General features: G+C 30.6%; 48 protein-coding genes and 1 riboswitch (2 of these 49 cut by a window edge). Of the genes, 42 read left to right on the forward strand and 6 right to left on the reverse strand.

What is annotated here, in order from left to right; all coding sequences use genetic code 11:
• Nucleotides 1-1055, forward strand: partial view of a heavy metal translocating P-type ATPase gene (locus tag L1S47_RS14330; protein ID WP_238884215.1) — the 3' portion only. 1135 nt of this gene lie to the left of the window's left edge; 1055 of the gene's 2190 nt are visible here — the last part of the coding sequence; its start codon lies off the left edge, out of view; its stop codon occupies nucleotides 1053-1055.
• Nucleotides 1056-1293: 238 nt separating this feature from the next.
• On the opposite strand, the gene L1S47_RS14335 is transcribed toward L1S47_RS14330, so the two are convergent.
• Complete coding sequence (locus L1S47_RS14335; RefSeq protein ID WP_238884216.1) at nucleotides 1294-1806, reverse strand: ferritin; 513 nt, start codon at nucleotides 1804-1806, stop codon at nucleotides 1294-1296.
• Between the two features lie 431 nt (nucleotides 1807-2237).
• On the opposite strand from L1S47_RS14335, the gene L1S47_RS14340 reads away from it, so the two are divergent.
• From L1S47_RS14340 to L1S47_RS14365, 6 genes are all read left to right on the forward strand, one after another.
• Nucleotides 2238-2870 (forward strand): redox-sensing transcriptional repressor Rex, encoded by a 633-nt coding sequence (locus L1S47_RS14340; protein WP_202768930.1) that lies wholly within the window; start codon nucleotides 2238-2240, stop codon nucleotides 2868-2870.
• Between the two features lie 432 nt (nucleotides 2871-3302).
• A complete protein-coding gene (locus L1S47_RS14345; RefSeq protein ID WP_202768821.1) occupies nucleotides 3303-4085 on the forward strand; it encodes a short-chain-enoyl-CoA hydratase in 783 nt (260 codons plus the stop codon).
• A gap of 27 nt (nucleotides 4086-4112) precedes the next feature.
• Nucleotides 4113-5252 (forward strand): acyl-CoA dehydrogenase, encoded by a 1140-nt coding sequence (locus tag L1S47_RS14350; RefSeq protein WP_238884218.1) that lies wholly within the window; start codon nucleotides 4113-4115, stop codon nucleotides 5250-5252.
• 20 nt (nucleotides 5253-5272) lie between these two features.
• On the forward strand, nucleotides 5273-6052 hold the full coding sequence (locus tag L1S47_RS14355; protein ID WP_238884219.1) for an electron transfer flavoprotein subunit beta/FixA family protein: 780 nt from the start codon (nucleotides 5273-5275) through the stop codon (nucleotides 6050-6052).
• Nucleotides 6053-6070: 18 nt separating this feature from the next.
• On the forward strand, nucleotides 6071-7081 hold the full coding sequence (locus L1S47_RS14360) for an electron transfer flavoprotein subunit alpha/FixB family protein (protein WP_202768818.1): 1011 nt from the start codon (nucleotides 6071-6073) through the stop codon (nucleotides 7079-7081).
• A gap of 105 nt (nucleotides 7082-7186) precedes the next feature.
• A complete protein-coding gene (locus tag L1S47_RS14365) occupies nucleotides 7187-8035 on the forward strand; it encodes a 3-hydroxybutyryl-CoA dehydrogenase (RefSeq protein ID WP_202768817.1) in 849 nt (282 codons plus the stop codon).
• An 89-nt stretch (nucleotides 8036-8124) separates the two neighbouring features.
• Here the strand turns inward: L1S47_RS14365 and ilvA are convergent, their stop codons facing one another.
• Nucleotides 8125-9324, reverse strand: a complete 1200-nt coding sequence (gene ilvA / locus L1S47_RS14370) for a threonine ammonia-lyase (RefSeq protein WP_238884221.1) — start codon at nucleotides 9322-9324, stop codon at nucleotides 8125-8127.
• A 199-nt stretch (nucleotides 9325-9523) separates the two neighbouring features.
• On the opposite strand from ilvA, the gene L1S47_RS14375 reads away from it, so the two are divergent.
• The 6 genes from L1S47_RS14375 to L1S47_RS14400 all read left to right on the forward strand — a co-directional run bounded on the left by L1S47_RS14375 (nucleotide 9524) and on the right by L1S47_RS14400 (nucleotide 17245).
• Nucleotides 9524-10690, forward strand: coding sequence for an NADPH-dependent butanol dehydrogenase (locus L1S47_RS14375; RefSeq protein WP_238884223.1), 1167 nt, complete (start codon nucleotides 9524-9526; stop codon nucleotides 10688-10690).
• A 96-nt stretch (nucleotides 10691-10786) separates the two neighbouring features.
• Nucleotides 10787-11671 carry a sulfide/dihydroorotate dehydrogenase-like FAD/NAD-binding protein gene (locus tag L1S47_RS14380; protein ID WP_238884224.1) on the forward strand — a complete coding sequence of 295 codons (885 nt, stop codon included), beginning with the start codon at nucleotides 10787-10789 and terminating at the stop codon, nucleotides 11669-11671.
• Complete coding sequence (gene gltA / locus L1S47_RS14385; protein WP_238884225.1) at nucleotides 11671-13059, forward strand: NADPH-dependent glutamate synthase; 1389 nt, start codon at nucleotides 11671-11673, stop codon at nucleotides 13057-13059. Before L1S47_RS14380 ends, gltA begins: the two co-directional genes overlap by 1 nt.
• A 189-nt stretch (nucleotides 13060-13248) precedes the next feature.
• Entirely contained in the window at nucleotides 13249-14148 is a 900-nt protein-coding gene (locus tag L1S47_RS14390) for a DNA-3-methyladenine glycosylase (RefSeq protein WP_238884226.1), read from the forward strand.
• 218 nt (nucleotides 14149-14366) lie between these two features.
• Nucleotides 14367-15857: a 4Fe-4S dicluster domain-containing protein gene (locus L1S47_RS14395; RefSeq protein ID WP_202768811.1), complete on the forward strand. Its 1491-nt coding sequence runs from the start codon at nucleotides 14367-14369 to the stop codon at nucleotides 15855-15857.
• A 116-nt stretch (nucleotides 15858-15973) separates the two neighbouring features.
• Nucleotides 15974-17245 (forward strand): O-antigen ligase, encoded by a 1272-nt coding sequence (locus tag L1S47_RS14400; protein ID WP_238884227.1) that lies wholly within the window; start codon nucleotides 15974-15976, stop codon nucleotides 17243-17245.
• 66 nt (nucleotides 17246-17311) lie between these two features.
• Here L1S47_RS14400 and L1S47_RS14405 read toward each other — a convergent pair whose 3' ends face one another.
• Entirely contained in the window at nucleotides 17312-17983 is a 672-nt protein-coding gene (locus L1S47_RS14405; protein WP_238884229.1) for a TIGR01906 family membrane protein, read from the reverse strand.
• A gap of 416 nt (nucleotides 17984-18399) precedes the next feature.
• Here L1S47_RS14405 and groES point away from each other — a divergent pair, with 416 nt between their 5' ends.
• The 16 genes from groES to guaA all read left to right on the forward strand — a co-directional run bounded on the left by groES (nucleotide 18400) and on the right by guaA (nucleotide 39466).
• Nucleotides 18400-18684, forward strand: a complete 285-nt coding sequence (gene groES / locus L1S47_RS14410) for a co-chaperone GroES (RefSeq protein ID WP_202768808.1) — start codon at nucleotides 18400-18402, stop codon at nucleotides 18682-18684.
• A 15-nt stretch (nucleotides 18685-18699) separates the two neighbouring features.
• Entirely contained in the window at nucleotides 18700-20325 is a 1626-nt protein-coding gene (gene groL / locus L1S47_RS14415; RefSeq protein ID WP_238884230.1) for a chaperonin GroEL, read from the forward strand.
• 151 nt (nucleotides 20326-20476) lie between these two features.
• Nucleotides 20477-20854 carry a type II secretion system protein gene (locus L1S47_RS14420; RefSeq protein ID WP_238884232.1) on the forward strand — a complete coding sequence of 126 codons (378 nt, stop codon included), beginning with the start codon at nucleotides 20477-20479 and terminating at the stop codon, nucleotides 20852-20854.
• 204 nt (nucleotides 20855-21058) lie between these two features.
• Entirely contained in the window at nucleotides 21059-21814 is a 756-nt protein-coding gene (locus L1S47_RS14425; protein WP_238884234.1) for an A24 family peptidase, read from the forward strand.
• 188 nt (nucleotides 21815-22002) lie between these two features.
• Nucleotides 22003-23694 carry a GspE/PulE family protein gene (locus L1S47_RS14430; RefSeq protein WP_238884236.1) on the forward strand — a complete coding sequence of 564 codons (1692 nt, stop codon included), beginning with the start codon at nucleotides 22003-22005 and terminating at the stop codon, nucleotides 23692-23694.
• A gap of 13 nt (nucleotides 23695-23707) precedes the next feature.
• Nucleotides 23708-24910: a type II secretion system F family protein gene (locus tag L1S47_RS14435; protein WP_238884237.1), complete on the forward strand. Its 1203-nt coding sequence runs from the start codon at nucleotides 23708-23710 to the stop codon at nucleotides 24908-24910.
• A 29-nt stretch (nucleotides 24911-24939) separates the two neighbouring features.
• Nucleotides 24940-25371 (forward strand): type II secretion system protein, encoded by a 432-nt coding sequence (locus tag L1S47_RS20640; RefSeq protein ID WP_275297850.1) that lies wholly within the window; start codon nucleotides 24940-24942, stop codon nucleotides 25369-25371.
• Between the two features lie 85 nt (nucleotides 25372-25456).
• Complete coding sequence (gene pilM / locus L1S47_RS14445) at nucleotides 25457-26611, forward strand: type IV pilus assembly protein PilM (protein ID WP_238884238.1); 1155 nt, start codon at nucleotides 25457-25459, stop codon at nucleotides 26609-26611.
• A gap of 12 nt (nucleotides 26612-26623) precedes the next feature.
• Nucleotides 26624-27178 carry a PilN domain-containing protein gene (locus L1S47_RS14450; protein WP_238884239.1) on the forward strand — a complete coding sequence of 185 codons (555 nt, stop codon included), beginning with the start codon at nucleotides 26624-26626 and terminating at the stop codon, nucleotides 27176-27178.
• Complete coding sequence (locus L1S47_RS14455; RefSeq protein WP_238884240.1) at nucleotides 27178-28377, forward strand: hypothetical protein; 1200 nt, start codon at nucleotides 27178-27180, stop codon at nucleotides 28375-28377. The genes L1S47_RS14450 and L1S47_RS14455 overlap by 1 nt, the downstream gene beginning before the upstream one ends.
• Before the next feature lie 13 nt (nucleotides 28378-28390).
• Nucleotides 28391-29236 (forward strand): prepilin-type N-terminal cleavage/methylation domain-containing protein, encoded by an 846-nt coding sequence (locus tag L1S47_RS14460; RefSeq protein WP_238884242.1) that lies wholly within the window; start codon nucleotides 28391-28393, stop codon nucleotides 29234-29236.
• An 11-nt stretch (nucleotides 29237-29247) separates the two neighbouring features.
• Complete coding sequence (locus tag L1S47_RS14465) at nucleotides 29248-31521, forward strand: hypothetical protein (protein ID WP_238884243.1); 2274 nt, start codon at nucleotides 29248-29250, stop codon at nucleotides 31519-31521.
• Nucleotides 31522-31535: 14 nt separating this feature from the next.
• The gene (locus L1S47_RS14470; protein ID WP_238884244.1) at nucleotides 31536-32054 is read left to right on the forward strand and encodes a prepilin-type N-terminal cleavage/methylation domain-containing protein; all 519 of its coding nucleotides are present in this window, start codon (nucleotides 31536-31538) and stop codon (nucleotides 32052-32054) included.
• A 64-nt stretch (nucleotides 32055-32118) separates the two neighbouring features.
• Nucleotides 32119-36087 carry a DUF5057 domain-containing protein gene (locus tag L1S47_RS14475; protein ID WP_238884245.1) on the forward strand — a complete coding sequence of 1323 codons (3969 nt, stop codon included), beginning with the start codon at nucleotides 32119-32121 and terminating at the stop codon, nucleotides 36085-36087.
• 121 nt (nucleotides 36088-36208) lie between these two features.
• Nucleotides 36209-36306, forward strand: a riboswitch (purine riboswitch).
• A 153-nt stretch (nucleotides 36307-36459) separates the two neighbouring features.
• On the forward strand, nucleotides 36460-37917 hold the full coding sequence (gene guaB / locus L1S47_RS14480; protein WP_202768794.1) for an IMP dehydrogenase: 1458 nt from the start codon (nucleotides 36460-36462) through the stop codon (nucleotides 37915-37917).
• A 16-nt stretch (nucleotides 37918-37933) separates the two neighbouring features.
• A complete protein-coding gene (guaA, locus tag L1S47_RS14485) occupies nucleotides 37934-39466 on the forward strand; it encodes a glutamine-hydrolyzing GMP synthase (protein WP_238884247.1) in 1533 nt (510 codons plus the stop codon).
• Nucleotides 39467-39605: 139 nt separating this feature from the next.
• Here guaA and L1S47_RS14490 read toward each other — a convergent pair whose 3' ends face one another.
• Nucleotides 39606-40880 carry an aminotransferase class V-fold PLP-dependent enzyme gene (locus L1S47_RS14490; protein WP_238884249.1) on the reverse strand — a complete coding sequence of 425 codons (1275 nt, stop codon included), beginning with the start codon at nucleotides 40878-40880 and terminating at the stop codon, nucleotides 39606-39608.
• A gap of 230 nt (nucleotides 40881-41110) precedes the next feature.
• Here L1S47_RS14490 and L1S47_RS14495 point away from each other — a divergent pair, with 230 nt between their 5' ends.
• The 12 genes from L1S47_RS14495 (at nucleotide 41111) to L1S47_RS14550 (ending at nucleotide 54934) form a co-directional block, all read left to right on the forward strand.
• Nucleotides 41111-41869, forward strand: coding sequence for a hypothetical protein (locus L1S47_RS14495; RefSeq protein WP_238884251.1), 759 nt, complete (start codon nucleotides 41111-41113; stop codon nucleotides 41867-41869).
• A 187-nt stretch (nucleotides 41870-42056) separates the two neighbouring features.
• Complete coding sequence (locus tag L1S47_RS14500) at nucleotides 42057-42458, forward strand: bacteriohemerythrin (protein ID WP_238884253.1); 402 nt, start codon at nucleotides 42057-42059, stop codon at nucleotides 42456-42458.
• A 178-nt stretch (nucleotides 42459-42636) separates the two neighbouring features.
• The gene (locus tag L1S47_RS14505; RefSeq protein ID WP_238884255.1) at nucleotides 42637-43989 is read left to right on the forward strand and encodes a glucose-6-phosphate isomerase; all 1353 of its coding nucleotides are present in this window, start codon (nucleotides 42637-42639) and stop codon (nucleotides 43987-43989) included.
• 2 nt (nucleotides 43990-43991) lie between these two features.
• On the forward strand, nucleotides 43992-44441 hold the full coding sequence (locus tag L1S47_RS14510; RefSeq protein WP_238884256.1) for a YaiI/YqxD family protein: 450 nt from the start codon (nucleotides 43992-43994) through the stop codon (nucleotides 44439-44441).
• A gap of 152 nt (nucleotides 44442-44593) precedes the next feature.
• On the forward strand, nucleotides 44594-46600 hold the full coding sequence (locus L1S47_RS14515) for a triple tyrosine motif-containing protein (RefSeq protein ID WP_238884258.1): 2007 nt from the start codon (nucleotides 44594-44596) through the stop codon (nucleotides 46598-46600).
• Between the two features lie 41 nt (nucleotides 46601-46641).
• Nucleotides 46642-47322 (forward strand): lytic transglycosylase domain-containing protein, encoded by a 681-nt coding sequence (locus L1S47_RS14520; protein WP_238884260.1) that lies wholly within the window; start codon nucleotides 46642-46644, stop codon nucleotides 47320-47322.
• A 126-nt stretch (nucleotides 47323-47448) separates the two neighbouring features.
• Entirely contained in the window at nucleotides 47449-48162 is a 714-nt protein-coding gene (locus tag L1S47_RS14525) for a pseudouridine synthase (protein WP_202768786.1), read from the forward strand.
• Between the two features lie 285 nt (nucleotides 48163-48447).
• The gene (locus L1S47_RS14530; protein WP_202768785.1) at nucleotides 48448-48744 is read left to right on the forward strand and encodes a YerC/YecD family TrpR-related protein; all 297 of its coding nucleotides are present in this window, start codon (nucleotides 48448-48450) and stop codon (nucleotides 48742-48744) included.
• 132 nt (nucleotides 48745-48876) lie between these two features.
• Entirely contained in the window at nucleotides 48877-51138 is a 2262-nt protein-coding gene (gene pcrA / locus L1S47_RS14535; protein WP_238884273.1) for a DNA helicase PcrA, read from the forward strand.
• Between the two features lie 33 nt (nucleotides 51139-51171).
• Nucleotides 51172-53163 carry an NAD-dependent DNA ligase LigA gene (gene ligA / locus L1S47_RS14540; protein ID WP_238884262.1) on the forward strand — a complete coding sequence of 664 codons (1992 nt, stop codon included), beginning with the start codon at nucleotides 51172-51174 and terminating at the stop codon, nucleotides 53161-53163.
• On the forward strand, nucleotides 53160-53435 hold the full coding sequence (locus L1S47_RS14545) for a hypothetical protein (protein WP_238884263.1): 276 nt from the start codon (nucleotides 53160-53162) through the stop codon (nucleotides 53433-53435). The genes ligA and L1S47_RS14545 overlap by 4 nt, the downstream gene beginning before the upstream one ends.
• 152 nt (nucleotides 53436-53587) lie before the next feature.
• Nucleotides 53588-54934 (forward strand): DUF2334 domain-containing protein, encoded by a 1347-nt coding sequence (locus L1S47_RS14550; protein WP_238884264.1) that lies wholly within the window; start codon nucleotides 53588-53590, stop codon nucleotides 54932-54934.
• Nucleotides 54935-54974: 40 nt separating this feature from the next.
• On the opposite strand, the gene L1S47_RS14555 is transcribed toward L1S47_RS14550, so the two are convergent.
• Nucleotides 54975-55199 carry a hypothetical protein gene (locus L1S47_RS14555; RefSeq protein WP_238884266.1) on the reverse strand — a complete coding sequence of 75 codons (225 nt, stop codon included), beginning with the start codon at nucleotides 55197-55199 and terminating at the stop codon, nucleotides 54975-54977.
• A 182-nt stretch (nucleotides 55200-55381) separates the two neighbouring features.
• Here L1S47_RS14555 and L1S47_RS14560 point away from each other — a divergent pair, with 182 nt between their 5' ends.
• Nucleotides 55382-56848, forward strand: coding sequence for an ABC transporter substrate-binding protein (locus tag L1S47_RS14560; RefSeq protein WP_238884267.1), 1467 nt, complete (start codon nucleotides 55382-55384; stop codon nucleotides 56846-56848).
• Nucleotides 56849-57003: 155 nt separating this feature from the next.
• Here L1S47_RS14560 and L1S47_RS14565 read toward each other — a convergent pair whose 3' ends face one another.
• Nucleotides 57004-57671: the 3' portion of a hypothetical protein gene (locus L1S47_RS14565; protein ID WP_238884268.1), read on the reverse strand. It continues 742 nt past the right edge of the window; 668 of the gene's 1410 nt are visible here — the last part of the coding sequence; the start codon falls outside the window, past its right edge; the stop codon is at nucleotides 57004-57006.

Consider the following 57671-nt stretch of genomic DNA (forward strand, 5'->3'; position numbering starts at 1 on the left):
TTGTTGTTTCTTGTCCTTGTGCATTAGTTATATCAATACCTCTTGCTTTCTTTGGAGGAATAGGGGCAGCTTCTAAACATGGTATATTAATAAAAGGTGGAAACTATTTAGAAGCATTAAAATCAGTAGATACTGTTATCTTTGATAAAACAGGAACATTAACCAAAGGGGTATTTAGTGTTACTAAAATTTATTCAACAAATGAATATACAGATAAAGAAATATTGGAATGTGCTGCTTATGCAGAAAGCTATTCAAATCATCCAATAGCAGAATCTATTAAAAAGTCGTTTAACGGATCTATAGATAATTCATTGATTATAGATTATAAAGAGATAGCTGGAAAGGGCATAAGTGTCACAGTAAAAGGAAAAAGAATTCTTGCTGGAAATGGGAAATTAATGGTTGAAAATAATATTGAGGTTGATGATATTAAACATGAAGGAACATTAGTATATATTGCTCTAGAAGGAGAATATATAGGTGCCATTGTAATATCAGATGAAGTTAAAAAGGATTCAGATCAAGCAATTAAAATGTTGAAATCATTAGGAATAAAAGAGACAGTTATGCTTACAGGAGATAATAAAGCTACTGCCGAAGCTGTTAATGAAAAATTAAATCTGGATAAGATATATTCTGAACTTCTTCCACAAGATAAAGTTGAAAAGGTTGAAGAAATATTAAGTGCTAAGAATGATGACACTAAAGTAATATTTGTCGGGGATGGAATAAATGATGCACCTGTACTTGCAAGGGCTGATATAGGAATAGCAATGGGAGGTGTAGGTTCAGATGCAGCAATTGAAGCAGCTGACATTGTTATTATGACAGATGAGCCATCTAAAATAGCTAAAGCTATAAGTATTTCTAAAACAACGTCACTAATTGTTAAACAAAATATTATCTTCGCATTAGGAGTTAAAGCATTGGTTTTAATATTGGCGGTAATAGGACTAGGTACAATGTGGGAAGGCGTTTTTGCAGATGTTGGAGTTGCTCTTTTAGCTGTATTAAATTCTATGAGGATATTAAGAAAAAATAAAGTATCATAATACGATATATATTGACAAAAATCGATATTTTAAATATAATCTATTTCGATAGTAAACTTTCAGGCAAAAGGGAATAGCTACAGGCATAAGCCTGGTACAAAATTTTTAGTGAATTTTGTATTATAAGGACTTGTATATTGCTGAATTTCAGTATATATAAGTCCTGTTTTTTTATACATTAATATAAAAAAAGAAACTCAAAAAAATATGAGTTTCTTTGTAATATTCATTATTTGATTTAATTAGTAGCAGTTGGTGGAGTATATACTCTTTTTGCAAGTTCATCATCTAATAGATATAGGGCAGCAGGATTATCTTTAGCTCTTTTTAGTTTTTTCAAAATGGTATCGAAAGTATTTTCTTCCTCAACTTGCTCATCAATAAACCATTTTAATAGGCTTAAAGTAGCATGTTCTCTTTCTTCTGTAGCTATATCTGCTAGATTATATATCTTCTTTGTTACTATTTGTTCATGTTCAAAGGCAGTTTCAAAAACATGAGCTACACTTTCAAATTTTATGGTTGGCTGATCAATTTTTTCTAATACTATTTCGCCATTTTTTTGTTGTATGTAATCAAAAAATTTCATGGCATGAAAAAGCTCTTCTTGAGCTTGAACTCGAAAGAAGTTTGAGAAACCTGGTAAATCGATAGATTCACAATAGGCAGCCATGGAAAGATATGAATAAGATGAGTAAAATTCATAATTAACTTGATGATTTAATGCATCTAAAAGTTTAGCACTAAACATAATTACACCTCCAGATATCTTTTTACATATTATACCTCTTTATAACAGGTATATCAACAGAATATATGGCGAAAAAACTTATAAATAGTAGTAAATTAAGTTTATTAAATATTTTATTCTCAACAAGAAGTGTTATATAATAATATCGTAGCAAAAGTTATTACCATAAAAACCCATTGGGCATCTAATTTAATGGGTTTTATATTCCTATTAACATATAGAAAAAAAGTGAATTTTATGTTAAAATATTTAAGTTAGGTTGATTTTTATAATTTACATATTTTAAGCTATACTACTTCGATACATAAATTTAATTAAAAGCTTAGTTATTCTAAGTTTTTACACAGTAAAATATAAATTTAATTATGAAGATTGGTATATCAAATTTGTATTTAACTTTCAATATAGAGATTAATGAAAGAGGTGCAGACATGGAGAAAAAGAAAAATATATCAATGGCAGTTATAAAAAGACTTCCTAAATACCATAGATATTTAGGAGAACTTTTAAAGAATGATGTAGATAGAATAAGTTCAAAAGAACTAAGTGAGAAAATAGGATTTACTGCTTCACAAATAAGACAGGACCTAAACTGCTTTGGAGACTTTGGACAGCAAGGCTATGGCTACAATGTAAGAGAACTTCATTCACAAATAAGTTCTATATTAGGATTGAATAAAAAATATAATACTATAATAGTTGGTGCAGGTAATATTGGTCAGGCAATAGCCAATTATAGATTTGATAAAGCTGGATTTAATCTAGTTGGGATTTTTGATGCTAATCCTAAGCTTATTGGAATAAGAATAAGAGATATTGAGATTCAAGATATTGATGACTTACAAAGTTTCTTGAAAAATAATCACATTGACATAGGAGTTATTTGTGTTCCAAAATTAAATGCTCAAAAGGTTTGTGATGAATTAGTTCAAGGTGGAGTAAAAGGGATTTGGAACTTTGCTCCAGTGGATTTAAATGTACCTGAAGGTATGACTGTAGAAAATGTTCATTTAAGTGAAAGTGTTATGACTTTAGTTTATTTATTAAACCAAAAAGAAGAATAGTATATTAGAGTAATTCTAATACATAGGGACGTTTTGTTTGTAGGTGCAAGCAAAACGTCCCTATGTTTTTATTATTTGTAAATAGATTCCTAAATTTGAATCTTATCTTTTTGAAATGAATAATTTGAATGTTCTATAAAAATAGGATTAATCCTTGATATATAAGAGAGTAATGATATATAGATTAAAGTTTCACAATATATTATTAAATTATAGTGAAATATACCATAAAAATATTGCAAAGAATTTAACAATCTATTATAATCGTAAGTGGAGTTACAAACTTCACTTATTTTTTTGACTGTAATTGTTATATTATTAACAAAGATTTAAAAAATATTCATGAAATTACAAAGAAAATTACTTAGATTTTAAAAAATATGTCAAAAAAAGAGTTAAACTTGTAGGTTGATTTTAAGGAGGATTGCCACCATGGAATTAAAAAATGTCACTCTTGAAAAAAAAGAGAAGGTTGCTATTGTAACAATTAACAGACCTAAAGCTTTAAATGCATTAAATTCAGAAACATTAAAGGATTTAGACACTGTTATAGCAGAATTAGAAAAAGACAAAGACCTATACGCAGTAATATTAACTGGAGCAGGAGACAAATCATTTGTAGCTGGTGCTGACATAGCTGAAATGAAGGACTTAACAGAAGAACAAGGAAAAGAATTCGGTATTTTAGGAAACAATGTTTTCAGAAGACTAGAGAATTTGGATAAGCCAGTAATAGCTGCTATATCAGGATTTGCCTTAGGTGGCGGATGTGAATTAGCTATGGCATGTGATATAAGAATTGCATCAGAAAAAGCTAAATTTGCTCAACCAGAAGTTGGTTTAGGAATCACTCCAGGCTTTGGAGGTACTCAAAGATTACCTAGAATAGTTGGACTTGGAAAAGCTAAAGAATTAATATATACAGGAGACATTATTAAGGCTGATGAAGCTTTAAGAATAGGTCTAGTAAATAAAGTAGTTCCACTAGAAAATCTAATGGAAGAAGCTTTAACACTTGCTAATAAAATAGCTGAAAATGCTCCTATAGCTGTTAAGCTATGTAAGGATGCTATAAATAGAGGAACACAAGTTGATATGGATCAAGCAATTTTAGTTGAAGCAGAAGACTTTGGAAAATGTTTCTCAACTGAAGACCAAAAAGAAGGAATGGGCGCTTTCATTGAAAGAAGAGCTAAGAACTTCCAAAATAAATAATTAGGGGATTAATAAGGAGGTAAAATAATGGATTTTGCATTAACAAAGGAACAACAATTAGTAAGACAAATGGTAAGAGAATTTGCATTAAACGAAGTAAAGCCTATAGCAGGGGAAATTGATGAAACTGAAGAATTTCCAATGGAAAATGTAAAGAAAATGGCTAAATTAGGAATGTTAGGTATTCCTTTTAAGAAAGAATACGGCGGAGCTGGTGGAGATACTGTATCTTACATCATGACTGTTGAAGAATTATCAAAAGTATGCGGAACTCATGGAGTTATAGTTTCAGCTCACACATCTTTATGTGCATCAGTAGTTGATCAATTTGGTACTCCAGCTCAAAAAGAAAAATATCTTCCAGCATTAGCTAAAGGTGAAAAAATAGGTGCATTTGGTTTAACTGAACCAGGAGCAGGAACAGATGCAGCAGGACAACAAACTGTAGCTGTATTAGATGGAGATAACTATATATTAAATGGTTCTAAAATATTCATAACAAATGGTGGAGTTGCTGAGACTTTCATAATATTTGCTATGACTGATAGAAGTAAAGGAACTAAAGGAATATCAGCTTTCATAGTTGAAAAAGACTTCCCAGGTTTCTCAATTGGAAAACTTGAAAACAAAATGGGTATTAGAGCATCTTCAACTACAGAATTAATTATGGAAAACTGTATAGTTCCAAAAGAAAACTTATTAGGAGCTGAAGGTAAAGGCTTTGGTATAGCGATGAAAACTCTTGATGGAGGAAGAATTGGTATAGCTGCACAAGCTTTAGGATTAGCTCAAGGAGCTTTAGATGAAGCAATAGCTTACATGAAAGAAAGAAAACAATTCGGAAGACCAATAGCTGCATTCCAAGGTTTACAATGGTATATAGCTGAAATGGATGTTAAAGTACAAGCAGCTAGACAATTAGTTTATAAAGCTGCATGGACTAAAGATCAAGGACTTCCATACACTTTAGAAGCTGCAAGAGCAAAATTATTTGCTGCTGATGTAGCGATGGAAGTAACTACTAAAGCTGTACAAATCTTTGGTGGATACGGATATACTAAAGAATATCCAGTAGAAAGACTAATGAGAGACGCTAAGATAACTGAAATTTATGAAGGTACTTCAGAAGTTCAAAAAATGGTTATCTCAGGAAGTCTTTTAAAGTAATTTAGGGAGGGCTAATTAATATGAAAATAGTAGTTTGTTTAAAGCAAGTTCCAGATACAACAGCTGTAAGAATAGATCCAAAGACAGGAACACTTATAAGAGATGGAGTTCCTTCAATCATAAATCCAGAGGATAAACATGCGTTAGAAGAAGCATTAGTATTAAAAGAAAACTTAGGAGCAACAGTTACTATAGTAAGTATGGGACCTCCACAAGCTAAAGATGCTTTAAGAGAAGCTTTAAGTATGGGAGCTGATGAAGCTATACTTATAACTGATAGAGCATTTGCAGGGTCTGATACACTAGCTACTTCAAAAGCATTAGCAGGAGCAATAAAGAAATTAGAATATGATATAATATTTGCTGGAAGACAAGCAATCGATGGAGATACTGCTCAAGTAGGACCAGAAATTGCTGAACACTTAGACATTCCTCAAATAACATATGTTCAAGATGTTAAAGTTGAAGGAGATAAACTAGTAATAAACAGAGCATTAGAAGATGGATACGAACTAGTTGAAGTTAAAGCTCCAGTTTTATTAACTGCAATAAAAGAATTAAATAACCCAAGATATATGAACGTTAGAAACATCTTTGATACAAAGGATGCAGAAATAAAAGTTTGGTCAGCTGACGATATAGATGTAGATAAAGCTGAGCTTGGTTTAAAAGGATCTCCAACCAAGGTTAAGAAGTCTATGACAAAAGAAACTAAGGGAGCTGGAGAAGTAGTTGATAAGCCAGCAAAAGAAGCAGCAAGTTACGTAATATCTAAGTTAAAAGAAAAACACTACATCTAATATTAGGAGGTAAAGATAATGAGTAATATAGCAGATTACAAAGGCGTTTGGGTTTTTGCTGAACAAAGAGAAGGAGAACTTCAAAAAGTTTCTCTTGAATTATTAGGAGAAGGAAGAAAAATTGCAGATAAACTTGGAGTAGAGCTTACTGCATTGTTAATCGGAAGCAACGTTTCAGGATTAGCTGAAGAACTGGGAACTCATGGTGCTGATAGAGTTTTAGTTGCAGAAGATGCATTATTAGAGCATTACACAACTGATGGATATACAAAAGTTATTTGTGACTTAGCTAACGAAAGAAAGCCAGAAATATTATTCATAGGAGCTACTTTTATAGGAAGAGACTTAGGTCCAAGAGTTGCAGCTAGACTTACAACAGGATTAACTGCTGACTGTACTTCTTTAGATATAGATGCAGAAGGTAAATTCCTTTTAGCTACAAGACCAGCATTTGGTGGTAACTTAATGGCTACAATAGCTTGTCAAGATCACAGACCACAAATGGCTACTGTTAGACCAGGAGTTTTCTCAAAGATCGAAACAGCTGGAAACAAAGCTGAAATAGAAACAGTTGAAGTTAAATTAACTGAAGCTGACGTTAGAACTAAAGTAGTTAAAATAGTAAAAGAAAAGAAAGATATAGTTGATATAAGTGAAGCTGAATTCATCGTAGCTGGTGGTAGAGGAGTAGGAAGTGAAGAAAACTTCAAACTTCTTCAAGAATTAGCTGAAGCTTTAGATGGAACAGTTGCAGCTTCAAGAGCAGCAATAGAAAAAGGATGGATTGATAAGGACCTTCAAGTAGGTCAAACAGGAAAAACTGTAAGACCATCAATCTACATAGCTTGTGGTATTTCAGGAGCTATTCAACACGTTGCTGGTATGCAAGAATCAGATTTAATAATAGCTATTAACAAGGATGCTAGTGCTCCAATTATGCAAGTAGCTGATTATGCTATTGTAGGAGATTTAACTAAAGTACTTCCTGAGTTAACAGCTCAAGTTAAAGCACTAAAAGAAAACGCATAATATTAGGGAATAATATAATTGTAAGGGGAATTAGGGTTCTAGATTAAGAATCCTAATAATCCCCTATTAAAAATTTTAAAATAAAAATTTTTGGAGGTTAGTATTATGGAAAAGATTTTTGTACTTGGTGCAGGAACTATGGGAGCAGGTATCGTTCAAGCATTTGCTCAAAAAGGATTCGAAGTTATAGTAAGAGATATTAAAGATGAATTCGTTGACAGGGGATTAGCAGGAATTCAAAAAAATGTTGAAAAATTAGCTGCTAAAGGAAAAATAACAGAAGAAGAAAAGGATGCAATCCTTTCAAGAATTTCAGGAACAACTGATTTAAATGCAGCTGCAGATTGTGATTTAGTAGTTGAAGCAGCAGTTGAAAACATGAAAATTAAAAGAGAAATATTCGCTGAATTAGATTCTATATGTAAACCAGAAACTATATTAGCTTCAAATACATCATCTCTTTCAATTACAGAAGTAGCAGCAGCTACAAAGAGACCAGATAAAGTTATAGGAATGCACTTCTTTAATCCAGCTCCAATTATGAAGCTTGTTGAAATTATAAGAGGAATGGCTACTTCAAATGAAACTTTTGAAGCAGTTAAAGAAGTATCAGTAGCTATTGGTAAAGAACCTGTAGAAGTTGCAGAAGCTCCAGGATTCGTAGTTAATAGAATATTAATACCAATGATAAATGAAGCTGTTGGAATATTAGCAGAAGGTGTAGCTTCAGCTGAAGATATAGATACTGCTATGAAATTAGGTGCTAATCACCCAATGGGACCTTTAGCATTAGGAGATCTTATAGGTCTTGATGTTTGTCTAGCTATCATGGATGTACTTTACACTGAAACTGGTGATACAAAGTACAGAGCTCATTCATTATTAAGAAAATATGTAAGAGCTGGATGGTTAGGAAGAAAGAGTGGAAGAGGATTCTTCAACTACAATGCTTAATTTGCTTACAATTTACCACTATATATAAATCCAAAAAAACTCTAGTAACTATAAAAGTTGCTAGAGTTTTTTGCAATTATTAAATAATATTAATAAACTTGAGTTATTTCATATCCACTATTCTTAAGCTCTGCTTTAATCGTATCAATATGAGCGTGTCCATTAGTTTCAACTGTAACTTCAAGAACAACATTCTTTAATCTATCAAAAGCTTTAAATTGATTATGATTAAGCTCTATTACATTAGCATTTACTGAACTTAGTATTCTAGATATTTCTAAAAGTTCACCAGGTACATCTGGCAATTCAACAGAGAAGCAGAATAGACGCCCTCTAGAAACCAATCCTGAATTAATAAGAGAGGAGATTGTAACCATATCAATGTTCCCTCCGCTAATTATAGAAAGAATTTTTTTGCCTTTAACATTAAGTTTCTTAGCAGCAGCTAAAGATGCTACACCAGATGGTTCCGCTAATAATTTGTGCTTTTCAGATAAAATTAGAAAACTTTCAGTAAGTTCTCCGTCACTTACAGTAACAATATCATCTACATAATCTTTTATAAAACTATATGTAAGATCGCCAGGACATTTAACCGCAATACCATCCGCAATGGTATTAACCTTTGATAAATTAACCATAGTGCCAGTTTTAAAAGATTGCTCCATTGCGTTTGCACCTTCAGCTTGAACCCCTATTATTTTAATATTTGGATTAATTTCTTTAGCAGCTAGAGAAACACCTGAAATTAGTCCACCACCTCCGATAGGACATAATATAATATCTAAATCTTTTATATCTTCAAAAATTTCTAAGGCAATAGTACCTTGTCCAAATATAACATCTTCATCATTGAAAGGATGTAAGAAAAATAAACCTTCTTCCTTTTCAATTCTTTTAGCCTCATTATAAGCATCATCATAAACATTACCAGAAAGAATTACCTCTCCTCCAAAATCTTTTGTAGATTGAATCTTTATTAGTGGTGTGGTTTTAGGCATTACAATCTTAGATTTGATTCCTTCAAGACTTGAAGCGTAAGCAACTCCTTGAGCATGATTACCAGCAGAAGAACAAACAACACCCTTTGCTTTTTGTTCAGGAGATAAACTTCTTATTTTATTAAGAGCACCTCTTATTTTATAAGCTCCTGTTAGTTGAAGATTTTCACACTTCATATAAATTTGATTATTGGTTTCTTTTGAAAAAACATCACTATATATAATTGGTGTTTTTATAACCACATCTTTAATAGATTCCCTTGCCTTTTTGATTTTTTCTAAATACATTAAATAGCCCCCTTAAATGTAGTATATAAGACATATTATAACAGAATTTAAAGAAAATGATTATAGAAATAGAAAATTTCAAATGATCAGAAAATTAATATTAAATCATTGTTAAATAACAGACAAAGTGGTAAAATTATGTTATGGTAAATATTAGAAAATATTCAATAAAAAGCTTATTGATTAGGAGGATGGATTTATGAACAGATTTACTTTACCAAGAGACTTATACTTTGGAAAAGGCTCAATGGAGTATTTAAAAACACTTAAAGGTAAAAAGGCAGTAATGGTTATAGGTGGAAGTTCAATGAAAAAGTTTGGGTTTTTAGATAGGGCCCTAGGATACTTAAATGAAGCTGGTATTGAGACAAAAGTAATTGAGGGAGTTGAACCAGATCCATCAGTAGAAACTGTTCTTAAGGGTGCTGAAATTATGAGAGAATATAAACCAGATTGGATTATATCCATGGGTGGGGGTTCACCTATAGATGCAGCAAAAGCAATGTGGATATTTTATGAACATCCTGAAAAAACATTTGATGATATAAAGAATCCGTTTACTGTACCTGAATTAAGAAATAAAGCAAAATTTTTAGCTATTCCTTCAACTTCAGGCACAGCAACAGAAGTTACAGCTTTTTCAGTAATAACTGATTATAAAACTGAAATTAAATATCCTCTTGCAGACTACAACATAACTCCAGATATAGCAATTGTTGATTCAGAACTAGCTGAAACTATGCCTAAGACTTTAACAGCACATACTGGAATGGATGCACTTACTCATGCAATTGAAGCATATGTTGCAACACTAAATTCTCCATTTTCAGATCCATTAGCATTACAGGCTATAGAAATGATAAATGAGTATTTATTAAAGTCATATGAAGAAGATAATAGTGCAAGAGAACAAATGCATTATGCTCAATGTTTAGCAGGTATGGCATTTACAAATGCATTACTTGGAATAACTCATTCTATGGCTCATAAAACAGGGGCAGTATTCCACATTCCTCATGGGTGTGCTAATGCTATATATTTACCTTATGTAATTGATTATAATAAGAAAACAGCTTTAGATAGATATGCTTTTATCGCTAAAAGAATTGGACTAGCTGGTGACACCAATGAAGAACTAGTAGATTCATTAACTGATTTAATTAGGGATTTAAATAGAAAAATGAATATACCATTAACCCTTAAAGAATATGGTGTTAATGAGGAAGAATTTAATTCAAAGGTTGCAATGATAGCTGAAAGAGCTGTTGGAGATGCTTGTACTGGGTCTAACCCAAGAAGTATAACAAAAGAAGAAATGGAAAAATTATTTAAGTGTACTTACTATGGTACTAAAGTGGATTTTTAGCAGAAAAACAATAGCTTGAGATAATCTCAAGCTATTTTTATAGTAAATAATTATCTAAAAGATAACTTACTAACATGAGTTTTTGGAGGAATATGAATGTTTAAGATTTTAAAGAAAAGAATATTAGCAGATAATCTTTATTTAATGGATATTGAAGCTCCAAGGGTTGCGAAATCAGCAAAACCTGGACAATTTGTTATAGTTAAATTAGATGAAAAAGGGGAAAGAATCCCTCTTACTATTTGTGACTATAATGCTAATGCCAACTCAGTAACAATTGTGTTTCAAACCATAGGTGCTTCAACAAGAAGAATGGCAATGTATGAAGAGGGTGATTTTTTTCATGATTTTCTTGGTCCTCTTGGTGTCCCATCAGAGCTAGTTAACGAAAAAATGGAAGCCTTAAAGGATAAAAAGATAGTATTTGTAGCAGGTGGTGTTGGGGCAGCACCAGTATATCCACAAGTGAAGTGGTTAAACTCAAAAGGGGTAAAAGCAGATGTAATCGTAGGAGCAAAAAATAAAGATATTTTAATACTAGAGGAAGAGATGAAGGAGGTAGCCGGCAATCTTTATATAGCAACAGATGATGGTTCTTATGGACATAAAGGCTTAGTTACAGAAGTATTAAAAGATTTGGTTATAAATCAAGGGAAAAAATACGATTTAGTTGTTGCTATTGGACCAATGATAATGATGAAATTTGTATGTATATTGACCAAAGAATTAGATATAAAAACAATAGTTAGTTTAAATCCTATAATGGTTGATGGAACTGGAATGTGTGGAGCGTGCAGGGTTACTGTAGGGAAAGAAATTAAGTTTGCATGTGTAGATGGTCCAGAATTTGATGGCCATTTAGTTAATTTTGATGAAGCATTGAGAAGACAAACTATGTATAAAACTGAAGAAGGAAGGATTCAATTAAAGAAAGAAGAAGGAGAAACTCATCATGCAAATGGATGTAGCTGTGAAGAATAATGGATAGAATGAAGAGAATACCAATATCAGAGCAGGATCCAAAGATAAGGAGAGCAAATTTTGAAGAAGTCTGCTTAGGATATACTGAAGATGAGGCCCGAAAAGAAGCATCAAGATGTTTAAGTTGTAAGTCGCCTAGATGTGTAGTGAAATGTCCAGTTTCAATAAATATTCCAGGTTTTATTGCTAAGCTAAAAGAAGGAGATATAAAAGGAGCCTTAGAAATAATATCTGAAGATTCATCATTACCTGCAATTTGCGGAAGGGTATGCACACAAGAAAGCCAGTGTGAGGAACAGTGTGTGTTAGGAATAAAAGGAGAAGCTGTAGCTATTGGTAAACTTGAACGATTTGTGGCTGATTACGTTAGAGAGAATAATATAAGGTTATCAAACGATATAAATAGAAATGGAAAAAAGGTAGCAGTTATAGGGTCAGGACCAGCTGGACTAACTTGTGCAGGAGACTTGGCTAAAATGGGATATGATGTAAAGATATTTGAAGCACTTCATGAGCCTGGAGGGGTTTTGGTTTATGGGATACCAGAATTTAGATTACCTAAGGACACTGTTGTTAAATATGAAGTTGAAAATGTCAAAAGATTAGGGGTAGAGATCGAAACAAATGTAGTAGTAGGAAGAACTATAACAATTGATGAATTACTAAGTGAAGAAGGCTTTGATGCTGTATTTATTGGTTCAGGTGCGGGGCTGCCTAAGTTTATGGGTATACCTGGAGAAAATGCAAATGGAGTGTTTTCAGCTAATGAGTTTTTAACAAGAAATAATTTGATGAAGGCATTTAAAGAAGGATATAATACTCCGATAAAAATGGGGAAACGAGTAGCAGTAGTAGGCGGAGGAAATGTAGCCATGGATGCAGCTAGGACAGCATTAAGGTTAGGAGCAGAAGTTCATGTAATATATAGAAGAAGTGAAGAAGAACTTCCGGCAAGATTAGAAGAGGTGCAGCATGCAAAAGAGGAAGGGGTAATATTTAATTTACTCACAAATCCAATAGAGATATTACAAGATGAAAGTGGATGGGTAACGGGTATAAAGTGTATAAGAATGAAGTTGGGAGAGCCAGATGAATCTGGAAGGAGAAAACCAGTTGAGATTCCAGGTTCAGAGATGGTTTTACCAATGGATACTGTAATAATGTCTCTAGGAACCTCTCCAAATCCATTAATATCATCAACTACGAAAGGATTAGAAATCAATAAAAGAAAATGTATAGTAATTCAAGATGAGACCGGTAGAACAACAAGAGAAAGGGTTTATGCGGGTGGCGATGCTGTAACAGGTGCAGCAACTGTAATTCTTGCTATGGAAGCAGGGAAAAAGGCAGCAAAAGGAATAAACCAAATGCTTCAAAATATAGATTAAATCTTAGTATATATAACAGTGAATATAGTTAAAATAAGTAAGAGAATTAACCTTAAATGAGAATATCATTAAAAGGTTAATTCTCTTATTTAGTAATGTATAATCTATATTAAAAAATAACAATTATTCAAATTCGAAAATTTATGGTAATATATTCATAGATATAATTATAAAAGCAGGAGGAGAAATATGGATTTCGAAAGAATAGAATACTCTGAGAATAGTGTAAAATTGGTTGGATGTAAGAATTTTAATGTAAAGCAAACAATTGAGTGTGGTCAATGCTTTAGATGGGAAAAAATTAATGAGGACAATTACATAGTAATAGCGCATGAGAGAGTAATAGAGTTAGAACAAAGAGGAAATGATGTATTAATTTTAAATACCAGTAAAGAGGACTTTGAAAATATCTGGCTAGATTACTTTGATTTAGAAAGAGACTATTCTATGATAAAAGTTGAATTATCAAAGGATGAACTCTTAAAAAAAGCTGTAGAATATGGATATGGAATAAGACTTTTGAATCAAGATCCATATGAAATATTAATAAGCTTTATTATTTCTGCAAGGAATTCAATTCCAATAATAATGAAAACAATAAGAAGAATTTCAGAAAGATGGGGTAAGGAGTTAGATTACAAAGGAAAGAAATATTTTGCTTTCCCTACAATTGAAGAATTCAGTAAAGCTTCTTTAGAAGAAATAGTAGAAACAGGAGCTTCTTTTAGAAGTAAGTACATATATGATACACTAATTAAATTAAATGAAGCTAAAGGAAATAGGGATGATGAATTTTCCTTAGAAAGAATAACTTGTTTAGAAGATGATGAGTGTCATAGTGAATTGCAAAAATTTAAGGGTGTAGGTGCAAAGGTAGCAGACTGCATCATGCTATTCTCAATGAAAAAATATTCAGCATTTCCGGTAGATGTATGGGTAAAAAGAGCAATGCAGCATTTCTATTTAGCACCTGATGTATCGTTGCCAAAGATAAGGGTATTTGGTAGAAATAAATTTGGAAAGCTATCTGGATTTGCTCAACAATATTTATTTTATTATGCTAGAGAAAATAAAATTAAAATTGATTAAGTAGTTTAGGCAATGAGTCGATATATATATTATATTTACCATTGCCTCTTTTTAATAATGTGAAATAAGAAAAGGATAACATTAAGTAAAAAGATAAAATAATAGGCAATAAAATGGCATTTTATGAAAAAAATAATATCATGAAGATTGTTATTAATTTAACAAAAAAATATGGTATAATTGTTAAGGTATGTATATTTATATTAGGAGGTCTAAATATGTTCCAATTTGAAACTCAACTAAGTAAATTAAAACATGAAGTATTAAAAAGTGTTGCAGTATTAGCTAAAGAGGATAGACTTAATAAAGAAGAATTAGATAAAATTCCATATGAAATAATAACTGATAGTACACCAAGATATAGATGTTGTGTATATAAGGAAAGAGCAATTGTTTCAGAAAGAGCTAAATTAGCAGCAGGTTTTTTAGCTGATGGGGACAAAGTGGATGGAGAACTTATAGACATTAGACCAAATGAACAAATTGTGTATGTTATAGAAGCAGCTTGTGATAGATGCCCAATAAATAGGTTTACAGTAACTGATCAGTGTAGAAATTGCTTGGCACATAGATGTCTTGAAGCTTGTGCAGTAAACTCAATATCTATTGTTGGGGGTAGAGCATACATAAATCAAGAAACTTGTAAAGAATGTGGTATGTGTAAAACAGCTTGTCCATACAATGCCATTTCAGAAGTAATGAGACCATGTAAGGTATCATGTCCTACTGGAGCATTAATGGTAAATACTGAGGATAGAAGAGCTATGATTAATGAAGAAGATTGTGTGAATTGCGGTGCATGTATGTCAGCATGTCCTTTTGGTGCAATTTCAGATAAGAGTTTGATAGTTCCAGTTGCAAAGAGATTGGCTAAGAAAAGAAAGATGTATGCAGTAGTGGCACCAGCAATATCTGGTCAATTTGGAATGAAGGTTACTTATGGACAAATTAAGAGTGCTATTAAAAAATTAGGATTCGAAGATATGGTAGAAGCTGCTTGCGGTGCAGATGCTGTTACTGTGCATGAGTCAAATGAATTTGTGGAAAGAATGGAAAATGGAGATAAGTATATGACTAACTCTTGTTGTCCAGGTTTCTTAGGATACATAGAAAAGAAATTCCCAGATCAAGTTGATAGGATATCTGGAACAGTTTCACCAATGATAGCAACTGGTAGATATATAAAAGCAAATGATCCAGAGGCAAAGGTTGTATTTATAGGACCTTGTACAGCAAAGAAAAGTGAGGCTGTTAAGGAATCTATTTCAGATGCAGTTGATTATGTTTTGACCTTTGAAGAGTTATATGCTTTACTAGATGCCTTTGAAATATATCCTGATGAATGTGAAGATAATCAAGTTGATGATGCTTCAATTTTTGGAAGAGGTTTTGGAGTAGTTGGAGGGCTTACAGCAGCTATTGAAAATTTTGTTACTGATAAAGGAATAGAAATTGCATTTAAGCCAGTTAAAGTTAGTGGTGGAGCAGATCTAAAGAAGACTATGACATTAGCTAAAGCAGGAAGATTAGACGGGAACTTTATTGAAGGTATGATGTGTCAAGGTGGATGTATAAATGGAGCTGGAAGAATGATTGCTCCAATGAGAGCAAAAGCTGTATTTAATAAATTAAATGCAGCAGGAACTAAAAAAGCAGTTCTTGCAAATGATAAGATAGAAGGATTTCATGATATAAATCTCGAAAGATAGTTTATAATAATAAGAGCTTGTGTATGCAGGCTCTTTATTTTTGAAAAAAATACCAATATAATATAGTAATATAAAGAAATTTAGAATTTGATAATTCTCAAAAGAAGGAGGACAAAATGTATAAAAAAGAAGCAACATTGATTCTAACACTAATTGCAGGAATAATGCCACTTATTATGTATCCTTATGGAGATGACAGCTATTATTTACCTAAAACAATATTTTTATATGTTATGTGTCCTTTATTAATTATGATTTTGTTTCTTGAAAGAAAGAAATTAATTATTGATAAAAAAGATGTAACGTTAATGTTCTTTTTATTATTTGTATTAATCAGTACATTTTTTTCAATGGATATTATTATTTCAGTTTTAGGCAATGAGGTACGGTATGAAGGGTTAATAATGATAATGTTCTATGGGATTATCTACTATACAGCCAAAAGATATTTAATTATAGATAAAAAAGCAATTGGATTTATTACAGTAGTAGCGATAATTATAGCTATTTATAGCATATTTCAATATTACGGTATAGATCCAATTCCTAAAGATACTTATCATGCTCTAATAAATAATAATTCTATAGGAACTCAAGGTAATAGAAATTTTCTTTCCACGTATATTACTCTATTTCTTCCGATTATATTAGGATTATATATTTTAAAAGGGAGGATGAAATTTTTAGTTGCAGCGACAATTTTATTTTCATCGTTACTATGCACTCTAACAAGAAGTGGATGGTTAGCATTCTTAATATATTCATTAATAGGATTAGTATATGTTATTAGAAAAAATAATAAAAGTTATCTAAAAAGAATAGGTATAATATTGATAATTTTTACCGTAGTTACAGTTGTAATAAATATCAGTACTGGTGGTTCGATAACGGGTAGAGGAGAGCAGTTTGCTAAAGATGCAGGAAACATAAGTGAATATTCTGGCTCAGGGAGAATTTATATATGGGATTTAGCCATTAAAATAACTAAGGCACATCCGCTTTTAGGTAGTGGACCTGATACTTTTAGATATGTAATTGAGAAAGAGTTTAAGAATGAAGGTATTGTATGGATTCAAGAACATAATTCAGTTATAGATAAAGCTCATAATGAATTTTTGCAAATAAGTTCTACTATGGGAATTCCAGCACTTTTAGCATATTTGTTGTTCTTAATATTAGTAATTAATGATAATGTAAAAGGCATATTTAAAAATGAAGTGAGCTTCCTGTTTGGAATTACTATAGTTGGATATTTGGTTCAAAGCTTCTTTAATATAAGCGTTATAAATGTGGCACCTTTATTTTGGATGCTTTTAGGTGCTAGTAATAATATTGATGTTAAAAGAGATTTGAAAAATGATTTATTAATAAATGAAGCAATTCAATAATAATAAATAAAGATAATAAATTAGTCCTCAATAAATGTATTGAGGACTTTTAAATAAATTATAGTCTTATGACAGCCTTTTATTCTTTGATGAAAAATGCTTAATTAATTGTGGAATCAGTAAAAGTATAAAGAAAATAGCTACAATAGCTATAAGATAACTTGAAAAAACTTCTTCTGGCAGCGCATTGATTATTGGGTCAGTTACAGGATCGAATAACCAATCATTATTGTTAAAAAATATTTTGTGGAATTTTTCAAAAGACCATGAAAAATTAATTATTATTGGTAAAGCAATGAAACCACAAAGAATAAGTAATGTAATTAAGAATTTGGTATATCTTGAAAACAAGTCTTTTATATTTTTTCTATAGAAGTATATAAATATAATTATGACTATTAAGCTTATCCAAAAAAGTATATCCATTTTTAAAAATAAAATTCTTACTTCCTCGAAGTGAAACTTACCTTCAGGGGAAAACTTAAAATATTTTAATGGAAAATCTAAAAGCTTATAGCTTCTCAGATATTTCATTAATTCTGTAAAATCAGAATAAATATTTTGGGCACTCATAGACACCTGACTTGGTATATTATAGATATTCATTAATAGTTTATAAAAGGGAGTGAGATTTATAATTACCTTAAAGGCTAAAGTAATAGAAAAGATAAAATAGCATATATAAAATAGCCATTGTTTCAAAATTGTATAAATTGAAGAAGATTTTGATGTTTTCATTATATAGTTACTCCTTTTTGTTAATAATAACAAATGGTTTTAATTTAAAACCTTTATTTTATCTAGGCTTAAATAATATTTTATTATATGTAGAATATAAATGCTAGCTAAAAATACAATTAGTGTCCTGCATAATCACCTTGACGATTTTTTATATATTTAGGATATATAAGGTATGAAGATATTATGATGTTTGAAGGGGATTGATTTATATAGAAAATAATAGCATTTTAGAGAAAACGCTAAATATTTTGAAATAATCCTATATTTTGGCTAATATATAGCATATAAAAAGAACTATTTAATTTGAAATTAAAGGATTATTTATTTATTATAATAATTGTATTAGCACTCTACCTAAATGAGTGCTAACAATTTGATAAATATTAATTAATATAAATTAAGGAGGGGTTGTAATGAGAGTTAAACCACTTGGAGACAGAGTAGTAATTAAAAGATTAGAAGCAGAAGAAAAAACAAAAAGCGGAATAGTATTAACAGGAACTGCTAAAGAAAAGCCACAAGAAGCAGAGGTAGTAGCAGTAGGACCTGGAGCAGTAGTAGATGGCAACAGAATCCCTATGGAAGTTAAGGTTGGGGATAAAGTATTATTCTCTAAATATGCAGGTACAGAAGTTAAACTTGATGGAGAAGAGTACACAATATTAAAGCAAGATGACATTTTAGCAATAGTAGAATAATAAGGAGGTAATAAAATGGCTAAGACAATTATATTTGGTGAAGAAGCTAGAAGATCTATGCAAGCTGGTGTTGATAAACTAGCTGATACTGTAAAGGTTACTTTGGGACCTAAGGGAAGAAATGTAGTTTTAGATAAGAAATTCGGTACTCCGTTAATTACAAATGATGGAGTTACTATAGCTAGAGAAATAGAATTAGAAGATCCATATGAAAATATGGGAGCTCAACTAGTTAAAGAAGTATCTACAAAGACTAACGATGTAGCAGGAGATGGAACAACTACAGCTACTTTATTAGCACAAGCAATAATTAGAGAAGGATTAAAGAATGTAACTGCAGGCGCTAATCCAATGCTTATTAGAAATGGTATAAAATTAGCTGTAGATAAGGCAGTTGAAGAAATTCAGAACATTTCTAAGCCTGTAAACGGCAAAGAAGACATTGCAAGAGTAGCTGCAATTTCAGCTGGAGATGAAACAATAGGTACATTAATATCTGATGCAATGGATAAGGTTGGAAATGAAGGAGTAATTACTGTCGAAGAATCCAAATCAATGGGTACTGAATTAGACGTAGTTGAAGGTATGCAATTTGATAGAGGATATGTTTCTGCTTATATGGTAACAGATACAGAAAAGATGGAAGCAGTTCTAGAGAATCCATATATTTTAATAACTGATAAAAAGATAACAAATATTCAAGAAATACTTCCTGTATTAGAGCAAATCGTTCAAACTGGAAGAAAATTATTGATTGTTGCTGAGGATATCGAGGGTGAAGCAATGGCTACCCTAATTGTAAATAAATTAAAAGGTACATTTACATGTGTAGCTGTTAAGGCACCAGGATTTGGTGATAGAAGAAAGGATATGCTTCAAGATATAGCAGTATTAACTGGAGGAACAGTTGTATCAGAAGAATTAGGAAGAGACTTAAAAGAAACAACATTAGATATGCTTGGTCAAGCAGAAAGCGTTAAGATATCTAAAGATAATACTGTTATTGTAAATGGAAGAGGAAATAAAGAGGAAATAAAGGCTAGAATTGGTCAAATAAAGAGTCAAATAGAAGAAACATCTTCAGATTTTGATAGAGAAAAGTTACAAGAAAGATTGGCTAAACTTGCTGGTGGAGTAGCAGTTATTAAAGTTGGTGCAGCTACAGAAACAGAATTAAAAGAAAGAAAACTTAGAATCGAAGATGCTTTAGCAGCAACTAAAGCAGCTGTAGAAGAAGGAATAGTACCAGGTGGTGGAACAGCTTATGTTAATGTAATGGGCAAGGTTGCAGCATTAACTTCAGAAGTTGCTGATAGCCAAGTTGGTATAAACATAATTGTTAGAGCTTTAGAAGAACCAATGAGACAAATTGCAGCTAATGCAGGGGTTGAAGGTTCTGTTATAATAGAAAAAGTTAAAAATAGTGAAGCTGGAATTGGATATGATGCTTTAAATGGTGAATACACTAACATGCTTAAAGCTGGTATTGTAGATCCAACTAAGGTTACAAGAAGTGCGCTTCAAAATGCAGCTTCAGTAGCATCTACATTCTTAACTACAGAAGCAGCTGTAGTAGATATTCCAGAAAAAAATCCTCCAATGCCTAATCCTGCAGGTATGGGAATGGATGGAATGTACTAAAAATAAAATATTTTTACTTATAAAGGAAGGTATCTTTGGAATACCTTCCTTTATTGTTTTATAAAATAAGTTAAGAAAAATTTTAGCTTGATTAGGATTGAGCTTTTATGGCAATGCTTTAGACAAAGTTTTAGAAAGGAGGTATACAGTATTGAAAAGAAGAAAGAGAAAAGGCTTCACCTTAATTGAGGTTGTAGCAGTAATGGCTATAATAGGAATTTTAGCTGTAGCTTTAGTTCCTAGAGTATCTAAGTATATGAATCAAGCAAAAAAAGTAAAGGTATTATCACAAGTTAGAACAGTAGTGACAAATGCAGAGATGTATAATGCTAAGAATAATTCACCTATTCCTGCAGATACCCTTGTTAGTGATTTTGATGCATACATAGCAGCGGATGAGAGAGCTGACTTTGCAAAAGATACAAAAATGATTGAATCTTTAAAACTCTCACAATGTCAGGCAATTCTTAATGAAGAGAAAGATTTTACCATTGGCGGAGATGGGACAATATCAGTAGCAACAAGTTAATTATATATTGGGGATAATTATATAATTAAGCTATAGGATTTTAAGTTCAACTATTAACTTACTCTCGTTTGAAAATGTCCAGAAGCAGACATCTTCAAACGAGAATAAATTAAGAAAAATTTATTTACATATATATGAAATGTTGTATAAAAATATTATAATTAATATAGATTCAAATTTAACTAAAAAGTGATGGGAGAAAAAATGGGAATATTAATATTTATAATTGGACTAACTATTGGAAGCTTTTTGAATGTGTGCATATATAGAATACCATTAGGAGAATCTATAGCATATCCTCCATCACATTGTACAAATTGTTCAACAGAAATTAAAGCATATGATTTAATACCTGTAATAAGTTATATATTTTTAGGCGGTAAATGTAGAAGCTGTGGAGAAAAGATTTCCATTAAATATCCTATATTAGAATTATTTACAGGAATAATGTTTTATTTCGTCTTTAAAGAATATGGTTTGACATTTTTTGCGCTTAAGTACTTTATAATGATTGTATTTTTAATTGTAATAGCTGTAATTGATTTTAATACGCAAGATGTTTATTCTGTAACAACATATTCATGTATAGCTATTGGAATTATTATGACGTTAATAGAAAAAATATATTTAAATGTAGACATTTGGCCTTATATAATAGGGCTGATTATTGGGGTAGTAGTTATAGGTGGAATAGTATTTGTTGCTGGTGGAATGGGAGAAGGAGATATAGAGATAGCTGCTATATGTGGTATTTTTCTAGGATGGCAAAATATGATTTTAACACTTCTTCTATCATTTATAATAGGAGGAATAGTTGGAGGAACTCTAATTATTTTTAAAAAGAAAACTAAAAGAGATGCAATAGCATTTGGACCTTTCTTGTTTATTGGTGCAATGATTTCATTATTTTTAGGTAATGAAATTATATCTTTGTATATGAATTTTTTGAATTTAAATTAATGAAAATATTTGTAAAATTATATTAAATCTAAAATTTAATAATAGTATATAAACCTTAAGAAAAATGTTGACAAATCCCAAGAAATGTCACATTTTTTTTATTGATTAATTTAAATTATAAAGATATACTGAATTTATGACACTAGGTAGGACAATTTAGTATATCTAAGGTTTTAGAGGGAGATACGATGGATGGAGTAATTAAGAGACGCTTAGGGGATATGCTAGTGGAATTTGGGAAAATTACAGTACCTCAATTACATGAAGCCCTTAGGAAACAAAAGATAACAGGGAAGAAAATTGGCGAAATATTGATAGAATCAGCTATGGTAACAGCTGAAGATATTATGGAAGTGTTAGAAAAGCAGACTGGAATTACTCGTATTAATCTAAATATCACTTCTTTTGATAAAAGAGCACTTAAAGCCATTCCAGAAAGTGTTTGTATTAAACATGAATTAATACCATTTGGTTTTAAAGATAATAAAATTTTAATTGCCATGTGGGATCCACTTAATATATTTGCGATAGATGATGTATCCATATCCTCAGGTTTTGAAGTAGAATCATATATTTGTACAAGAGAGCAAATAAAGAAACATATCGAAATGCTGTATTCTGGTCAGAAAGTTATAAAGGCAGCAGAAGAACTTTCCAAAGAAAAATTAGTTGCTAAAGAAATACAGGAACATGTTGAAGAGGAATTAGATGATATAAGAAATGCTCCAGTAGTAAAAATGATAGATTATCTATTCAAAAATGCTATTGAAATGAGAGCATCAGATATTCATATTGAACCCTTTGAGGATGAAATAAGAATAAGATATAGAATTGATGGACAACTAAGAACAATTAATAATTTACAAGTTGAAAGTCAAGCAGCATTAGTTACAAGAATAAAGATACTTGCAAACTTAAATATAGCAGAAAAAAGAGTACCTCAAGATGGAAGAATATTAACTAAAGTAGGGAAGAAAAATCTAGATTTAAGAGTATCTATTTTGCCAGTAGTATCTGGAGAAAAAATAGTTATTAGAATATTAGATAGAGATAGTTATCAAATTGGAAAAGAAAAACTAGGACTTGGAGAAAAAGATTTAGAAACTCTAGAGAGAATAACTAAATCACCCCATGGAATAGTTCTTGTTACAGGACCTACAGGTAGTGGAAAATCTACAACCTTATATACGGTTCTAAATGAATTAAATACTGGTGATTTAAACATTGTAACTGTAGAAGATCCAGTGGAGTATACCTTAAAAGGAATTAATCAAGTTAATGTTCATAGCAAAGCTGGATTAACCTTTGCCAGTGGTCTGAGATCCATATTAAGACAAGATCCAGATGTTATTATGATTGGTGAAATTAGAGATAGTGAAACTGCTGAAATTGCAGTTAGATCAGCTATTACAGGCCATTTAGTGTTAAGTACACTACACACTAATGATGCTCCTTCTTCAATATTGAGATTAGTGGATATGGGAGTAAAACCATATCTAGTTGCTACGTCTTTAGCAGGAGTAATAGCACAAAGACTAGTTAAAAAGATTTGTCCTAATTGCAAAGAAGAATATGAAGCATCTCTTTATGAAAAGACTATTCTAGGTGAACATAATGATAAATCTGTAGCCCTATATAAAGGAAAAGGTTGCGGCTTTTGTAATGGGACAGGCTATGTAGGAAGAGTTGGAATATACGAAATAATGGAGATAACAAGAGAACATAGAGATTTAATTCTTAACTCTAGAGATTCAAATCTCCTTATGGACTTATCTATAAAAAATGGAATGAGAACATTAAGTGAAGCATGTAAAGAACTTGTTCTTGATGGGATAACCACCGTAGAAGAATTGGCAACGATAGCTTTCTTTAAGGAATAAGGGAGGAGATAAAGTGCCCAATTATAGGTATAAAGCCATGAACCAAAAAGGGGAGAGGCTTCAAGGAACATATAAAGCAGAGTCAGAAGATGAAGTTATAAATATGATTAGTGCAAACAATTATTATCCTTTACTTGTAGAAGAAATACAGGAAGGCACTAAAATTCAATTATTTTCTTTTGAAAAGGTAAAAACCAAGGATATAGCAGTATTTTGTAGACAATTTTATACAATGTTAAATGCTGGAGTAACAATAAATAGATCATTACATATATTATCCATGCAGCTAACTAACAAAAAATTAAAAGAAAGCGTTGGAAATATAGAAGAGGAAGTTAAAAAGGGCCAAACTTTATCAGAGGCAATGAAAATGCAAGGTAGCATTTTCCCAAATTTGCTAGTAAGTATGATAGAAACAGGTGAAGTAAGTGGTAATCTTGATAGTGTATTTTTAAGAATGTCCACTCACTATGAAAAAGAAAATAAAATAAATAATAAAGTTAAATCAGCCATGATTTACCCTGCAGTATTAAGTGTTGTTGCAGTAGTAGTTGTTGTGGTGTTATTAACTTTTATTATGCCAACATTTATAGATCTGTTTACTCAAAGTGGAGCAGAACTGCCTACACCAACAAAAATTTTATTAGCTATTAGTGGTGGATTAAGAAATTATGGGTTAATTATAATTTTTATAGTTATAATTATTGGATTTTCAATAAGATCCTATTTTAAAAGTGAGGCAGGACAACTAACCTCAAGTAAAATAAAATTGTCTTTGCCAGTTTTAAAAACACTAAATCAAAAAATTATTGTTTCTAGATTTACTAGAACTTTGTCTACATTGCTATCAAGCGGTGTAACTTTGGTACAAGCTCTTGAGGTAGTTTCAAGTGTAGTTGGCAATAAGGTTGCAGAAGATATCTTAAGTAAGGTTAGAGAATCAGTAATAAAGGGGGAAGGCTTAGCTAACTCCATAAGCGAAAGTAGTATATTTCCACCTATGCTCTCTTCCATGATTATGATTGGAGAAGAGTCAGGGTCTTTAGATGATATTTTAAATAAAACAGCAGATTTCTATGATGAAGAGTTAGAAACGGCAGTGCAAAGAGCCACTGCATTGTTGGAGCCTCTGCTTATTTTAGTAATGGGAGTTGTAATAGGATTTATAATAATTTCCATAATGTTACCTATGTTTAATATGTATAACAATATATAAAATAATAAAGTTATCAAGGAGGAATAAAAATGACAAAAGCAATTACAACAAAGAGAAAAAAGAAAGGGTTTACCTTAATCGAACTTATTATAGTTTTAGCTATTATGGCAATACTTGCAGCTATTGCAATTCCAGGATTTAATGCGATAAGACAAAATTCAAGAATTAAAGCTGATAAACAAAGTTGTGAAGCAATTAAAAAAGCAGTACAGACTTTAGTTGTAGATGGAACACTAACTCATACTGGAACCGTTACATTAACAACTGAAGCGGACGTGGCACTGGTAAGTGGAACTATAGATAGTACTGATATAACTGCACTTAGGGGAGTTCTTGCAGATGTCAAAGCACCTGCAGATACTACAATTTCAGGTAATAAATTTACTGTACAAATAACTAGTACAACTGTTGAAGTAAAGACAGATAGTGCTGGTGTAAAAACATCTAGTGGTACATTCTAATTAACATCTAATAGAAAGTGTAAAGTTAATTTATTAACTTTACACTTTACTTATACAAACAATAAGGAATTTATGAGGTGATATTTTGGCAGCTAATAAGTTGAAATCCATAAATTTAGATACAATAAAGAAATTAATGAATACGGATCTAAGTAGTTTAAAAAATAAGATAAATGAAAAATCTAATAAAAAATCCCAGAAGAAAAGAAGAGAAGTTAATAAGACATTTCTTTCTTTTGATTTAGGTAGTGAAAAAATAAAAATAGCAGTAGGAAAATTCTATAAAGGAAAATTTACTATAGAAAAACTTATTACAGCGGATACACCAGAAGATTCAATTCAAGATGGAAACATTGTGAATCTACCTGCATTAGAATATTTTATTATGCAAAAGTTATCAAATGAGAATATAAAAATTAAGGATGCAATATGCACAAATAATTCAACCTCAGTAATAAACAGGGAAATAGTTATACCTGAAGTTCAGGAGGATGAAATTGATACCGTTGTAAAGTATGAAATACAACAATACCTGCCTCTTAATATGAATGATTATATAATTCAAAGCAAAGTTATTGAAAAAGCAGAAGTTGAAGGCAAAAAAGGACTAAGAACATTAGTTATAACATATCCAGATAGAATGGCAAGTACTTATTATAAAACTCTTACTAATGTTGGGTTAAAGCCTGTGGCTTTAGATATATCATATAATTCATTAAACAAGCTGCTAAATAATAGTAGAAAAATAAATGATAGAGAATATAATTCCAAAGATACATTAGCATTTATTGATTTAGGGGCTAATAGTCTTGGCGTTAACATATATAGGGATGGAAATCTTGATTTTTCAAGAATAATAAAATCTGGCGGAAGTAATATTGATGTAGCAATTAGCAAAACATTAAGACTTCCAATTAGTGAAGCAGAGAAAACTAAGATTACAACTGGAAGTTTATCTAATATGGAAGAGAGTGAAGTTAACAGCATTATAAAAGATGTTGTAGATGAATGGATATCAGAATTGCAGAGAATAATTCAATTCTATAGAAATAGGAAAATGGGAAATACAATAGATAAGATTTTCCTTTACGGAGGTTCTTCAAGTATAAAAGGGCTTGAAGAATATATAACAGATAAAATAGGTATTTCTACAGAAAAGGTTCAAAGTATTGATAGTATAAATTATAGTGAGTCAATAGAGAAATATTTAAATGCAATAGGCGCACTTATAAGGATATAGGGGGAGCGTATAATGAAGGATTTTAACTTTTTTGCCCCTTATCAAGGGAAACAAAAGCAAGCTAAGGATAAAAAAATATATATCTATACATTAGGTTTAGTTTTGATAGTAGTTATTTTTGGAACTCTTATATGGAATTCTGTTAGCATTTTATTATTAAATAAAGATATTAAGAAATACAATTCAAGTATAAATGCAGCTGATGTTCAACAGAAATATAAAGAAGCTGAAGACGTAAATAATAAAAGTAGTGTATTAAATAAATATAATGCATCAATTGATATCATAAATGCAACTATTTCTAAAAAAGATAGAATTTCATATGAAACAATTCATAATATAAATTCAACATTGCCAAAGGAAGTAAGTTTTGCAAGTATAACCATAGATGAGAATGCAATTGATTTACAAGGTTCAGCTAAGAATAGACAAGCTATTGGTGAGTTTCAACATAATATGAAAGCGTTAGATATTGTATCTGATGCACAGATTATAAATATTAGTGATGTTGATAATGGTAATTATAAATTCGAGTTAAAATGCACATTAAAGGATGTGGATAAATAATGAAGATAAGTAGTAGGGAAAAGTTTTTACTTGGAATATTACTAACTGCGTTAATAATTGTAGGATATTATGAATTAGTTTTTGTAAATCAAAGGGCAATTGTAAATAGATTGAAGAATACAAAGGCAGAAACTGAAATGAAATACAATACTGTGATGGATACAGTTAATTCTTTAGATAAGAAAAAGGAAGATTTAAAGGTATTAAAATCAAAAATTTATGATAAATCTGAGAAATTATATCCAACAATAATTCAAGAAAAGATAATTGTAGAGTTAGATGATCTTTTAAAGAAGTCTAATGTTAATGGCAGTATATCTTTTAGTGATATTTCTGTAAAAGGAATTGAATTAAGTGCAAGCAAGGTTCAAAAGTTACCTGAAAATTCTTTTGAACCATTTATAAAACAATATAATGGAGACTCTACTTCAAATACTAGTGAAAAAAATGATTCAAATAATAATCCAAGTAAAGATACTTCATTAAATGTTGAGCAAATAAAAGTGACATTAAATTATACAGGAACTTATGATAACTTAATGAAATTAATTAGTAATATTGAGCAAAATTCTAAAAAAATAGTATTATCTAATCTAGTTGTTATGTCAGGAGGGACTACTCAAGTAAATGGTTCTTTAGTGCTAAATTACTATAGTGTACCAAAAGTAGACAAACAAGATGAGGATTATTTTAATTGGACACTTAATAATAATTATGGTAAATCCAATCCTTTTGATATAGGGGTAACAAGTACCTCTGTAACAAAAAGTAATAACTATGACTTTATTATGACTGCAAGAGCAAGTAAATCAGACTTAGCAACTGTTGGGCTAAGATATGCAAGTGATAAAAAAATGGAAACTGGCATTTATGCAGATAGCAATTCACCAGAGGATGTAGAAATTACACTTTCACAAAAGGACGGCAAATATTACTATAAGTACAAAACAAGTAGAGAAAGTTATCCTAAAGGATATTCAGGAACAGGAGTTCAGTTTAATCCTAATGGAAGCAATATATTAATTGATATCATCTCAAATATAAGATTAGATGATAATGATAAGTCAGGAGTTAACCTTAAGGTAATAAATAGTACAGATAAGGAAGTTAGTGTAAATATTATAGGGGATGATTCTTCAAGACCAAGAGTGAAGGTCACTAGTGAAGGTAAGACAGTTAATATTACCAATAGTAAATAGAGGTGAATGCCTTATGAAGATTAAGAAAGTAAAAAAAGGAATGACGCTAATAGAAGTATTAATAAGCATAGCTATTTTAGGTATATTAATAGTGCCTTTAAGTTCAATGGTCTTAACCTCTGTAAGTATTAACAGAATGGGAAAAGAGAAGCAGCAGGGAACAAATGTAGCACAAAAAGTATTGGAACAAATTAAAATTATAGATGAGCCAAATATAGAGGATTTATATAATAATATACGAGCAAATTTCCCCTCTAGAGAGATTGGAACAAACGAACTTAAACTTTATTATGATGAAGATGGTAGTCCAGCGACACAAACAAACTACAAATATTTAATAGATTTAACCCTTAGTGAAAGGACTCACAATGTAGTAAATGATATTGTATTTAATAATAATATCCAGGTTAATGATTCAACATTAATAGCGTATAATAACCATCCTGAAGTGAGTATTAGTGATGAACTTAAAGTCGTAGTTAATGATGAAAATGAAACCAATTTAGAAATGATAATCAATGGAGTAGCTTATGATTTAAGTAAACAAAATCCAGATATAGCAATAACATTTGGGAAAAGCTTTACTAATATAAATGATAATCTAAGAATAGTTGTAGAAAATCATAGCAGTGAAAATTTAAATATTTACATTAATAAAAAGAAAGATATAACGGCTAATTATACAATTGTAAACAGTCTAGGTAGAGTAAATCAATTTTTTAATTATGAAGATAATGCAAGCTATGATGCAATAAATAATTCAGTAAAATTAGATTTAACTACATATGTGCACAATAATCAAAGTGGACAAGATAAGAGAATTACGCACGTAGAAGGATATAGAAATCTTGGAGAGTAAGGAGGGAGTATATGAAAAAGAAGGGTTCAACGCTTATAACAGTAGTTGCTATTTTCGCTATTTTATTTACTGTTGGTACTGCAATAATTTCACTAACTCTCTCTAGTTATAGATTAAGAAATGTACAAACAAAAAATTTAGAAAGTTTATATTCATCAGAATCTGGTTTAGATGAAGCAAAAAAAATTATAGAGGTGGCAGTTCAAACTGCAGTAAAGAAATCAAATTATGAAGCAGTTAACGAGGCAACCAAAATTAATGAACAGATAGATCTAGTTAAAAGGCAAGGAGCTTCTTCATATTCTCAGGCAATAAATACTATTGTAAATGAAAGAAAGAATACTAATGGTTTTGATTACAAAGTATTTTTAAAGGATGAAGCAGGAACCAATAATGCTGCAAATACTTTCTATTATATAAGTAATGATGGTACACTGGATTTAGATAGTATTGAGGCAAAAGAAAAAAACATATTCAAATCAGTATTCAAAAATATAATTACTGAAAACTTAAGACAATGTATCTCTAATGATGGAGAAAATTATACCTATCAATATCTTGGATTAGATAATGAAAATAATATTTCGTTTAGTAATGTAACTTTAAGTAATGACGCCAATATAGAACTAGAAGACTATAATACATTCGGAGATAGAGGTCTTCAAATTACTTTAGTATCTACCTTTAATAGCCCAGAAGGTAATGGGAGAACAATAAAAAGAAAAATTCAAGCTAATTACACTATAACTGTTCCAGATTTAGAAAATAGAAATTTTACTAATAATCCCTTACTTCAAAAGACTATTGCAGCAGATGGCAGTATGTATGTACTAAGTAATTTAAGAATTAATGGAGATATTTTTGTAAAAGGAGATGCTTCAGATAATCCATCTGACCTTGTTTATGGTAAATATGATGGAGGAATAAACTTAAATTTTGATAAAAGTGAACGAAGTGCATCAGGAACAGAATTAAATAGAAATGAAATAAATGTTAATCTAAATGGAAATGTAGTAACATCAAACACTCTTAACATAAAACAAAATAGTACAGTAAATGTTACTGGCGGAAATTTATATGCTAGAAATGTTAACTTAGGAAAGATAAAACTAGGAGATTCTGATATTTCAAATAATACATTGAATGTAAAAACAGATATGCTTGTAAACAATGACTTTACATATAATGCATTTAGGACTCAAGTTCATTTAAATAATTTATACGCAATAAATGATATAACAGATAATACTGGAGATTTAAGTAAGGCTAAAAATTCTAGCTGTATTATTATAAATAATTATATGAATGATGGGCAATCAGGAATCACAATAGATAAAGATGTTTTTATCTTAGGATCAGCATATATAAATGCAACAAATGGAGCTGGTGAAAAATATCAAACAGGGGAATCTATAGCTATAAAAGGTAACTATTCTGCATACACATCTCCTATTAATGATGGAAATAAGTATTTATTTGATTATTTTAATCCACTGCAGTTAGTTGATTCAGTTAATGGAAGTAGGATGACTTCTATGGAGCGTAAAACACGATATTTCCTTGATTCAACAAGTCGGAATGGGCTTCCTCATAACGGAGTAATTGAATTAAAGGGAAATCCGACAGATAATTTTCTAATTAGTGGGGCCTATATAAATGGGGATAATGCAATAGAACCGGAAGATGCTGATGTGACTAAGAATAATACCTTAATGAATAAAAGAAAAGAATTTGCAAACCAAGTGTATGAGATGGGAAATTTTAATACAAATTCGGCTGATGCATCTACAGCCTTATTACAAAAATATAATGCTAGTACAGTTGAAAAGGATGTTACTAATCTTATTAATATTTCAGGAGATATATTTAGGCAAGATGGAGATACAATAGTAGGTGTTTATCATAATAAAGCGAATCCTATATTGTTAAGTGATAGTAGTGCACCTAGGACCGGATATAGTAATGTAATTAACATAAGTGGAAAAAAGGGCATAATCATCACAGATTCCGATATTGTATTTGATAATAAGGACCTTAATTTTACAGGTACAATTATTACTACAAGAGACATATCAACCTTAGCAGGAGCGGATGAGGTAAATAATATTTCAATTAATTATGATGGAAATTTAGTTAAAGAACTCGTAAATAAATACAATCTAGAGAGTATTTTTAATACTTCAGATTCAGGAAAAACCCAAATAGGAAGTATTGAACTTAATAATAGTAATGAAATTAATACAAATGACTTGATAAAGACAAATGAGTGGAGAATAATAAGATAATAGAGGTGAGGTTTTTGAAAAAAAGAAAAAAGGGATTTACAATTATAGAATTGCTTTTAGTTTTAGCTTTATCAGCAGTAGTTTTAGGGGTTGTTTTTTCCTTTTTCCTATCAAATACCAGAACTATTAATGCAACAGGAGTAAATTCGGATTTACAAGAAGAAGCACAAGATATAACTGAAAAGATAACCAAGGATTTAATGGAGGCAGAATCCATTAGAGCTATAATAAATTCGGATAGTGTAGATGTTCTAACGAGAAATAGCTGTGATATATCAAGAGTGGAGATAGGATTTCTTACGGTTGAAAGTGTCACTTATTTATTAAGTGGAAGCAATCTAACTAAAAATGGAGAGGTAATAGGAACGGATGTTGAATCTTTAAATGTAGAAACTTTGGACGGAAGAAGTTTCTCACAAACAAAGGGTGTGAAAATTACAATAAACTTATCTAAAGATTTTGCAAATGAGAACTATACATATAAGGCATCAACTAATATAATATTTAGAAACAAGGGTGCAACTACTATGTAGGTAGAGAGAATAGAGCTTGAAAAAAGCTTGGAGTTAATATGTAAATTTTAAGGGGGTGAAACTAATGAGCAAAAAGAGTATTAAAAAGGTATCTATAATTATATCATTGATATTTATAGTTGCTATTTTAGCTACTGGTTTTATTATTAAACCCAAGGCAACTAGAGCTGTTGTTAATAGGGATACAATTTCTATATTAGAAATAGAACCAGGTGATAAATTTCGTTTAACAGAAAATTCAAAAGGTGCAACTAGTGGAGAAGAAAGATTTAAAAATCAAGTAGGTGGCAAGAAAATAATAGTTATGCATATGACAATGGCAGAGTATATATCTAAAGTTGATCAAATAAATGGTAAGTATGATGTAGTTGTTGTCGGAAGCTATTCAGGGGCGACAGGAGATAACTTTTCATATACAGCACCGTTTACTTCTAAGCCAGGATACATTCCTTTTGGGAAAGAAGTTAGGAATTTATCTGGAAATAATTATGGAGTTGCAAATGATAGTATTTTGAAAAAAAATGGACAAACTTACGTAGAATACTATAGTGAAAATGATATTACAAATAAAAGAGCTAGTGAAATATTAGAATTAATTAATTCCAATCAACTAGTATATATAGCTAATGAAGTTTTTTCAAATAGTAGAACCAAACTGTATAGTAATTTTAACAGTATTTCAAGAAGTAATTTGATAAAGACAAGCAATAGCACTATAACAGTTAGTAATATTGTTAGTAAATATACTAACACTAGTTCTAAGCCTAAATATAGACCTATATTAACAGTAAATAATAGTCCAGCAGACAATAATAGAAATATGAACTTTAACTATAATATTATTTCTGAAGATAATAACCCTTTAAATGTAAACTTATATTTAGATTTAAATGGAGATGGGTTGTTTAAGGATAAAGAGTTAGTTAAACAAATGCCAGTAACTCCTGAAAATGGGCAAATATCGGGCAATATAGGATATACATTGCAAAATAGTTTTGTTGGGCTTTTAACTTGGAAAATTGAAATAGAAACTCAAAATCATGTTAAAGTATATCAATTGGGAAGTGCAAATTATAATACTTATGATGGTAGTAAGGTTAATGTTAGAGTTTTGCAAGTCTATCCAATAAGTCAGGTAGATGGGAGTAATAAAAATATATTATCCTTAGAAAGTGATAATCAAATCAAAAGTTTATTAACACAAGTTCAAGATTACTCATTAACAATTACATCAATGTCTTCAACTGACTTTAATTCAAGAGCAGGAAGTTCATTAAAGTTAAATGGAACATATGATATGATTATTCTTGGCTTTGCTGATAGTTATGGATATGCTGATTTATCTTTAAATGCCATAAGTGAACTTAAGAGTTTTATAAGTACTGGACAGAGTGTTATGTTTACTCACGATACCTTAACTTACAGAAGTTTACCCTACAGCTTAATAGATTCATCTGATAAAAGCTCTAAAAATACAACTCAAGCGTTTAGGGATGTTTTAGGACAAGCCAGATATAAAGATACCTTAAATAATCCAAGTGAATTAGATGTTTATCCCCAATATAATGTAGCTACAGGAGCGTATGAAAACAGAACAATACCACATGATACTTCAAGTAATTCAAACAAAATTACCTATGGGTATACAGACGGTATTCTAAGAATGTTTGATAGCAATGCTAATGCAGGCTCATATAGTGGAGCATCTAACCAAGTATATAAAATGAATGATGGGTTAATCACTCAATATCCATTTGTATTATCAGATATTTCAGTTGCAGATACTCATTATCAGTGGTATCAATTAAATCTCGAAGATAAAGATGTGGTGCCATGGTATACGTTAAAGCCTAATGGTAATGGATATAATCAATATGATGCAAGAAATTATTATTACACCTATTCAAAAGGTAATTTGACATACTCAGGTACAGGGCATAGTGGAGGGTTCACAACGTTAGAAAAGGAACTCTTTGTAAATACAATGGTTAAGGCATCCAGAGGAGCAAATCATGCACCTACACTTGAGGTAACAAACTTAGATAATGATCAAGCTTTTTCTAAAAATCAAGACGATATTAATTTTAGTGTAACTCCATCAGATATGGATAACGATAAACTTACAACAACTATAACAGTAAAAAATGCAAGTGGAAATGCAGTAGGTTCGCCTATTTCATATCCCAATAAAGCTCAAGGAACACCGCTTCCTGTTTCTCTACCTAAAGATGAATATGATTTTACACAGATGGGTGGAAAAATGACAATCGTTATAAGAACAGTTGATCCGTTGGGTGCTTATTACGAAGAAACAAGGACAGTTAATTTGGTGAATGATGCCACAATTTCATTAACTAATACTCCAGAAGTAATTAGGGGATTAGTAGGAGATAAAGTTCCTGTGAATTTAATTGCAAATGCAAATGCAGGAGGGATAAATTCTCAAATAACTGATATTAAAGTTCAAGTACAAGCAAATGACAGTAAATATACTTTGGATAAGACTAGAATTTCTTATGATGATGTGATGTTTAGCCCTCAGCCAAACACCCAGTCACAAAATGGACCTATTAATGTTACTTTAAATGCTGAAGGAAATGCAAATATTCCATGTAATTTAAGTTACAATTATAATGGGAGTAATAAAACAGGAGATTATTCAATTCCAATAGCAGCAAGAACAGGTCATATAAATGTTTCAGTTGTTAATCAGAATAATCAAATGATTAATGGGGGAAGTATAGCAGTAACATCTCCAGGAAATATAATATCTAGTCCTATTAATTATAATGGAAGTATAATGACCTATGGAGATGATAGTAAGAAATTGACATCTGGTGGGTATTCATTTACATTGACTCCTCCAAGTGGATATGTTGTAGTAGGGGAAGCCACTAAAAGTTATCAACTAGGATATGATAACTCAGTACAAAATGTTCAATTTAAAGTTACAAAAGCACCTACTGTAAAGCTAACTTATGAAAAAGAGGATGGATATTTAAAAGGTGATAGTGGAAATGTAAAGATAAATCTTGTAGGTGTAAAAGGTGATTCTGACGGAGAGATATCAAACATAAAACTAAAGTTTTCTAATTATGATACCTCAAATGTCAAGCTAGACCAAAGCGATTTTACTTTTAATGATATCAGTTGTAGTCCTGAACCTCAAGGAGGAACGCAGAGTGAAAACTTGAGTGTGGATTTCTTGTCTGATGGCACTCTAAATGTCGATGGTGAGCTTAGTTATGATTTAACAGTTGAGGGAAATACCATTAATGTTACAGTTCCATGTCCATTAACCTTTGATGTAAAGCTAGGCACAGTATCTGGAGCAGTAAGTGTTATAGACCCTGTAACTAATGTTACTTCTGTAGGGAAACCTATTGTTGTAACCTTAAAAGATAGTTCGGATAATATTATCTCAAGTACAAGACTTACTAATGGTGCTGGAAGGTATTCATTTAATAGTATAAAGACAGGCAGCTATAAAATTTCTATAGATGAAGTAGAGGGATTTACTTTAGATTCAACAAGCAAAGTAGCAGACATTAATTATGATAATAATGCTAGAGTTTTAAACTTTAATTATACAAAGATAAATTCCACTTTAGCACATGGATTATATAATAATGGAACAATCGGAACAAGTTCTCCAAGTTTAACTAAAGAAACTTATGCTAACTTTGGAATAGATATAAAAACTTATGAGAATAATCCTAGTCTAGTATTAAAGCTGGACTCAAAATTAATGTCAATTGATGCAACAAATGAAAGTGATTTCAAAATTTATAAAGTTACAGATCAAGGTACCCTAGAAGAGGTTACAATAAGCGGTAAGATAACTAAGTTAGATAACCTAAATAAAGGATCATCCTATAAAATAAATTTAACTGATGTTGGTTATAAACATTATATTATAGTATATAGTGTTAAGTTTGGAAGTGATGATACCTATACAAATATTGTCTCTACTACGGGAGTTGGGAATGTACCGGTAAATATAAATTGTGGGGATTTGCCAGATTTATTTTAAAAAATAGGGCCGATTTAGTCGGCCCTATTTCTATTTGAAGAACAAAAACTTGCAATAAGTCTTTAAAAATGAAACAATTCATTCGTTGTTGACAAGCATAAAAGTATATTCTATAATGTTTATAACTTGAAAACAGTTAGCTCGTATATACTTGGGATATGGCCAGGAGTTTCTACCGGAAACCGTAAATTTCCGACTATGGGTGAATTAATATGTAGATGCTATTTGGAAATCTATTAACATATTAACTTCATCTGAGTTAATGTGTTTTTTTTATACCTAAAAATGAAGGAAAAACAGTAATTTTAAGAGGAAAGTTGCAGGAATTAAATCATTGTTGCAAGGGAAAATTATAATTTTAGGAGGTTTGTTATGGCAAGAATATTAAAAACAGCTTATACTTTTGACGATATGCTTTTGGTACCAAATAAATCAGAGGTTTTACCTAAGGACGTAAGTCTATCTACTAATTTAACAAAAAAAATCAAACTTAACTTACCATTAATGAGTGCTGGAATGGATACTGTTACTGAATCAAAAATGGCAATTGCTATGGCTAGAGAAGGCGGTATAGGGATAATACACAAGAATATGTCAATAGAGGAACAAGCTAAAGAGGTAGATAGAGTAAAGAGACAAGAAAATGGAGTAATTACAGATCCAATATACTTGTCGGCAAATCATTCTGTTCAAGCAGCATTAGATTTAATGGCTCAATATAGAATATCTGGTGTTCCTATAGTATCAGAAGATGGTAAGCTAATAGGAATCATAACAAATAGGGATGTAGTTTTTGAAACTGACTTTGATAGAAAAATAGATGAAGTTATGACTAGAGAAAATTTAGTAACTGCTTCAGAAGGAACTACATTAGAAGAAGCCAAAGAGATTCTTAAAAAACATAAAATTGAAAAGCTTCCTTTAATAGATGAAGCAGGATACTTAAAAGGATTAATTACAATAAAAGACATAGAGAAAGCTAAAGAGTTCCCAAATGCAGCAAAAGATTCAAAGGGAAGACTATTATGTGGAGCAGCTGTAGGTGTAACAGGTGATATGTTAGAAAGAGTTGAAGCATTAGTTAAGGCTAGCGTAGATGTTATTACAATAGATACAGCTCACGGACATTCCAAAGGAGTATTAGAAGCAGTAAAGCAAATTAAAAAAATATATCCAGATCTTCAAGTAATAGCAGGAAACGTAGCTACACCTGAAGCAACTAGAGATTTAATAGAAGCTGGAGCAGATTGCGTTAAAGTAGGTATTGGACCTGGATCAATCTGTACTACAAGAGTTGTAGCTGGAGTAGGAGTACCACAATTTACTGCGGTTATGGATTGTGCAGAAGAAGGACATAAATATGGGGTTCCAATAATTGCTGATGGAGGTCTTAAATACTCTGGAGATATAGTGAAAGCATTAGCTGCAGGAGCATCTGTTGCAATGATGGGATCTTTATTTGCAGGTTGTGAAGAAGCTCCGGGTGAAATGGAAATATATCAAGGAAGAAATTATAAAGTATATAGAGGTATGGGATCACTTGCAGCAATGCAAAAGGGTTCAAAGGATAGATATTTCCAAGAAGGAAATAAGAAGTTAGTACCAGAAGGTGTTGAAGGAAGAGTAGCTTATAAGGGATATGTTTCAGAAACTATTTATCAATTAATTGGTGGAATAAGATCTGGAATGGGGTATTTAGGTGCTAAGACCTTTAAGGATTTATATGAAAATGCAACGTTTGTAGTTCAAACATCAGCAGGATTAAGAGAAAGTCATCCTCATGATGTTAATATAACAAAAGAAGCCCCAAATTATAGTGTGAATCAGTAAACTTTAGGAGGAAATGATGAACAGAGATTTAGTTTTAATAGTTGATTTTGGTGGTCAATATAATCAGTTAATAGCAAGAAGAGTTAGGGAATGTGGTGTATACTGTGAAATTATTCCTTATACAATATCAGTAGAAACTATAAAAGAAAGAGATCCAAAAGGAATTATCTTTACAGGTGGACCTAATTCAGTTTACGGAGATGATACTCCTAAAGTTGATGAAGCAATATTCTCATTAGGTGTTCCAGTACTTGGAATATGCTATGGAGATCAATTAATGGCTCATATATTAGGAGGGGAAGTAGCAACAGCTCCTGTTAGAGAATATGGAAAAACATTAATTAATCTAGATACAACTTCAAAACTATTTAAAGGTATAGATGATAAAGAAACATGTTGGATGAGCCATACAGATTATGTAGCAAAAGCTCCAGCAGGATTTAGAGTAACTGCCCATACAGAAGTATGCCCAATAGCAGCTATGGAAAACGAAGAAAAGGCTTTATATGGAGTGCAATTCCATCCAGAAGTTGAACATACACCTTTTGGTAAAAAATTATTGGAAAACTTCTTATATGAAGTATGTAATTTATCAAAATCATGGTCAATGGCATCTTTTGCAGAAGAGAAAATCAAAGAAATCAGAGAAAAAGTTGGCGATAAGAAATTATTATGTGCTCTTTCAGGTGGAGTAGATTCTTCAGTTGCAGCAGTTTTAGTACATAAAGCTGTTGGAAAGCAATTAACCTGTGTATTTGTAGATCATGGTCTTTTAAGAAAAGATGAAGGAGATCAAGTTGAACAAATATTTAGAGATGGTTTCGATATGAATCTTATAAGAGTAAATGCTCAAGATAGATTCTTAGGAAAACTAAAAGGAGTATCTGATCCTGAAACAAAGAGAAAGATAATAGGAGAAGAATTCATAAGAGTTTTTGAAGAAGAAGCTAATAAACTAGGCGAAATAGAATACCTAGTACAAGGTACTATCTATCCAGACGTTGTAGAGAGCGGAACTGGAACATCAGCTGTAATTAAAAGTCACCACAATGTAGGTGGACTTCCTGAAGATATTGAATTTAGTTTAATTGAACCATTAAGAGAACTATTTAAAGATGAAGTTAGAGCTGTAGGAGAAGAACTAGGAATACCACATCATTTAGTTTGGAGACAGCCATTCCCAGGACCAGGACTTGCAATAAGAGTACTTGGAGAAGTAACTGAGGAAAAACTTGAGATAACAAGAGAGGCAGATGCTATATTTAGAGAAGAAGTAGCATTAGCTGGCCTTGAAAGTGAAATATGGCAATACTTTGCTTGCCTACCTAATATCCAGTCTGTTGGAGTAATGGGAGATGAAAGAACATACTGTCATACAATAGCATTAAGAGCAGTAACCTCTTCTGATGGAATGACTTCAAATTGGGCACATATACCATATGAAGTATTAGACAAGGTATCAAGAAGAATAGTTAATGAAGTTAAAGGAGTAAACAGAATTGTTTATGACGTTACTTCAAAACCACCAGCAACTATTGAATGGGAATAAATTGAAGAAAGTCAGCAAACTCTTATAAAATAAGAGTTTGCTGTTTTTTTATGTTAAGAATCAAATTTGAGTTTTTGAAAGTAGATACTACTTTACTCAGATTATTAATTTTATGAGTTGCATATATTAAATATTGAAATCAGAGCTGCTGTGATGATATGCAGAACAATGCATCAGCCAGACGGTCGATATCGTCATAGTTGTTAAACAGTCCGATTGAAGCTCTCACAATACCATACTCTTCACCGCTTCGATATAAAGATAATGCCTGTTCATCCGTAAGACCAAGCAGATTTTGTACATATATATTAGACCCATTTGTCCCTGACGCTATATCAATGCCATATCCATATCCAAGCAAGTGTGCAAGGGTATGGTATGACATGTTCCTAAGATTAAATGATGCAAATGGGGTTCGTATATTGTTATATACGTCTCCATACAGAATCAGATTGGGGATTTGACTTAAGCTTCTAATAAGGTATTGGTATAGTCCTCGTTCCCATTCTTCAACATTCTTCATACCAATATTCTGTAGAAAACGGATTGCCGCTCCAAAAGAGATGACGCCAAGGAAGTCGGGGTATCCTGCCTCATACCTTTCTGGAGAATCCTTATATATGATTTTTGAACTACTTACAAACTCAGTAATACCGGCTCCGTACATCAGCGGGTTATATTGATCTAAAAAAACTTTGTCTCCAACCAGAACGCCACCGGATTGCCCTGTGTAAAACTTATGGCCATCAAAGGACACAAAATCAATGTGGGAAGCATCATCGTGAGGCTTCATGGTAAAGGCTTTGTGCTGTACAAGCTGTACTGCGTCAACAAGTATTTTAGCACCGTGACTATGAGCCATTGTAGCCATATCATAAAAGGGGGGGATTATACCCGTTATGTTAGATGCCCCAATTACAGTTACCAACTTAATCTGCCCACTGTATTGTTCCAGCTTGGCAGCATAGTCGTTCATATCAACGTTACCCTCCGGCGTAAGACCCACAAGTAGAGTCTTCATCTTTTCTCGGAAGGGCAGATAGTTGGCCATATGCTCCATCTTCGTCGCTAAGATGACCTGATCTGGATCGTGCTCATAATAAACCTGGCTGAGAATGTTAAGGGCTGAGGTTGTGTTAGAGGTGTAGATAACAGTATCTAGAGAGGAATCTGCACCAATAAAGTTCATTACTATATCTCTGACTTCGTTATATTTTGATGTAAGCTTAGATGATAAAGCATTAGGTTCATTGCCATATGAATAAATAGGAAGGGTATTGTATAACTCTTGAATGACTGGCTTAGCCACTAAAGGAGTCGCGGCATTATTTAAATACACCCTGTTTGTAAGACCACAGTCGGTGTTTATCAGAGTGTCGGTTCCAAAAAAATAGTTCCGTAGATTGGATATCATAAAAGTACACTCCTTTGATACATACTGTTTTATAATATGCTTCGTATGAAAGAAATGGCACCTCGATGGTAGTATTAATAAGGGAAGCATCTATCAAGCGTAAAGATTGGAGAAGGTGAGATATTTGTTACAGAGAGTAAAGCTTAACGCGATACCTAATATTTGGTGAATAAATTTATGTATTACTGGAAAAAATTATATTATAAATTTTAAGAAAGAGTGATACATATATGCTAAGCGTAAAAGAACCTATAAAAAATGTGTGGTATAAAATGCCTCCTCATATAAAACATAGAGTATATACATTTATGAAATCAAGACCAATGGAAGGCGTTATTACTAAACTACAGGATAATGATATAAACCTCAAAGAGTTAAATGCCTTAGAGGTTTTCGGAAAAAATGGTGAGTGGCATACAATAGATTATGGATATAAGGTGAATTCTTTAGAGGTATGGGAAATGGATTCTAGCTGTCAGGGACCTCTAAAAAGAAACTTCCCTTTTGCTACTGTAAAAATAGTAGATTCATACAGAGAGATTGAAAGATGTAGAAATAAATATAGCTTAATCGTTATAGATAATCCTATGTCAACATATGGAGATTACTGTGAACATTTTTCTTTGTTTCCTAAAATGTTTAACTTATGTGACGAGAGCGCAATAGTTATTGCTAATGTAATACCAGAAATAGATGATGATATTAAGACTGAATATCCATACTTATTTAATGATATACAGCTGGATAAAAGAAGAGAATTTTATAAAACTGATTCCCCAGATAAACTTAGTTTTGAAGAAATAGATTCAGTATATAGAGAGATGGCATTAAATCAACAATTTATATCTGAGTGGAGCTTTTTTCAAAAAAGAAATTTTGTTTATTACTATGTTCTAAAGCTAAGAAAAAATATTGAAGATATAAAGGATAGTATTAGAAGAAATGATTTTGAGTCAATAGATAATATTAGACTTAAAACAAGAATATAAATTGCTTTAAATTGAAATTAAGCTAAGTTGCTAGAATATAACAACTTAGCTTTTATAATCTATAATAAATGAAGGAATTTTAAAATTAAGAATTTGTTAAAATATTTGCTGAAACATGTAAATTATTGAACATTAAATATCTTTGGTGTATAATTTCCTCAATAAGGGAAAAAAAGGGGGATTTTTAATGTTTAATTGGAAAGATGAATATTATACTGGTGTGGAATTTATTGATGAACAACATAAAAAATTGTTCGAAATAGCAGGAAGAGCATATGACGTTTATAAAAATGATTTTATTGTGGACAAGTTCGATAAAATAGTGGAAATTATTAACGAACTAAAAGATTATACTGAATATCATTTCGGTGAAGAAGAGGCTTTCATGATGAAGAATAACTATAAAAAGTTTCTATCACATAAAGTTGAACATGATGATTTAATGAAAGATATTAACGGAATTGATTTTAGTAAAATTGATAAAGATCAAGAAAAATCACTATTAGATTTAATTAATTTTGTTATTGATTGGATTCAAAACCATATACTTAAAGTTGATTTAAATATGACTAAAGAAGTGATAAATTAAGCTTTTTTGAAATAATTCATGAAAATAATATTGTAAAACTAGAGTAAAATAAAAATAGAGAAATAGAAAGTTGTTTAATAAACAAAAACAAAATATGCCACTGTGTTATACATAACTGGTTAATAATGTGCTATAATTTAGAGTGGAATGAAAATATAATATGTTTCGGAGGTAAGAAATGAAGAAGGGATTAAGTTTTGATCTTACAAAAGCAGCATCATTTTTAGGAGAAAAAGAAATAGGGTATTTAAGTAGTGCTGTTAAAGCTGCACATAGCGACATACATAATAAGACAGGTGCAGGAAATGATTTTTTAGGATGGGTTGATCTACCTGAAAATTATGATAAGGAAGAGTTTAGCAGAATTAAGAAGGCTGCGGAAAAAATAAAATCTGATTCAGATGTGTTAATAGTTATAGGAATAGGTGGTTCATACTTAGGAGCTAGAGCTACAATTGAAGCTTTAAACCACAGCTTTTTTAATGTGCTAAAGAAAGATGTGAGAAAAGCTCCAGCAGTATTCTATGTTGGAAATAGTATAAGTTCAACTTATTTAGCAGAACTTTTAGAAGTAATAGAAGGTTTAGATGTTAGTGTTAATGTTATATCGAAATCAGGTACTACTACTGAACCAGCTATAGCATTTAGAATATTTAAAGACTATATGGAAAAGAAATATGGAAAAGAAGAAGCAAAATCAAGAATTTTTGCAACAACTGATGCTAAAAGAGGAGCATTAAAATCTTTAGCTGACGCAGAAGGTTATGAAACATTTGTAATTCCTGATGATGTTGGAGGAAGATATTCAGTATTAACTGCAGTAGGATTACTACCAATAGCTGCTAGTGGAATTTCAATTGATGAATTAATGGAAGGCGCTAATGATGCAAGAGTAGCATATAGCAATGAGAATTTATTAGAAAATGATTGTTATAAATATGCAGTTGCAAGAAATGCTTTATATAATAAAGGAAAAACTACTGAAATATTAGTTAACTATGAGCCAGCTTTACAATACTTTGGTGAATGGTGGAAACAATTATACGGAGAATCTGAAGGAAAAGATGGTAAAGGTATATTCCCAGCTTCAGTTAACTTCTCAACTGATTTACACTCAATGGGACAATATATTCAAGATGGTTTAAGAAACATTTTTGAAACAGTTATAAATGTTGAAAAGGCTAAGAAAGAAGTTACTATAGAAGAATCAGCAGAAAATGTTGATGGATTAAACTTCCTTGCTGGAAATACAATGGACTTTGTAAATAAAAAAGCATTCCAAGGAACAGTACTAGCTCATAATGATGGAGGAGTACCAAACCTAGTTGTTAATGTTCCAGAATTAAATGCTTATTATTTCGGACAACTTATTTACTTCTTTGAAAAAGCTTGTGGAATAAGCGGATATTTATTAGGAATCAATCCATTTGATCAACCTGGTGTTGAAGCATATAAGAAAAATATGTTTGCACTTTTAGGAAAACCAGGTTTCGAAGATCTTAAAACTGAACTAGAAAACAGATTAAAATAATTATGCGTATATTAGTGGATGCAGATGGTTGTCCAGGTAGAGGTATAATAGAAAAGTTAGCAGGGGAATATAATATTCCCCTCTTCTTATATTGTGATATAAACCATAACATAACATTGAGCTATGGTGAAGTAGTTGTTCTGGATAAAGGATATCAGAGTGTTGATATGTATATAGCAAACAAATGTGTAAGAGGAGATCTTGTAATTACACAAGACTATGGTTTAGCTTCATTAATATTAGGTAAGGGAGGAATTCCTATAAATCCTAATGGAATGTTATATACGAATGAAAATATTGATAGACTGCTTTTTGAAAGACATTTGTCAGCTAAAGCAAGGAGAGCGGGTGGAAAAACTGCGAATCACAGAAAAAGAACTTCTGTTGATGATGAAATGTTATATAAAAGAATAGAAAAAATAATAAAGAATGTTATGGAAAGTTCGACTTAATAGTCGAATTTTTTTTATTTATAATATCATTGTTAGAAATATGTGGATTTTCAATGGAAAATATATACTTGTTTATCTAGCAATAGACAATAAAATCATTTACAATGTATATATGGAATAATAGATGGTGTAAATAAGAGAGGTTTTGGGCTATGGATGAGATCTTATTAAAATTTAATAGAGTTAATCCTATAAATAAAGAGGAATCTATAGAAATTAGGGTTGAGAATAATACTAATAAAGATTTAGAATATAAATTTATGCTTGGCTATCAAGGAATTTGGACAACATTAAGAGATTTTTCAGAGGATACACTCTATAATTGGACAGCTCATGAAGAAGGGAATTATATTATAATGATTCAAGGAAAACAAAAGGAATCTATAAAGCCTTTTGATTTCATGTGTAAGGGTGAAATAGTAGTTGGAGATGAAGTGGAAAAGTTAATTAAAAACACATATGTAAGTGCAGAAGAATTAACTATTGGGGAAAAATTAATAATCGAAGTAGAAACATCAAAAAGTCCAGTGCTTTTTAGATATTGGAAAAATGGTGAGAGAGGCTGGGAACTTATAAAGGATTATGGAACAGACAACAAACTAATCTTTACAGCTGTGGAAGCAGGAAAGCAAGAAATTTTAGTTGAGTGTAAGGAACCATCATCTGAAAATAGTTTCGATGATTATTATTCAGTTAAGTATAAAGTAATTGAACGTGGTTCCATAGAAATAATAAATTTTAAATGTTTAACAGAAGATTTATTATGTGATGAAGAATTAATATTCCAGGTAGAAGCGTCAAGTCCAGAAAGTTCATCAGTTCTTTATAAGTTTGTAAAAATAGATAAAGAAGGTAAAGCTATTTGTGTTCAAGATTATTCCTCTAAAACATTGGTGACCTTTTCTGAGCAGGAACCAGGAGAATATAAAATCCTATGTTTGGCTAAGGATATATATTCTAATAAAGAATATGATGATAGAGCACTTATGGTATATAATGTTAAACCATATAACCCTATTATTATAAAGGAGTTTACGAGTGATTTAGCATCTCCTCAAATTTCTGGAACGTCTATACTTTTGAGAGCTTTTGTTGAAGGTGGAAGAAAAGTATTATATAGATTTAAAATAGACGGGAATTATGGGGAAGATAGTGGATATATCCGTAATTCCACATATCTTTGGAAAACTAATTTTCAAGGAGAATATAAAATAACTTTATATGTAAAAGATATAACTTATAAAGGGGAATATGAAGCTTCAAAGACAATAGAATATTATATAGATAAAAAGAGTTCACAAGTAATTAAAATTATGGACGTAGTTTTAGATAAAGAAAGTGATTATCTTGTTGGAGAACCTGTAAATATAAAGGTAATGGCTGAAGGAGGATCTTCACTTAAATATTCATTTATAGTATATAAGGACAAGAAGGAAATTGAACGAGTTAATTATGGCAATAATAATTGGGTGAACTTTACTCCAGAAAAATCTGGGGAATATGAATTAGAAATTCGAATTAAGGATAAATATTCATCAAAAGAATACGATACTCATAATATAGTGTATTTTGATGTAATGGATTATTTGCCTGGAAAAGTAGATTATATCTTACTTCCAGCTAAAGAATATCACACAGTTGGAGATGATATTGAATTAGAAACTATCGCTCAAAATACAGATGAAACATTAATAAAGTATGTTATAAAAATAAATGGACAATTAGTAGAAGAAACTGAATTTGTTAAAAATAAGAAATTTAAGTTTAGCCCTAAGATTCCAGGAAAGTATACTTTTGAAATTTATGCTAAAAATGTTCAATGTAAAGAAGAATTTGATACTAAGAAAGAGTTTCATATATATATAAATGAAGCACCACCAATAATAGGTACTAAAATTATTTGTGATAAGAAGGATTTTAAGGCAAAAGAAGAAATCACATTTAAGGTTGAATGCCAAGGTGGAAAAGAAGTATGTTATGAATTCTATCTAATGAATAAAGGCAATTGGATAAGAAAGCAAGCTTATAGCAGAAAGTCATTCTTTGGATTTATCCCATTTTCTTCTGGAAATTACAAGATTTTAGTATTAACTAGAAGTTATCATAAAAGAATTGCGTATGAGGATTATGATATAATGGAATTAAAGGTTACAGACTAATAGTTATAATAGATTTTTATAAATAGCTAAGGAGAACAAATATGAAAGTTGATAAACCAGAGCAAGTACTAGCAATGACTATGATGTCATCAGTTCTAAAACAAGTTGCGGGAGATCTAGATAGCGGAACATTTGATTTACTTTATCAAAGTATACTTGAAAGTATGGATAAAGGTGAAAAAAATGATATACTAGATGCACTTAATAGCCAATTAGGACAAAGAATTGATACTAATTCATTGTCACTTGAGGATTTAAATAATTTAAAGTCCATAACTGGCTTAACTATTGGTGGAGCAGATTCTAAATATACAGGAACCAATGCTAGTCGTATTGAAATTGAAAATGCAGTTGAAAGTGCATCCAAAAAGTTTGGAGTGGATGCTAATTTAATTAGATCTATTATAAAACAAGAGTCTAACTTTAATCCAAATGCTAAATCAGGTGCAGGGGCTATGGGATTAATGCAGCTTATGCCATTTAACTGTGATGGTTTAAAAAATCCTTATGATATTCAAGAAAATATCGATAGAGGAACAAGTATGATAAAAGATGCATTAGACAAGTATAATAATATAGATATGGCATTAATGTCATATAATGCAGGAAGTGGAACTATGCAAAGAAGAGGAGTAGCTTCCCCCGATGATTTGTATAAAATGCCTGCAGAAACACAAAACTATGTAACAAAGATAAAAAATTATTATAGAAATGGATTTTAAACTCAGCTAAAGCTGAGTTTTTTTCATTGTTCATAAAATTGCTAGATGTTTATGTATATGTTATAATTTTCAGAGTTTATACTATATATAATGGAGTATTATACTATTGTAGAAGAGGTGATAATTATGGAAAGATTAGATAAGATACTTTCAAATTTAGGATATGGGAGTAGAAAAGAGATAAAAGCAATTATAAAAAAGGGATTAGTTAAAATTGATGGAGAAATTGCAAAAGATAATTCCTTGCAGGTTGACCCAGAGAAATCACAAATAATAATTAATGGTGAAGAGATTATTTATAAAAAATACATTTATTTAATGATGAACAAACCAGCAGGAGTAGTATCTGCAACTTTTGATAAATATGATGAAACAATTATAGACTTATTATATCCAGAAGATGCAATATTTGAGCCGTTTCCAGTAGGAAGATTGGATAAAGACACTGTTGGATTATTGTTACTAACAAATGATGGGGAACTAAACCATAAACTTATTTCACCTAAATATCATGTTGACAAGATATATTATGCAAAAATAAATAAAGAAGTAAATGAAAAAGATGTTGAAGCTTTTGAAAAAGGAATAACATTAGATGATGGATATAAGTGTATGAGTGCAAAATTGCAAGTTTTATCATCAAATAATGAAGGCTCTGAAGTATATGTAACATTACAAGAAGGAAAATATCATCAAGTGAAACGAATGTTTGAGAGTGTAGATAAAAAAGTAGTCTACCTTAAAAGAATAGAATTTGGAGGATTATCCCTTGATGAAACATTGGAAGAAGGGGAATATAGGGAACTATCTGAAGAGGAAATTGAAGTATTAAGGGGATAGCTACGAACGTTTACAGAGGATGAATTAAAATCATTCATATTTCGAGGTTTGTACAACTTTTTTTTCAAAAATGACTTGCAATTACATAAATCATACCCTATAATAAATTTGCAAGGATAAATAAAAGGAATAAATAGCCCCCTTTTTATTTATTGCTTATTGCTAAAGCGCAACCTAGCCCCAAGGGTTGCGTTTTTTTGCGTAAGTTTTGCTTTACTACACTAAATTATTAAAATATAATTATATGGTAGAGTGTAAATTTTATATAGATAAAGGAGTAAATTTATGAGTAGTTTTAGCTCGAATTTAAAAAGTAAAGAAATGGATTTTTTAATGAAAGCAATATTAAGTCTTAAAAGTGAAGAGGAATGTTATAGATTTTTTGAAGATATATGTACAATTAATGAAATCAAAGCAATTGAGCAAAGACTTCAAGTGGCCAAAATGCTGAAGGATGGCAATACATATACTGAGGTCGCTAAAGAAACTGGTGCAAGTACAGCAACTATCAGCAGAGTAAATAAATGCATTAATTATGGTAGTGATGGATATAACATTGTCTTAAAAAGGCTAGGTGAATAGATAAAGGTTTCTTATTGTAAAATTATAATAAAAAACTTAAGTTGTATATGCATGTATGTTATAATTAGATAAGGTCTATAATGAAAAGAGGAATAAATGTTCCTCTTTTTGATGTTTTAAGGAGTGATTATGGTGGATCTTAAAAAATTATTAAATAGCGAACAATATAAAGCAGCTACAGCAGTAGATGGTCAGGTTTTAATATTAGCAGGTGCAGGCTCAGGAAAAACAAGAGTTTTAACTCATAGAATAGCATATATGATTGAAGATAAAAACATACCTTCATATAATATCTTAGCAATAACATTTACAAATAAAGCAGCAGGAGAAATGCGAGAAAGAGTTAAGGCATTAATTGGTGATGAAGCAGATAATATGTGGATATCAACTTTTCATTCATCTTGTGTTAGGATTTTGAGAAGAGAAATAGAAAAGTTAGGATATAAAAAAGACTTTACTATATATGACTCCTATGACCAAAAAGCATTAGTAAAGCAATGTATGAAAGAGCTTAACATAAACGATAAAGATATTGAAGAAAATGAGGTTCTATCTAAAATAGGAAAAGCAAAAGATAATCTACAAACTTCAGCTATGTTTATGAGAGAACATCAACATAATTTTAGAGAAGAGAAGATTGCTAGAGTTTATGAACTATATCAGAAAAGGTTAAAAGATAATAATGCATTAGATTTTGATGATTTAATATTTAAAACTGTAGAGTTATTTAAAAAAGAACCAGAGGTTTTAGAATTTTATCAGAGAAAATTTAAATATATTATGGTAGATGAGTATCAAGATACAAATAAATCACAATATGAATTTATTAAACTATTAGCTAATAAACATAAAAATATCTGTGTAGTTGGAGATGATGATCAGTGCATCTATCAATGGAGAGGCGCAGATATTAGAAATATACTTGATTTTGAAAAAGATTATCCGGACTGTAAGGTAATTAAATTAGAACAAAACTATAGAAGTATGGGAAACATACTTGAGGCAGCAAACTATGTAATTAGAAATAATAGCGAGAGAAAGAGCAAAATACTTAGAACGGAAGCTGAGAATGGTGAAAAAATTAAAATATATAGAGCTTTTTCTGATAACGATGAAAGTAGTTTTGTTGCATCAATAATTGAAAAAGGCAAAAAAGAAGAAAAAAAATATAGAGATTTTGCGGTTTTATATAGAACAAATGCTCAGTCACGTATTTTTGAAGATACTTTTATAAAAAGAGGTATTCCATATAGATTAATAGGTGGGCTAAAGTTCTATGATAGAAAAGAAATTAAAGACATAATGGCGTACTTAAAAGTTATTAGTAATCCTACTGATAGCATAAACTTAAGAAGAATAGTAAATGTTCCTAAGAGAAGTATAGGAGATGCAACAGTTGAAAAAGTCATGGAGTTTGCAAATGAGAACGACATATCTTTATTTGATGCATTGCTAGAAGCAGAAAATATTTCAAGTCTATCAGCTAGAAATATAACAGCCATAAATAAATTTACCGCATTAATGGAAGAATTAATAGAATATAGTGAAACACTAACAGTATCACATTTAATTGAAGATATACTTAAGAATACTGGTTATATAGAAGATCTTAAAAATTCTAAGAATCCAGAAGATTTAAGCAGGGTAGAGAATTTAGAAGAACTAGTATCAGCAGCAGTGGACTTTGAAAAAAATGACGAAGATAAAACTTTAGGTGCATTTTTAGAAAAGGTAGCATTGGTTCAAGATGTAGACAATTTTGATGTGGATGCAGATTCAGTTGTGTTGATGACAGTTCACTCAGCAAAGGGATTAGAATTCCCTACAGTATTTATGGTGGGAATGGAAAATGGCATATTTCCTGGGCAATCTTCCTTTAACTCAGAAAAGGAGATGGAAGAGTCAAGAAGACTTTGTTATGTAGGAATTACAAGAGCAAAGGAAATACTATATATGACTTCAGCAGAAGTTAGAAGAGTATTTGGTAGAAGTGTTGCTTATCCTCAATCAGATTTTATAGCAGAAATACCAGCTAATTTAAAAGAAGTAGTGAATTTACAAAGGCCTAGTGGAAGTTTCTCGCAAGGAAATTCAGCTTATGTTCAATATAATAGAGGATATAATAATCGACATTCATTAAGGGGTTCAGGTAGTACATATGAAAATCCATTAGAAGCTGCCAAAAAGTTAAAGGAAACTTTGGAAGGAAGCAGTGGGAAGATGCTTACTAAAAAAGAAGTATCTCTTGGAAGGAAGGTAAAGCATTCTAAATTTGGAATAGGATCTATAGTGAGTGTTTCTGAAAGTGGAGATGATTTGAAATTAACAATTGCTTTTGATTCACAAGGTATAAAAAGCTTGTTATTAAGCATAGCTCCGCTAGAATTATTATAAAGGATATAACCTCAAGATTAGGAGGAATATAATATGGACAAAAAAGAAAGAATGGAACAGTTAGCTGATGAATTAAATAGGTATGCCTATGAATATTATGCATTAGCAAATCCTACAGTTTCAGATAAGGAATATGATAAAAAATATGATGAGTTAGTTACCCTAGAAAAAGAAACAGGTATAGTATTAAGTTATTCACCAACTCAGAGGGTTGGTGATGTGACTTTGCCTGAATTTAATAAGTATTCACATAAGGCAAAGTTATGGAGCTTAGATAAGGCTCAAAGTGTAGATGAACTTAGGGAATGGCATAATAGAAACATTAAGTTTATTAATGATTATAATAGAACATCAAGTGAAAAACTTCCAGATATCAAGTATGTAGTCACTAAAAAATTTGATGGACTTACCCTTAACTTAACATATAATAAGGAAGGTATACTTGAAGCAGCAGCAACAAGAGGAACTGGTGAAGTAGGTGAAGAGGTTACAGCGCAAGCAAAGACAATAAAACGAATACCTCTAAAAGTAGAGTATAATGATGTATTTGAAATACATGGGGAAGCAATTATGACTAAAGAAGCTTTCGAAGAATACAATAAGAATGCTTCAGTTCCATTGAAAAACTTAAGAAATGGTGCAGCAGGTGCATTAAGAAACCTAAATGTTAGGGAAACTGCAAAAAGAAACTTGTCAGCATTTTTCTATGATATTGGATATAATCAAGGACAACCATTTACATCCTATCAGGAAATGCTTAGTTTTATTAAAGAAAAAGGTTTTCCAGTTGATGAGTATATTAAAGTATGCAGCAATATGGAAGAGATAGAAAAAGAAATAAAATTCATTGAGGAAATTAGGTTCGATTTAAATTATGACATAGATGGGGTAGTTATAGCTGTTGATGATATAAGAACAAGGGAGCTTTTAGGATATACTATAAAATTCCCCAAATGGGCAATTGCCTATAAGTTCGAGGCTCAAGAAGCAACAACTACATTAATTGATGTAATTTGGAATGTTGGAAGAAGTGGAAGAGTATCTCCTACAGCAGTGCTTGAACCAGTAGAACTTGCAGGCGTTACAGTAAGACGAGCTACATTGAATAACATGGATGATATTTCGAGAAAAGGTGTGCGAATTGGAGCTGAAGTTTTTGTAAGAAGAAGTAATGATGTTATTCCAGAAATAATGGGTGTTGTAGAAAGTTCATTAGAAAAGAGTACTGAAATTAATCCTCCTAGTGAATGTCCAGCATGCGGTGGTCATCTTATTTTAGATGGTGCTCATTATTTTTGTGATAATACATTAGCTTGTAAGCCGCAATTAGTAAAAACCATTGTGCACTTTGCTTCAAGGGAAGCTATGAATATAGAAGGATTTTCAGAGAAAACAGCAGAACAATTATTTGAGAAGTTAGATATTAAATCTATCTCTGATTTGTATAAGTTGAAAAAAGAAGAATTATTAGGTCTAGATAAGTTTGGGAATAAAAAGGCGGAAAATTTATTAAACTCAATAGAGAAGAGTAAAGATTGTGAGCTTTATGCATTTATATATGCACTAGGAATACCAAACGTAGGAGTTAAAACATCTAAAGATTTGGTAAAGAGATTTAAAACCTTAGATGGGATAATGAATGCTAATCTTGAAGAACTATTGGAAGTACCTGATATTGGAGAAATAGTTGCAAGATGTATTGTGGAATTTTTTAAAGAACAATTAGCTGTAGATACTATAAACGAATTAATTAAGCTTGGAGTTAAGCCATATTACGAAGAACTTGAGATACGTGAGAATTTTTTTGAGGGTAAAACGGTTGTTGTAACAGGAACCTTAAAGAATTATTCGAGAACTGAAATAAAGGATAAGTTAGAAAGCTTAGGAGCAAAAGTTTCAGGAAGTGTAAGCAAAAAAACAGACTATGTTATTGCTGGAGAAGAGGCTGGTTCAAAATTAACTAAAGCTCAAGACTTAGGAGTTGCTGTCATTACAGAGGAAGATTTTGAGGAGATGATAAAATGAGAAGAATAATAAATATTCTTGGTTTTATTTCAGCCATAGTTACAACAATGGTTATTGTTGCAACATTTCTTACATCATATAGATTTATATATATTAATGAGATATTTAGTGGATACTATCCAATACAGCTTACAATGATGGTGACAATGCTTATTTGGGCTATTAGATTTTGGTTAAGTAATAGCGGAAAAAGAAAATATATATATACAATGATTTGTCTTATGTTATCAATTGTTTCTTTTATTTTTGCTAATAGCAGTATAGTAAAATAAGTCAGTATATGGTAAAATTAACATAAGATTTAGGGACATATTGTTTTATGATTATTAAAGGATAGGTAAAATGTTAAGGCTTAAAGCATTAATTTTATTAATACTTTAGGCCTTTTTACGTAATAATTTTATCGTAAAATAAGGGGGAAAATATGAAGTATTTAAAAAAAACAATATTAAGTATGACAGTTTTAACAACTTTACTATTTGTAGGCTGTAATACAAAACAACAATCAAGTTCAATTGCTAATGATGATTCAAAATCAATGGAAAAGGTTATTAAGAATTTTAAAGGACTTGATTTAGAAAAAGAAAAGATTGATTTAAATATTGAAGGTAAAAAAATGGATTTATCGTTACCTATATATACAGAGAAGAATAGGTACTATATTCCATTAACAGAACTAGTTGACAGGTTACAAGGGAAAATAACTGAGGAAGATGGATTAATTAAGGTAAATATATTAAATGAAGAAATAAAAATAAATAAGAGTTCTAATTCATATGTAGATAAAGATAATCAAGAAAAAAAGTTCAAGAAGCCTTTAATTGAAAAAGATGGAGTAATATATATAACCTTTAATGACTTTTCCAAGGCTTTTAATATGGTAAGTAGGTGGAATGATAAGGACAAAAGCATAAAAGCATATAAAAGTAGAAAGAAAACTGACTTTACTAAATACCAGAAAAAAATAGATACCTATGGATTTATTAGGTTAGAAGATGTATCTATTGACAAGGACTCTGAGGGTTCATTATATTATGAGACACTTAGAGTTATTGGAGATGATTTAGGAGGACGAGGAGTTCCTTTTTCTGTAGCATGGATACCTAAATTTGAGGATCCATCAAAAAACATAGAAGTTGATCCTTCTAAAGACTATGATATGAATACTAGTGAGTTAGTTTATACATTAGACTATTTGGAAAACAAAGGTGGAGTAATTGGATTGCATGGATATACCCATCAAAGAGGTAAAGATGCAAGTGGAATAGGTGCAGAATTTGGACCTGAAAACCCGGATGTAGGAGATATGATAGAGAGAGTTAAAAAGGCTAAGGAGCTTGCAAAAGAAATGGATATAGAACCAGGATTTTTTGAAGCCCCTCATTATAAGATAACAAAAAAGCAAAATGATGCTCTAGAAGATTATTTTAAAGTTATATATAATCCGTATAGGAATGAAAATGGAGCAGAATTAAATACATCAAATATTTATAGAAGGCCAAATGGAAAGAGCCTTTATATAGGGACTCCTCTAGATTATGTTCATGGAGAAGATAATGGAGATATAATTAAAAATAAGATAATGCATCTTCCAAAAGGAGTGATGGCTAGCTTATTCTTTCATCCACGATTAGAAATGAAGTATATTAAATTTAATGAGGATATTGATGGTTATCCAAATTATGAACAAGATAAAAATTCTGTATTAAATAAAATTATAGATTCATTACAGGATAAGGGATATGATATGAAAGATATAAGAAGTCTTTAAGAATAAATGAAAAGAGCTTGAGAAATCAAGCTCTTTTCATTTATATAGACTCATTTTTACTATTTATATTTTGTTCAGGATTATTAATTTTTATTTGTGCATTACGCTCAACTAGAAGATAAATATTCTGCGTTAATTTTTCTAATAAATAATTTTGATATTTAATTTGAGAGTAAGCTTGTTTAGCAACTATAAACCCCCAAATAGCTACAAACATTACAGTTACCATAGATAATATCCCTAATATTTCTAATAATATCTTCATTCTAATACCTCCAGAAAAAACCTAGTAATATTATACCATGAATGGTCAAAAAATAAATTATATTTATATTTATTATATCCATTATTATCATTATTTTAATATTTTTATATGTTTAAGTTTAGAAATTTAATATATGGTAATAATCAAGAAAGGAAATATTTTAGAGAAGGAGGAGAGTTTAGTTGAAAAAAATTATATGTATTTTAGTTTTTATTATGATTTCCGCTCAATTAATTAGTTGTGAAAAAGTACAAGAGACTAAGGAATATGGCTCTCCAAGTAACCGAATTAATTATGGAGTATCAAAGATTCCAAATGATTTAAGCTCTTATGATGATACGGTAACAAGAACATTAATGGGAGCTTTATTTGAAGGATTAATTTATAAAAGCTCAGATGGGAAAATAGTTCCACAATTAAGTGATAGTTATTCTGTTGATAAAAATCAGCTAGAATATACATTTAAGATAAGAAGAGATATTTACTGGAGTAATGGTGAGAAAATAACGTCTACGGATTTTGTCAATTTCTTTAAAGAATATGTGGATAATTGCAAGAGTTTAGATGATTTAAAGGAATTATCAGCAGTATATGGAATAAAAGAATATTTCACGAATAAAAAAGATTTTAACAAGACTGTAGCTATAATGGCAGATGGTGAATATTTAAAAATAAGATTAAACTTTAAAGATGATAATTTTATATCTGCTCTAGCCTTACCAAAATACAAACTAAGAAAAGACTTTACAAAGTTGAAGAATTACAGGAATAGTTTTAAGGATCTTATATACTCAGGATCATATAAAATATCTGATGTAAAAGAAGATATAATTACATTAGAAAAAAATAAATATTATTATAATAAGGATAATGGTGTTAACACAATAAATCTTGTAATTCAAAATAATAGTGAGTATGCATTAGCAAGTTTCGAAACAAATAAAATAGATATAATGGAAGAACCACCTATTAACTATTTACAGAAATTAAGGGAAAGGCAAGAAGTTATAGAATATCCATATAATGATGTGAAATTTATAGCTTATAATTGTCAAGAGAAAAGTACATTTTCAGATGCCAAACTTAGAGAAGATTTTTATGAATATATACAAGGTTTAATTTCTGACGATAAATTTAGTGAGAGGATATCTGGGACGCAAGTATTAAGCTTCAGTGATAATAGTGAAAAAGAAGGAAAAAGTTTAAGAAGTGAACCTAAAAGCTCACTAATGGAATTGAAGAGCGTAACAATATATGCTGAAGATAATGATACAAATAAGGAATTCCTTAAATACGTGACAGAAGAAGCAAAAAAAGATAACTTGATTATATATTATAAGCTATTTCCTATGGATGACCTTATAGAGGAATTAAAAAAAGGCAATTATTCAATGTATATAGACGATTTTGATGAAGATAGTGGCATGACAAATAAATTTACCGAAGAAGCATTAAAAAGCTCTAAGGGAAATGGAGATTTAAGTAAAAGTCAAGTTTTAGAAAATTCTAAAAAAGATTTTGTTAGAGTTCCGATGTTTAGAAAAAACAAGGTCATAGTTAAAAAATCGTATATTCAAGAAATTGAAGAAGATTTTTATGGAGATGTGATACTTAACAGCTTAAAACTTATGAACAATACCTCTGTTTGATATAGGTTTTTTTATAGGAAGCTTAATTTATTCTAGTTTGAGGATGTCAGTTTCTGGACATTTTCAGGCATGAATAAGTTATTAGTTGAACTTAAAACCTTATAATTAAAATAAAATTTCGAAATAGGTTAACTCTATTTCGAAATTCTATTTTGTTATTCATAAATATCAGCAATATCATCTATATTTGGGGTGTTTGTGATTTTCTTTTTAAATAGAAGTATTATTATAAAATAAATCATCATATTTTTTTCAGAATAGAAAGTATTTTTTGCAGAATCAAAGCTTTCTTTCTTTTTGGAATAAGTTACTTCCTTGTTGAAAATAGGAAACAAACCAGTAAGTTCAAAAGATGGTGAGTTTGGAACTGTAAAATAATTTTCATCTAGCATTTCATCAGATTTTAATGAACATTTTCTATACCTTTCAGGAGAATCTATGCTAGGTGCCTTTGGCCAAGAAGAAACAAGTGGGCCATTTATCATAGTTTCTCTATAAATAGAAGGGATTATGGTCTCTAAATCACTATTTTCTGAAATTTCGTAATAGAGCATTCCATGAACAATGTAATTAATTATCTCGCTAGAGGGATAGGAAATATTCTTTTTATCAGAGTTTTTAATATACAAAGAATTTTTAGGATTGTATATAGAAATTTGTTTTTCAGATATTTTTAAGAAATCATCTTTAGTTTCATGATAATTTGTAATATTATAAAGCAGATATAAGTTTATTCCATATATACTCATAGATTCAATATTATCCATGTTAAAAATACCTGAATTTAAATTATCTTTAATTAAGTCCATAAGATTAAGTAATA

It is taken from the genome of Clostridium sp. YIM B02551, assembly GCF_022324735.1.
GTDB lineage: Bacteria > Bacillota > Clostridia > Clostridiales > Clostridiaceae > Clostridium_T > Clostridium_T paridis.

Bases quoted from the DNA above. Each gene is read 5' to 3' on its own strand.
- L1S47_RS14335 (WP_238884216.1), bottom strand. From the start codon at position 1,806: ATGTTTAGTGCTAAACTTTTAGATGCATTAAATCATCAAGTTAATTAT.
- L1S47_RS14340 (WP_202768930.1), top strand. From the start codon at position 2,238: ATGGAGAAAAAGAAAAATATATCAATGGCAGTTATAAAAAGACTTCCT.
- L1S47_RS14345 (WP_202768821.1), top strand. From the start codon at position 3,303: ATGGAATTAAAAAATGTCACTCTTGAAAAAAAAGAGAAGGTTGCTATT.
- L1S47_RS14350 (WP_238884218.1), top strand. From the start codon at position 4,113: ATGGATTTTGCATTAACAAAGGAACAACAATTAGTAAGACAAATGGTA.
- L1S47_RS14355 (WP_238884219.1), top strand. From the start codon at position 5,273: ATGAAAATAGTAGTTTGTTTAAAGCAAGTTCCAGATACAACAGCTGTA.
- L1S47_RS14360 (WP_202768818.1), top strand. From the start codon at position 6,071: ATGAGTAATATAGCAGATTACAAAGGCGTTTGGGTTTTTGCTGAACAA.
- L1S47_RS14365 (WP_202768817.1), top strand. From the start codon at position 7,187: ATGGAAAAGATTTTTGTACTTGGTGCAGGAACTATGGGAGCAGGTATC.
- ilvA (WP_238884221.1), bottom strand. From the start codon at position 9,324: ATGTATTTAGAAAAAATCAAAAAGGCAAGGGAATCTATTAAAGATGTG.
- L1S47_RS14375 (WP_238884223.1), top strand. From the start codon at position 9,524: ATGAACAGATTTACTTTACCAAGAGACTTATACTTTGGAAAAGGCTCA.
- L1S47_RS14380 (WP_238884224.1), top strand. From the start codon at position 10,787: ATGTTTAAGATTTTAAAGAAAAGAATATTAGCAGATAATCTTTATTTA.
- gltA (WP_238884225.1), top strand. From the start codon at position 11,671: ATGGATAGAATGAAGAGAATACCAATATCAGAGCAGGATCCAAAGATA.
- L1S47_RS14390 (WP_238884226.1), top strand. From the start codon at position 13,249: ATGGATTTCGAAAGAATAGAATACTCTGAGAATAGTGTAAAATTGGTT.
- L1S47_RS14395 (WP_202768811.1), top strand. From the start codon at position 14,367: ATGTTCCAATTTGAAACTCAACTAAGTAAATTAAAACATGAAGTATTA.
- L1S47_RS14400 (WP_238884227.1), top strand. From the start codon at position 15,974: ATGTATAAAAAAGAAGCAACATTGATTCTAACACTAATTGCAGGAATA.
- L1S47_RS14405 (WP_238884229.1), bottom strand. From the start codon at position 17,983: ATGAAAACATCAAAATCTTCTTCAATTTATACAATTTTGAAACAATGG.
- groES (WP_202768808.1), top strand. From the start codon at position 18,400: ATGAGAGTTAAACCACTTGGAGACAGAGTAGTAATTAAAAGATTAGAA.
- groL (WP_238884230.1), top strand. From the start codon at position 18,700: ATGGCTAAGACAATTATATTTGGTGAAGAAGCTAGAAGATCTATGCAA.
- L1S47_RS14425 (WP_238884234.1), top strand. From the start codon at position 21,059: ATGGGAATATTAATATTTATAATTGGACTAACTATTGGAAGCTTTTTG.
- L1S47_RS14430 (WP_238884236.1), top strand. From the start codon at position 22,003: ATGGATGGAGTAATTAAGAGACGCTTAGGGGATATGCTAGTGGAATTT.
- L1S47_RS20640 (WP_275297850.1), top strand. From the start codon at position 24,940: ATGACAAAAGCAATTACAACAAAGAGAAAAAAGAAAGGGTTTACCTTA.
- L1S47_RS14450 (WP_238884239.1), top strand. From the start codon at position 26,624: ATGAAGGATTTTAACTTTTTTGCCCCTTATCAAGGGAAACAAAAGCAA.
- L1S47_RS14455 (WP_238884240.1), top strand. From the start codon at position 27,178: ATGAAGATAAGTAGTAGGGAAAAGTTTTTACTTGGAATATTACTAACT.
- L1S47_RS14460 (WP_238884242.1), top strand. From the start codon at position 28,391: ATGAAGATTAAGAAAGTAAAAAAAGGAATGACGCTAATAGAAGTATTA.
- L1S47_RS14465 (WP_238884243.1), top strand. From the start codon at position 29,248: ATGAAAAAGAAGGGTTCAACGCTTATAACAGTAGTTGCTATTTTCGCT.
- L1S47_RS14475 (WP_238884245.1), top strand. From the start codon at position 32,119: ATGAGCAAAAAGAGTATTAAAAAGGTATCTATAATTATATCATTGATA.
- guaB (WP_202768794.1), top strand. From the start codon at position 36,460: ATGGCAAGAATATTAAAAACAGCTTATACTTTTGACGATATGCTTTTG.
- guaA (WP_238884247.1), top strand. From the start codon at position 37,934: ATGAACAGAGATTTAGTTTTAATAGTTGATTTTGGTGGTCAATATAAT.
- L1S47_RS14490 (WP_238884249.1), bottom strand. From the start codon at position 40,880: ATGATATCCAATCTACGGAACTATTTTTTTGGAACCGACACTCTGATA.
- L1S47_RS14495 (WP_238884251.1), top strand. From the start codon at position 41,111: ATGCTAAGCGTAAAAGAACCTATAAAAAATGTGTGGTATAAAATGCCT.
- L1S47_RS14500 (WP_238884253.1), top strand. From the start codon at position 42,057: ATGTTTAATTGGAAAGATGAATATTATACTGGTGTGGAATTTATTGAT.
- L1S47_RS14505 (WP_238884255.1), top strand. From the start codon at position 42,637: ATGAAGAAGGGATTAAGTTTTGATCTTACAAAAGCAGCATCATTTTTA.
- L1S47_RS14510 (WP_238884256.1), top strand. From the start codon at position 43,992: ATGCGTATATTAGTGGATGCAGATGGTTGTCCAGGTAGAGGTATAATA.
- L1S47_RS14515 (WP_238884258.1), top strand. From the start codon at position 44,594: ATGGATGAGATCTTATTAAAATTTAATAGAGTTAATCCTATAAATAAA.
- L1S47_RS14520 (WP_238884260.1), top strand. From the start codon at position 46,642: ATGAAAGTTGATAAACCAGAGCAAGTACTAGCAATGACTATGATGTCA.
- L1S47_RS14525 (WP_202768786.1), top strand. From the start codon at position 47,449: ATGGAAAGATTAGATAAGATACTTTCAAATTTAGGATATGGGAGTAGA.
- L1S47_RS14530 (WP_202768785.1), top strand. From the start codon at position 48,448: ATGAGTAGTTTTAGCTCGAATTTAAAAAGTAAAGAAATGGATTTTTTA.
- ligA (WP_238884262.1), top strand. From the start codon at position 51,172: ATGGACAAAAAAGAAAGAATGGAACAGTTAGCTGATGAATTAAATAGG.
- L1S47_RS14545 (WP_238884263.1), top strand. From the start codon at position 53,160: ATGAGAAGAATAATAAATATTCTTGGTTTTATTTCAGCCATAGTTACA.
- L1S47_RS14550 (WP_238884264.1), top strand. From the start codon at position 53,588: ATGAAGTATTTAAAAAAAACAATATTAAGTATGACAGTTTTAACAACT.
- L1S47_RS14555 (WP_238884266.1), bottom strand. From the start codon at position 55,199: ATGAAGATATTATTAGAAATATTAGGGATATTATCTATGGTAACTGTA.